The following is a 57,671-nucleotide window of genomic DNA, read 5'->3' on the forward strand; positions in this document are numbered from 1 at the left end:
AAACTATACCTATACTGACATAAAAATATATATAAATCATATTTTTTACATAACAAAAAAAGCCAGTTCAACTGGCTTTTACTTATTGCTGCTCTTGTTTGTTTTCTTCTTTAGCAGCTTCTTTTTCTTGCTCTTCTTTTAGCAATACTTTTCTAGATAGATTCACACGACCTTGCTTGTCAATCTCGATAACTTTAACTGTAATTACATCACCGATCTTCACAACGTCTTCTACTTTACCTACACGCTCAAGTGCAAGTTCAGAAATGTGCACTAATCCATCTTTACCGCTGAATAGTTCAACGAAAGCACCGAATTTCTCAACACGTTTCACTTTTCCTTCGTAGATTTCACCTACTTGTACTTCGCGAACGATATCTTCGATAATTTTCTTAGCTTTGTCATTCATTTCTTGATTTATTGAAGAAATGAATACTGTACCATCTTGCTCGATATCAATTTTAACGCCAGTTTCTTCAATAATTTTATTGATTTGTTTACCGCTCGGCCCAATAACGTCACGGATTTTATCTGGGTTAATTGTCATTGTAATAATCTTTGGAGCGTAAGCTGATAATTCAGTACGTGGCTCTCCAATAACAGATAACATATGATTTAGAATGTGCACACGACCAACTTTCGCTTGTTGTAATGCCTCTTCTAAAATTTCACGAGATAGACCATCGATTTTAATGTCCATTTGTAGTGCAGTAACACCTTTTGCTGTACCTGCTACTTTAAAGTCCATATCACCTAAATGATCTTCCATACCTTGAATATCAGATAAAATTGTGTAATGCTCACCAGTTTTAACTAGACCCATTGCAATACCTGCAACTGGAGCTTTAAGTGGAACACCAGCATCCATCATTGCTAAAGTACTACCACAAATACTTGCTTGTGAAGTAGAACCATTTGATTCTAAAACTTCAGATACAAGACGTACTGTATATGGGAAATCTTTTTCAGATGGAATTACAGGTTCAAGAGCACGTTCTCCTAGTGCACCGTGACCAATTTCACGACGACCTGGTCCACGCATCGGTCTTGTTTCACCAACACTAAATGATGGGAAGTTGTAATGGTGCATGAAGCGTTTTGATTCTTCTACACCAAGACCATCTAAAATTTGCACATCGCCTAATGCACCTAATGTACAAATACTTAATGCTTGTGTTTGTCCACGTGTGAATAAACCAGAACCGTGTGTACGAGATAAAATGCCAACCTCTGATGCTAATGGACGGATTTCGTCACCTTTACGGCCATCTGGGCGGATTTTTTCAACTGTAATAAGACGACGTACTTCTTCTTTTACAATTTTATATAAAATCTCATTTACTTGTCCTAATGTATCAGCGTCAGCTTCTTGCGCTTCGTAATGCTCAATTACACGCTTTTTCACTTCGTTAATTGCATCTTCACGTGCATGTTTCTCATGTACTTGAATTGCAGAATGCATATCCTTCTCAGACATTTCACGTACAGCTTGATTAAGATCAGCGTCAACTTCATAAAGTTTCACTTCTGATTTCTCTTTACCTACAGCTTGTACAATCTCTTCTTGGAATGCAATTAGACGTTTAATTTCGTCATGTCCAAACATAATTGCTTCTAACATCGTTTCTTCAGGCACTTGATCTGCTCCTGCTTCAACCATGTTAATTGCATCTTTCGTACCAGCTACAACAAGGTGAATATCACTTTGCTCTTGCTGTTCTACTGTTGGATTAATAACGAATTCGCCGTTAATACGACCAACTGTTGCACCCGCGATTGGACCTTCAAATGGAATATCTGAAATCGATAACGCTAATGAAGAACCAAGCATAGCTGCCATTTCAGAAGAACAATCTTGATCAACACTCATTACAATGCTGACAACTTGTACTTCGTTACGGAAACCATCTGCGAAAAGTGGACGAATTGGACGGTCGATTAAACGACTTGCCAAAATTGCTTTTTCACTTGGACGACCTTCACGTTTAATGAAACCGCCAGGAATTTTTCCGACTGCATATAAACGCTCTTCATAGTTTACTGTAAGTGGGAAGAAATCTACATTTTTTGGTTCTTTTGATGCAGTTGCTGTAGATAGAACCGCTGTATCGCCATATCTTACTAATACTGCTCCGTTCGCTTGCTTCGCAAGCTGACTTGTTTCAACTGTTAGCTGACGACCAGCTAAATCTATCGAGAAGACTTGCTTTTCTTGACTCATTTAAGTACCCCTCTCAATTTAAAGTATTCAATTCTTCTATGTAAATGGATAGTATATCACAATATTCTACCTCTAGTATTACCGAAAATGAAGTAAGCTATAAAGGGTAGAAGATATATTTTTACCTAACAAAAAAGCGGGAATATTCCCGCTTCTTTGACTATCGACGTAAGCCAAGCTTTGTGATTAATTCACGGTAACGTGTGATATCGCTATTACGAAGGTAAGTTAGTAAGTTACGACGTTTACCAACCATCTTTAATAGACCACGACGTGAATGATGATCTTTCTTGTGAGTACGTAAGTGCTCGTTTAGAGTGTTAATTTGCTCCGTTAGGACAGCAATTTGAACCTCTGGAGAACCAGTATCAGTCTCATGAGTTCTAAATTGTGCAATGATTTCATTTTTACGCTCTTGTGTTAAAGCCATCCTATTTCACCTCCTATTAATTAAACCCCCAATTACCTAGCAAGCGTCGGTGAGTCGCAATGCCAAGCAATGGTTGTCATAAAGTACATAACATAGAATACTACTTTTCATTTGAAAAAGCAAGTATATTCTTTTCGTTCGCAAAATATTCTTGTGCTGTTTTCTTATCTTTTGCGATTTGTTCAACTAACTCATCGATGCCATTGAATTTCTTTTCTTCTCTTATACGCATATGCCACTCTACTGTAACATTTTGATCATATATGTCTTTGTTAAATTCAAATAAGTGCACTTCAATAGATAATTGACGCTCATCTTCTTTAAAAGTTGGTTTATATCCAATATTACATACACCATCGTACCATTCATCGTGAACCTTTAATCTCACTGCATAAACACCTACAGGTGGTAATAGATACTCATCACTTAAAGCTACATTTGCTGTAGGAAAACCAATTTGACGTCCACGTTTATCACCGTGTACAACCGTTCCCCCTACTGTATATGCTCTACCTAAAATAGATGGAATTTGTTCCATTTCGCCATTTCGAATTAACTTTCGTAATGCTGTAGAACTTACTTTCTCTTCTTGAAATTCAACTTTTTCAATCACAGTCTGTGTAAACTCCCCTCTTGCATGAAATGGTAAAGTCTCCATCTTTCCTTTTCCTAAACGTCCATATGAATAATCAAACCCTGCTACTACATGCTTTACATTTAAACCAATAATATAATCATCTACAAATTGTTGTGGCAATAAGCCTGCAAACGATTCATCAAATTTAATAACATATAATATATCGATCCCTAAGTTTTCGACTATTTTTTCTTTATCACACATTGGTGTAATATACTCCGCATGGGCTTCCTTTTTCCCTAAAACAACAGATGGGTGCGGATAAAATGTCATAACTGCACTTTTATATCCCCGTTCATCCGCTATTTGTTTCGCAGTTCGAATTACACATTGATGTCCTAAATGAATGCCATCAAAAAATCCTAATGCCATTACAGTCGGTGGTAATTCTAATTTATTTTGTTCATGTGGATGAGTTAAATGAATAAGTTTCACGCTTGAATTCACCTTTTTCTGTAATAATCCTTCCAATAATTCATTATAGCTTTAGTTCTTGATTATTCACAAGTACTTTCATCGGCTTTAGCATACCAGGGTGTTTGGGATGGTGCTCAAAAATTGCAAGGCATCGATCATTTTTATCAAATACTGTTATAAATGGTGCTGTTATTTGCAATTCATTTTTTAAGAACATACCATTCTTTATTTTCTCTGCTTGCTTTTCATCTACAACAATTTTCGGGAACTTACTTAATGCTTCATCAATTGAAATGAAGATAGACTCTACTGTTCCATTTTGCACGTTTTCTTCAATTTCTTCAAATGATATGCAATCTTCTAATAAAAATTCTCCAGAAGCTGTTCTTACAAGGTGAGACATATGTGATGGAAAACCAAGTTTTTCACCAATCATTACTGCTAACGTTCTTACATATGTTCCTTTACTACACGTTACACGGAAACGGAATGAAATATTTTCCCCCTCAAACACTTCACGGTCATCTAGTAATACAAATTCATGAATTGTAATTGTACGAACTGGACGTTCAACTTCTTGTCCTGCTCTTGCATATTCATATAATTTTTTTCCGTTAACTTTTACAGCTGAAAACATCGGAGGCATTTGTTCAATCGTACCTGTTAATGCAGCAAGAGCCCCTTCTACTTCCTTACGAGTAATAACGCGATTTACATGTTTCGTTTCAACAACTTCACCAGAAGCATCTTCAGTTGTGGTTGAAAATCCAAGTGTTACTTCACCTTCATATGTTTTCGTCTCACTTGTTAAAAATTGTGCAATCTTCGTTGCTCGTCCCACACAAATAGGTAATACTCCTGTTACATCTGGATCTAATGTTCCTGTATGACCAATTCGTTTCTCACGCAATATCTTTCTTAATTTAAATACACAATCATGTGATGTCATGCCTTTTGGCTTATGTAATAATACTACACCTTCCATATATGTTCACCTCATCATAATTCTTTCATAGTAATTATCCAAAATTTATTTTGCATTGAAAAAATGGATAGACAAATGTCTATCCATTATTCTTCACGTTTATCGTCTTTATTAATTTGATGTAAAAGTGTATCAATTCGATGACCATATCCGATAGACTCATCAAATTCAAAGGAAATTTCCGGTGTTTTACGAAGACGAATACGTTGGCCAATTTCTGAACGAATGAAGCCTTTTGCCTTCGCTAAACCTTTTAATGTACTTTCTTTCTGTTCTTCATCACCTAAAACAGAAATATATACTGTAGCAATTTGTAAATCCCCACTCACTTGTACATCTGTTACTGTAACAAATCCGACACGTGGATCTTTAATTTTACGACTGATGATGTCGCCTAATTCTTTTTTCATTTGCTCGCCTACACGGTTTGCACGTAATTTCATAACTCTTCACCTCATTCAATACCATTCCAATTGTGTTATTGTACGTTCAATTTCAGGAAATGAATCGATGTACTCAAGTACACGATTCATTTCTTTTTCACAAATAACACGATTAGAGGATACAGAAACAATTGCAATTTCTGTACGTTGCCATACATCTTGATGCCCTACTTCTGAAACAGCTACGTTATAACGCTGCTTCACACGAGTTAGCACCCGTTGCAAAATTGCTCGTTTCTCTTTTAAAGAATGCACATCGTAAATCATACACTCGAATGAGAGTGTAGCGATAATCATCGCTTCACTTCTTCCATAATGTACGCTTCAATGATGTCCCCTTCTTTAAGATCATTATATCTCTCAATTGTAATACCACACTCATAGTTTTGTGCAACTTCTTTTACGTCGTCTTTGAAACGTTTTAACGTATCAAGTTGTCCTTCGAAAATTACTACGCCATCACGGATAATACGCACGCCACTATCACGTGTAATTTTACCGTCAATTACGTAACAACCTGCGATTGTTCCAACTTTTGTTACTTTGAATGTTTGGCGTACTTCCGCTTGACCGATTACTTTTTCTTCGAATTCTGGATCCAGCATACCTTGCATTGCTGATTCGATTTCTTCGATTACTTTATAGATAATACGGTGTAAACGAACATCAACATTCTCTAATTCAGCTGTACGCTTCGCATTCACATCAGGGCGTACGTTAAATCCAATTACAATTGCATTAGATGCAGAAGCTAAAATGATATCAGATTCTGTGATCGCACCTACGCCTGTATGGATAATTTTAACTTTAACACCTTCAACATCAATTTTACGAAGTGACGCTGCCATTGCTTCTACAGAACCTTGTACGTCTGCTTTCACAATTAAGTTAATTTCTTTTACATCGCCCTCTTGGATTTGTTGGAATAAATCTTCAAGGCTTAATTTAGATTTCTCACCACGTTGAGCAAGTAACGCTTCTTGTGCACGTGATTCACCGATTTGACGAGCTTTCTTCTCATCAGCGAATGCCATGAAACGATCTCCCGCTTGTGGTACTTCGTTTAAACCTGTAATTTCAACAGGAGTTGATGGTCCAGCAACTTTTACACGACGACCAATGTCACTTACCATTGCACGAACACGTCCGAATGAAGTACCAACAACGATTGGATCTCCAACGCGAAGTGTACCGTTTTGAACAAGTAATGTCGCGATAGTTCCTTTACCTTTATCAAGCTGTGCTTCAATTACAGTACCAGTTGCATAGCGGTTTGGATTTGCTTTATATTCTTCAACTTCACTCACAAGAAGAATCATTTCTAGTAAGTTGTCAATTCCTTCACCTTGAATTGCAGAAATTGGTACGAAAATTGTATCTCCGCCCCAAGCTTCTGGAACTAATTCATATTCTGTTAATTCTTGCATTACACGATCAGGATTTGCCGCTGGTTTATCCATTTTATTCACAGCTACAATAATTGGTACTCCAGCTGCTTTCGCATGGCTAATCGCTTCAACTGTTTGTGGCATAACACCGTCATCAGCTGCAACAACAAGGATTGTAATATCTGTTACTTGCGCACCACGAGCACGCATCGTTGTAAATGCCGCGTGACCAGGCGTATCTAAGAATGTAATCTTCTTGTCATTTACTTCAACTTGGTATGCACCAATATGCTGAGTAATTCCACCTGCTTCGCCTGCAGTTACTTTTGAATTACGGATAGAGTCAAGTAAAGTTGTTTTACCATGGTCAACGTGTCCCATAATTGTAACTACAGCTGGACGTTCTTTTAAGTTCTCTTCATCGTCTTGCTCATCGATGAATGTTTCGAATTCAGTCTCGCTTACAACTACTTCTTCTTCTACTTCAATACCATAATCAGTAGCAATTAATTCAATTGTATCTTTATCTAAGTCTTGGTTAATTGTTGCCATAATTCCAAGCATAAAGAGCTTCTTAATAATTTCAGACGGCTCTTTGCTTAATTTTTTAGCAAGCTCACCTACTGTAAGACTTCCTGAGAAAGTAATTTTATCTGGTGTTTCTACAGTTTGTGTTTGTTGTCTTCCAGCAAAGTTATCTTGACGTTTGTCTTCATTTCCTTTGCCTTTTTTCTTTTTCTTATTGCTGTTCTTTTTACTACGAACAACTTTTTCTTCTACTTCAAACTCATCTGCAACAGAAGGTTTTTCAGTTTGATACGCATTATCTAATTTATTTACTACTTCATCTTCTAACATTGTCATATGATTCGAAACCTCGATATTCATTTCTTTTAGTTTTGTCATAAGATCTTTACTTGAGATATTATGTTGTTTTGCATATTCATGCACTCGAATTTTACTCATACCTTCACCCCCGGTAATTTGTATCGAGCATGCTACGCAGCTTTTTCGCAAAGCCTTCATCTAACACAGCTACAACGACTCGCTCATCTCTCCCAATCGCATGCCCTAATTGTTGTCGATTTTCGACCTTTCTCATTGGTACGTTGTAATACGTCGTTTTATCCATGATGCGTTTTGTAGTATTTGCTGACGCATCTTCAGATAGCAATACAAGCTTTGCTTTGCCACTTCGTACTTCTTTTAAAACAAGTTCTTCACCCGAAATAATTTTCCGAGCCCGGTTTGCTAGTCCTAAAAACGATTTCCAATCGGACACTTATTTCGACTCCTTCTCAACAAGCTCAAGAAGCTCTTCGTATAGAGAACCGTCGATTTTCGCTTTTAGATGATGTTCCAAAACATTTTTCTTTTGGGCTTGAAGAATGCTTTCTTTATCTTTTGATAAATAAGCACCTCGTCCTGATTTCTTTCCAGTTAAATCAATGGACACTTCTCCCTCTTTGGAACGAACAATGCGAACGAGCTCTCGTTTTGATTTCATTTCTTGCGTTGCTACACATTTTCGTAACGGAACTTTTCGATTGCTCATACTCATCACCTCTATTCGATTTCGTCTTCAACTGAATCGAATCCGAATGCGATTACGCTATCTTCTTCTGTTACAATACCAAGTTGTTTCGCATCAGACTCACTCTTAATATCAATTTTCCAACCTGTTAATTTAGCTGCAAGACGTGCATTTTGTCCACGCTTACCAATAGCTAATGACAGTTGGTGGTCTGGAACAACAACAGTTGTTGCTTTTTCTTCTTCATCTACAAGTACTTTAACAACTTGTGATGGGCTTAAAGCATTTGCAACATATTCTACTGGATCATTTGACCAGCGAACGATGTCAATCTTTTCGCCTTTTAGTTCGTCTACAATGCGTTGTACACGTTGTCCTTTTGGTCCTACACAAGAACCTACTGGATCAACATCAATGTTCTCTGCATGTACAGAAATTTTAGAACGATCGCCTGCTTCACGTGCTACAGAACGAATTTCAACAGTTCCATCATAAATTTCAGGAACTTCCATTTCGAATAAACGTTTTAAAAGACCAGGATGTGTACGTGATACGTAAATTTGTGGTCCTTTTGTTGTTTTTTCTACTTTCGTAATGAATACACGAATACGATCATGTGGTTTGTACTGTTCGTTTGGCATTTGCTCACTTACAGGTAATAAAGCTTCTACTTTCCCTAAGCTTACATAGATGAAACGAGCATCTTGACGTTGTACGATACCAACCATAATATCTTCTTCACGGTCACTAAACTCAGAGTAAATAACACCACGCTCTGCTTCACGCACTCGTTGTGTTACAACCTGTTTTGCAGTTTGTGCTGCAATACGACCGAAATCTTTTGGTGTTACTTCAATTTCTAGTACGTCACCATCTTGATAGTTTGGATTAATTTGTCTTGCTTCTTCAACAGAAATTTCAAGACGTGGATCAAACACATTATCAACAACGTCTTTACGTGCTAATACTTGAATTGTTCCCACTTCTGGGTTAAAGCTCACACGAACGTTTTGTGCTTGGTTAAAATTGCGTTTATAAGCAGAGATTAACGCTGCTTCAATCGCATCAATAATAATATCTTTGCTAATTCCTTTTTCTGACTCTAATACGAGCAAGGCATCTAACAACTCAGTGCTCATGAAGATCCCCCTTCTAACTAAAACGTAACAGCAAGTCGCGCATTTGCAACTTTGTCCATTGAAATTTGGATTTCTTTTTTACGTGTTTTAATTGTTAATAATAGTGTAATTGTAGTACCATCGTAGGAAAGTAGTTTTCCTTCAAACATTTTTTCACCATCAATCGGCTCATATGTTTTAATTGCCACTTGTTTTCCTACCGCTTGCTGGAAGTCTTTCTCTTTCTTTAATGGGCGTTCCGCTCCAGGAGATGATACATCCAAAAAGTAAAGATGAGGAATTGGATCCTCTTTATCTAAAGCTTCGCTTAAACGTTCACTTACCGCACCGCATTCTTCAATGTCGACTCCCTTTTCAGAATCGATGAATACGCGTAAGAACCAGTCTTGTCCTTCTTGCACATACTCTACATCTACAAGTTCAAGATTTAACTCTTCAACGATTGGCTGCGCAAATGCTTCTACTACTTCTGTGACTTTCTTATCCATAAACAGCCTCCTTCCTGCCGTCATGTACCATTTACAAGAAAAGACTCCGTCCATAAAACGGTTTATCTTATTCTTTCTCGTTAGCTAACAAAAGCCCCTGCCGTTAAGCAGGGAATATCTGTCTTAGTATTACCAAATTTAAGAAGTAAAACTTGTAACAAAATATGTATATACGACAGAAATTTCTTACCTCTCCACATCAATAAAACGTAGATAGTAACACGAAAGAGTGGGTTTCCCCACTCTTTTTTTTACACAATATACATGACATGGTTATCTCGGTTAATAGTATACCATAGCAAATGTTGATTTGCAAAGACTTTTCCTACCTACTAGAACAGTGATAACTGGTTTTGATCAGGTAGATCGCCTAAGCAACCTTGACTATCTAAATACTCAATAATTGTTTTCGAAACCTTACTGCGCTGCTGTAAATCTTCTTTTGATAAGAAATCTCCATTTTTGCGTGCTTCTACAATACTTAAAGCTGCGTTTGTACCAAGTCCAGGCACTGCATTAAATGGAGGAATTAAAGAATCCCCATCAATAATAAATTCTGTTGCATGCGAACGGTATAAATCAACCTTTTGGAATGAGTATCCACGCTCACACATTTCAAGTGTCATTTCTAGTACTGTTAATAAACTTTTCTCTTTCGGCGCTGCATCCAAACCTTTTTGTGCAATTTCATCAATTTTTACACGTATAGATGCTGAGCCTTTCGCCATCGCCTCTACGTCAAAGTCATCTGCACGAACTGTAAAGTATGCCGCATAGAATAAAAGCGCGAAATGCACTTTAAAATATGCAATACGTACAGCCATAAGTACGTAAGCAGCCGCATGGGCTTTAGGGAACATGTACTTGATCTTCTTACATGAATCAATATACCAACCCGGTACATTATTACTTTTCATGTCCTCTTCCCATTCTTCTGGTACACCTTTACCTTTACGAACCGACTCCATGATTTTGAAGGCTAATGATGGGTCTAAACCTTGATAGATTAAATATACCATGATGTCATCACGACAACCGATAACTTCACTCAGCGTACATGTACCGTTATAAATTAACTCGTTGGCATTACCAAGCCATACATCCGTACCATGCGATAGTCCTGAAATTTGGACTAACTCAGAGAATGTCGTAGGCTTCGTCTCTTCTAACATCTGCCTTACGAATTTCGTACCAAACTCTGGTATACCAAGTGTACCTGTTTTACAGTTAATTTGTTCTTCCGTTACACCTAACGATTCAGGTCCTGAGAAAATTTTCATTACTTCCGGATCGTCTGTTGGGATTGTTTTCGGATCAATACCGCTTAAATCTTGTAACATACGAATAACAGTTGGATCATCGTGTCCTAGTATATCAAGTTTCAATAAGTTATCATGAATCGAGTGGAAATCAAAGTGTGTCGTTCTCCACTCAGCACCTATTGAATCTGCCGGGAACTGAATTGGTGAAAAATCAAAAATATCCATGTAATCTGGCACAACGATAATACCACCTGGATGCTGTCCAGTCGTACGTTTTACACCGGTACATCCTGATACTAAGCGGTCAATCTCTGCATTTCGAATCGTTAAGTTATGATCATTTGCATAACCTTTTACATACCCATAAGCAGTTTTTTCCGCAACTGTACCTATTGTACCCGCACGGTATACATAATCTTCACCGAACAGTACTTTCGTATAGTTATGGGCACGTGGTTGGTATTCCCCGGAGAAGTTCAAATCGATATCGGGTACCTTATCTCCTTTAAATCCAAGGAACGTTTCGAACGGAATATCATGTCCATCTTTCACGTATGGAACATTACATGCCGGACATTCTTTATCCGGCAAATCAAAACCAGAACCTACAGAACCATCATTAAAGAATTCTGATTGCTTACACTTCGGACATACATAGTGTGGTGGTAATGGATTTACTTCTGTAATTTCCATCATCGTTGCAACGAATGATGAACCTACCGATCCACGCGAACCTACTAGATATCCATCTACTAACGATTTTTTCACAAGCTTATGTGAAATTAAATAAATTACGGCGAATCCATGCCCAATAATACTTTTTAATTCTTTTTCTAAACGCGCTTCTACAATTTCAGGTAACTCTTCACCATAAATGCTACGCGCCATTTTATAACTCATATCACGCGTTTCATCATCTGCACCCTCAATTTTCGGTGTATATAGATCGTCTTTTACTGGATGAACATCACCAATTAATGATGCAACCTTTTGTGTATTCGTTACAACAATTTCTTTCGCAACGTCTTCACCTAAGAATGAAAAACACTCTAACATTTCATCCGTTGTACGGAAATGTACAGGCGGTAATGAATGTCGGTTTAACGGATTGGCTCCGCCCTGCGAACTAACTAAAATTTTGCGATACATTCCATCCTCTGGATCTAAATAATGCACGTTTCCTGTAGCAACAACTGGTTTATCTAACGTCTCACCAAGTTTTACTAAATTAGAAATAATTGTTTTTAACTGTCCCTCATCTCGAACAAGTTCACGCTCTACTAAATGACGTAACACCTCTGGAGGCATTACTTCAATGTAATCATAGAACTGCGCAATTTCTTCTACCTCTTCAGGCGCTTTTTGCATCATCGCCTCAAACACTTCACCTTTATCACAAGCCGTTCCTACTAAAATTCCCTCGCGATATTTTTTTAATAGTGACCTTGGTACTCGTGGTACTCGGTAAAAGTAATTTAGGTGAGAATAGGAAACAAGTTTATATAAATTTTTCAATCCTACATCTGATGTGGCAAGTAACGTCATATGACTTGGACGTCCACGCTTATACGCATCCCCTTGCCCCATGCTATCATTTAATTGATCGTGATATTCAAATCCCTTTTCAATCACATCTTTTAACATTTTCACAAGTAAGTATCCCGTTGCTTCTGTATCATAAATCGCACGGTGATGTTGCGTTAATTCAATATCAAGCTTTTTACACATCGTATTTAATCGATGGTTTTTCATTTCTGGGAATAAGAATCTTGCAAGTTCTAACGTATCAATAACAGGATTATTCGTTTTTTCTAGTCCAGCCTTTTTAAAACCTACGTTAATAAAGCCCATATCAAAACTTGCGTTATGCGCAACAAGTGTATGGTCGCCCATCCATTCTTCAAACTTTTTAAACACTTCGTCCACTTCTGGTGCATCCGTTAACATATCATCTGTAATACCTGTTAATTCAATAATCGTCGCAGATAATGGTTGATGCGGATTTGCAAACGATTCAAAGCGGTCAATAATTTCGCCGCCTTTTACTTTTACAGCCGCTAACTCGATAACAGTATCATATACAGCTGATAAACCTGTCGTCTCAACGTCAAAAACAACATACGTTTCCTCTGCAAGTAAACGATGCGCTTCGTTATATGCAATTGGTACACCATCATTAACTAAATTCGCTTCTACACCATATATAACTTTAACCCCAGCCTTTTTCCCCGCAGAATATGCCTCTGGGAAAGACTGCGCAACAGCATGGTCTGTAACAGCAATTGCCTCATGTCCCCATTTACCTGCTTGAGCAACAAGTCTAGAAACAGGAGTAACAGCGTCCATTTGGCTCATCGGTGTGTGAAGATGCAGCTCTACACGTTTTTCACCTTCTGGCGCTTTATCTTTACGAGACGGTCCTGTTATTTCATTAATATCATTTGCAATCATTACTAAATCTCGAACAAACGTATCATTTTGAACAGAACCACGCGCTTTCACCCACATTCCTTTTTTCAAGGATTGCAGCATAGGAATATCTTCTTTATCACGTGAGAACATTTTGATCATAATTGAATCCGTATAATCTGTTATTTTTAAAGTTAATAACGTACGGCCACTACGAAGCTCTTTCGTTTCTACATGGAAGACATACCCTTGAACTGTTTTTCTTCTTTCTTCATCTTGAATTTCTCGCATCGGTGTAATCTCTTCATCTGGCTTAATAAGATACCCAAGCACAACCGGTCCTTCATGCACAACGCTACTTTCTTCAGCTTGCTTCTTCGCCATTTCTTCCATAGCTTGTATAACACGTTCACGGTCTTCTTGCTGCGTTTGCTCACGAAACTTTTGCATTTCTTCTGTATTTTGCTGTATATGTGTGTCTAACTGAAAACGCGGGAATCCAAAAGCTTCGTATTGATCTCCTACTGGTTTCGCAACGTTTTTCTTTAAAGCGGTAGATTCCAGCTCGTTATTCACATTTATTAGCAACTTCACTCCATTCACCTGCGGAAGCTGCTTCTTTAAGTAAGCAAACATAGGTGAAAATGTAATTCGTTCCGTACAAAGCGGCCAATACGCCCTCACTTCTTCTTCTGTAAATTGTTTATTCTCTGCTTCTAATGCAAATGTTGTTCTTGCAATATGAGAAAATGATTGCTTAAGCTTTGTTTCTAGCAATTCATATAATTCTGTAGGCAAAATACGTGGCACTTGTAAATCAAAATGCCAACTTTTATTCGCTTTATCAATAACGAGCCTTTCAATACCACCGCCTTGTAAATATTGATTTATAAGGTCATCTGGTATTTGCAACTGCTGGAGCAAAATTTGAAATCGCTCTTGTTGTTCATTTGTTAAAGACATAAGCACTCTCCTTCCATTTGCTATTATAAATTGAAACGTACTACAAAGAAAGATTTCTCCCTTCTTCTTTTACAAAATACGTTTACAAAGAAAGAGAAGGTACCTCATTGCGAGGTACCTCTTCTTATTTTAAAATATTTGCAATATATGTTTGAAGTTCTTCTACTTTCACTTCTTCAGACTCACCTGTAGCACGTACTTTCACTTCTACAATACCTTCGTCTGCTTTTTTACCAACTGTCACACGAACTGGAAGGCCGAATAAATCTGCATCTGCAAATTTAACACCTGCACGTTCTGCACGATCATCTAGTAATACTTCATATCCTTGCTCTTGTAATGAGTTGTAGATGTTTTCACCCATTTCACGTTGTGCATCAGATTTCATATTTACTGGAATTACATGCACATGGAATGGTGCAACAGCTTTTGGCCAAACTAAACCGTTCTCATCATTAAACTGCTCTGCGATTGCTGCCACTGTACGAGATACACCGATACCGTAACAACCCATAATAAGTGGTTGTGTTTTTCCGTTTTCATCTAGGAATGTTGCGTTCATTGCTTCACTATAACGTGTTCCTAATTTGAATACATGACCAACTTCAATTCCGCGTGCGAAAAGAATTGTTCCGTTTCCGTCCGGAGACTGGTCTCCTTCTTGAATGAAGCGTAAATCTGTATATTGACTTACTTTAAAGTCACGTTCTGGATTTACATTTACATAATGGAATCCTTCTTCGTTTGCTCCTGAACATCCGTTAACAATTGATGCTACAGCATGGTCAGCGATAATTTCGATGTCACCTGTTACACCAATCGGTCCTAATGAACCAACTTCACAATGTAATAGTTCTTTCACTTCTTCATGAGAAGCAAGCTCAACAACTGAAGCACCGTATACATTTTTCACTTTTACATCGTTGACTTCATGATCACCACGAACAAGTACAACTACTAATTTCTCATCTACTTTAAATACCATAGACTTAATACACTTGTCAGCTTCAATGTTTAAGAATGTAGATACTTCTTCAATTGCTTTTTGATCCGGTGTTGCTACTTTTTCAAGTGCCTTTTCTGCTTCGTCACTCTTCGTATACGTAGCTACAACAGGAGCCATTTCGATGTTCGCTGCATAATTAGATGTATCAGAGTATGCAATTGTATCTTCACCAACATCAGATAATACCATAAATTCATGTGTATCTTTTCCGCCCATTGCTCCAGAGTCAGCAATAACCGCACGGAAATTCAAGCCACAACGAGCAAAAATGTTAGAGTATGCTTTGTATAAACGATCATACACTTCATCTAAGCTCTCTTGTGTAGCATGGAAAGAGTATGCATCTTTCATTAGAAACTCTCTTCCACGTAATAAACCGAAACGAGGTCTTTGTTCATCACGGAATTTTGTTTGAATTTGGTATAATGTTAACGGTAATTTTTTATATGACTTCACTTCATCACGTACAAGATCCGTAATTACTTCTTCATGTGTCGCTCCTAATGCGAATTCACGAGCGTTACGATCTTTCATACGCATTAATTCAGATCCGTAAGAATACCAACGGCCTGACTCTTGCCATAATTCTGCAGCTTGCATCGCTGGCATTAATAATTCTACAGCACCTGCGCGCTCCATTTCTTCTCGAACGATACGTTCTACTTTGTGTAGTACTTTTAAACCAAATGGTAGAAAACTATAAATACCTGAAGCATTTTGACGCATAAAACCTGCACGAAGTAATAACTGATGACTCTTAATCTCCGCATCAGCTGGAACTTCACGTAATGTAGGACTGAATACCATACTTTGTTTCATTTATTCGCACCTCTTCATTTTACTCTTATACGCAGTAAAACCCCTCACCTCGAGTTAGGTGAGGGATTTTATTCTACGATCTCTATTTCATTATAAGTTTCACTTTATTTTACAAGAAAAACTTACGAATGTCATTCCAAGTTACAACTAACATTAGTAACATTAGTAATGCAAAACCAATAAAGTGAACCATGCCTTCTTTTTGGCGGTCAATTGGTTTTCCTCGTAACGCTTCAATTAAGAAGAAGAACAAACGTCCACCGTCTAAAGCAGGGACTGGTAGTAAATTAAATAAACCAAGGTTAATACTTAACACTGCTGCTAAACTTAATACACGTGTAAATCCATAATCTACAACTTGATCTGTTAGATTATAAATTCCTACTGGACCTGACAACTCATTAATAGAGAATTGACCAGTTACTAATTTCACAAGAGACTCAAAAATTAGTTTCGTCCATTGGTATGTTTGTTCAAAACCTGATTTAATAGAACCCATTACTGTTTTCTCTACTGGAGAGTAAACACCAATTCTACCAACTTCTTCTTTACCTTCTTTATCGAGCGTTGGCGTTACTTTCACATTAAACTGTTCACTATCACGCTTTACTTGTAACGTAATTTCTTTATTTGGGTTTTCACGTACAATAGAAACAACATCTTTCCATGTACTTGTGTTTTTCCCATCGATTGCTTGAATTGTATCATTTTCTTTTAATCCAGCTTGCTGTGCTGCACTTTTCTCCATCACTTTCCCGACCATTGGTTTGTCAACGGGAACACCTTGTACAAATCCAAGAATCACAAAAATAACAAATGCTAAAATGAAGTTCATCGCAGGACCCGCAAAGATTGTTAAAGCACGTTGCCCCAATTTCTTGGAGCCGAACTGCCTATTATACGGAGCAATTTGAATTTCTTCACCAGCAGTAATAATACGAGCCTTTTCATTCACTCGGAATGTTTGAAGCTCTTCCTCGTACTCTTCATAGCCCGAAATTGTTAAATTATGCTCTAAATCAGCTTGTTCGACTTCAATGACGCGAACATTTGGATACTTTTCATATCCATCAAAAACTAATTTCGCAACTTCGTCTTTTTCATTTAATACAAGGCCAACCTTTTTACCAGGCTTTAACTCAACTGTGTCTGCATCCTCGCCAGCCATTCTTACATAGCCACCAAGGGGCAGTAATCGAATCGTATACACCGTTTCATTCTTTTCAAATGAGAATATTTTCGGACCAAAACCAATCGCAAACTCACGGCATAAAATACCTGCTCTTTTTGCGAAATATAGATGCCCTAGCTCATGGAAAAATACGAGTGCACCGAAAATTAATATAAAGGCAATCGCTGTATTCAATTCCATAACCACCTTTGCTAAATTTGTTCCATCACAAACCGTCTTGTGGCTGCATCAATTTCCAGAATTTCCTCTAAGCTCGGACGTGCAATGACATTGTGATGGTTCATTGCTTTTTCAATGAGGTCTTCCACTGTTAAGAAACCAATTCTCTTTTGTAAAAAAGCTTCAACAGCTACTTCATTCGCTGCATTCATTACAGCTGGCATACTTCCACCTGCTTTTCCAGCTTCATACGCAAAACGTAGGCAACGGAATCGTTCTTGGTTCATTTTCTCAAAATGCAACGTTCCTATTTCCCATAAGTTTAACTGTTTTGTGTCTGAAAGAGGCAATCGATCAGGATATGTAAGTGCGTATTGAATTGGTACTCGCATATCAGGTGAGCCAAGCTGTGCCATTACACTACGATCTTCAAATTCAACCATAGAATGGATAATACTTTCTTTATGTAAAACAACATCGATTTGCTCATAAGGGATACCAAAAAGCCAATGTGCTTCAATTACTTCTAGCCCCTTATTCATCATTGTAGCAGAATCAATTGTAATTTTCGAACCCATTGACCAGTTTGGATGTCGAAGCGCATCTTCTACGGTCACATGATGCAATTCATCTCTCGTTTTATCACGGAAACTTCCACCAGAAGCCGTAATAACTAGTCGAGAAATTCTTTTTTCATTTTCACCATTCAAACATTGAAAAATAGCTGAATGTTCACTATCTACTGGAAGTAACGAAACATTATGTTTTCGCGCTGCTTCCATTACAAGATGCCCTGCAGTTACTAACGTTTCTTTATTTGCAATTCCAATTGTTTTTTTCGCCTCAATTGCACGAAGTGTTGGTAACAACCCTACGCTACCTACAACAGCATTTACTACAATCTCCGCATCTGGATGTAATGCTACTTCTAAAAGCCCTTCACTACCATATACAATTTTTGTATTACCAGAAACAGCTTGTAATTTTAAAACATCTTCCTCTCTTTGCACAGAGACGATTTGCGGAGAAAATTCTTGAATTACCTTTACTGCGTAGTCAATATTTTTCCCTACAGAAAAAGCAACGAGACGGAATTGGTCTGGGTGCGAGCGTAATACATCTAAAGTTTGTGTACCAATTGATCCGCTTGCACCTAATAAACTAATGTTTTTCATGACTCCAACCCCTCGTTCATTTATTAATTATATTGTAATAAGAAGTAGAGAATTGGTAAAACAAATAACCAACTATCTGTTCGATCTAATATACCACCATGCCCAGGTAAAATCGTACCTGAATCCTTTACGCCATAATGACGTTTAAATGCAGATTGTACTAAATCGCCAATTTGTCCAAAAATAGAAATGATAATTGTCAACACAATTAAAATCCCTACATTAGCCTCAACTGGGAAGAACATATTATAAACAACTGCCACAACAATTCCACAAACGATGCCGCCTAATGAACCTTCAATCGTTTTATTAGGACTAATTTCTGGCCATAATTTTCTTTTTCCTAATGCTTTTCCTACGAAATATGCGCCTGAATCAGTAGCCCATATAACAAATAATGCACAAAATACATATTTAATTCCTAATATTCTCGTTTCATTCAAATATAGGAATCCCATTCCAACATATGCTGTTGCCATTAGTAAAAATGAAGCATTGTCAAAAGTAAATGTATTCTTAGAAAGGACTGTATATGATAAAAGTAATAAAACAATCACAAATGTGATTTCTAATTTACCTAATCCAATCTGCGTAAACAGTTCTGATGCACTACTTGGAATTAAAATAATCCATAATAATACTGCAGCTAAAACTGTTGGTATTGAAATAAGCGTAAGCTTATTCATACGAATTAATTCATATAAACCTATAGAAGCAAGTGCATACACTAAAACCGTAAAAGGCACGCCACCGTAAATTACGATGGGAATGAATAGCGCGGCAGCAACCACTCCAGTAATAATTCTCTGTTTCACTACCAAACCCTCTCTTTCTACACGCCTCCGAATCTGCGCCCTCTATGCTGAAAGTCTGTAATCGCATTTAGCAAATGCTCCTCGGTAAAATCTGGCCAATACACATCTGTAAACCAAAATTCCGAATATGCAATTTGCCATAACATGAAATTACTAATACGTAGCTCTCCGCTCGTACGGATTAACAACTCTGGGTCAGGTAAAGAACTCGTCATTAAATAGGAAGAAAGCATTTCTTCACTTACATCTTCAACACGAATTTTTCCTTCCTCACTATCTTTCACCATATGTTGCACAGCAGAAACGATTTCATCTCGACTTCCATAGTTTAACGCGAAATTAAGAATTAATCCCGTATTCTCTTTCGTATCTTCCATGGCCTTTTCCATCGCTCTGCGTGTATGCGTAGGAAGACGCTCTTGTTGTCCTATTACTCGGACTTGTACGTTCTCTTCAATCAATTCTGGTAAAAATGTACCTAGAAATTCTTCTGGAAGCCTCATTAAATAGTCAACTTCCTTTTTAGGTCTTTTCCAGTTCTCAGTTGAAAAAGCATAAAGAGTTAATACTTTTACATTAAGTTTGCTTGCAAATTTTGTGATTTTCTTTACAACTTGCATGCCTTCATGATGTCCCGCAATACGAGGCATCGCTCTCCTCTTTGCCCATCTTCCATTACCATCCATAATGATGGCAATATGTTCTGGGATATATCCTTTTTTCACTTTTTCAACGAGATGATCAAACGATGCGACCTTTTTACTTTTAAAAAAAGGAAAGTTTTTAAACATCATTCATACCCTCCAGCAAGCAGACGTATGCCTAAAAGTGTAAAAAGACCCCCTTAAGAAGAGGGTCATATTTGCGAAGGTATCGCTATTACACTTCCATGATTTCTTTTTCTTTGTTTTTTGCGATTTCGTCAACTTTTGCAATATATTTATCTGTTTCTTTTTGGATATCTTCAGTATATCCTCTTAAATCATCTTCTGTAATCTCGCCAGCTTTTTCAAGCTTCTTAAGATCATCGTTACCGTCACGACGTACGTTACGAACAGCAACTTTCGCTTCTTCAGCATATTTTTTCACAACTTTAACAAGATCGCGACGACGCTCTTCTGTTAATGCAGGGAATGCAATACGAATTACAGTTCCATCATTAGAAGGGTTTAAGCCTAAATCTGCTTTTAAAATTGCTTTTTCGATATCACCGATAGAAGTTTTATCATACGGTTGAATTACAAGTAAACGTGCTTCTGGAACTGTAATGTTCGCTAATTGCACAACAGGTGTTGGTGCACCATAGTAATCAACTTGTACTTTATCTAATACAGACGAGCTTGCACGACCTGCGCGAACTGTTGCCAATTCACGAGAGTAAGCAGCAACTGCTTTTTCCATTTTTTCATTTGAAGACTTCAATACTTGTTGTCCCATATTTATTTCCCCCTTACAACTGTTCCAATATTTTCGCCTAAAACGGCACGTTTAATGTTACCTTTTTCCATAACAGAGAATACAATTAATGGAATATCATTGTCCATACATAAAGAAGAAGCTGTTGAATCCATTACACCTAAACCTTCTTTTAATACATCTAAGTAAGTAAGTGTTTCGTATTTCGTAGCTGTTGGGTCAAGAGATGGATCTGCATTATATACGCCATCTACATTGTTTTTCGCCATTAAGATAACGTCTGCTTCGATTTCCGCTGCACGTAGTGCTGCCGTTGTATCTGTAGAGAAATACGGGTTACCTGTACCTGCTGCAAAGATCACAACACGTTTTTTCTCTAGATGACGAACTGCTTTACGACGAATGTAAGGCTCTGCTACTTGACGCATTTCAATTGAAGTTTGAACACGAGTTTGAATTCCAATGTTCTCTAGGCTATCTTGAAGAGCTAATGAGTTCATAACTGTTGCTAACATACCCATGTAATCTGCTCCAGCACGATCCATTCCCATTTCACTTCCGATTTTTCCACGCCAAATGTTTCCGCCACCAACAACAACAGCAACTTCTACATCAAGTTCTGCAATTTCTTTCACTTGTTCCGCAACTGATTTAATAACAGATGGGTTAATTCCAAATCCTTGTTCGCCAGCTAACGCTTCTCCGCTTAGCTTTAATACGACACGATTATATTTCGGTTTACTCATAATGAACCTCCAATTGCTTACATCTTTATTTTAAAAAAGGGAACACAATGTGTTCCCTAATCTTTATTAGTTACTACCTTTTACTTGGTTCATTACTTCTTCAGCAAAGTTGTCTTCGCGTTTTTCGATACCTTCACCAACAGCGTAGCGAACGAATCCTTTTAATGTTCCGCCTTTAGACTCAACGAATTGACGAACTTTCATATCAGGGTTTTTAACGAATGCTTGGTCAAGTAAGCAAATTTCTTCAAAGAATTTGCCAAGACGGCCTTCAACCATTTTTGCAACGATTTTTTCAGGCTTGCCTTCGTTTAAAGCTTGTTGTGTTAATACTTGACGCTCATGCTCAACTTCTTCAGCTGTTACAGCATCGCGGTCAATGTATTTAGGGTTAACTGCTGCGATGTGCATTGCTACATCTTTAGCAGCTGCTTCGTCAGTAGAACCTTCAAGAACTGTTAATACACCAATACGTCCACCCATGTGTAGGTAAGCGCCGAATGCATCAGCATCAGTTTTTGATACGATTTCGAAACGACGAAGTGTAAGTTTTTCACCAATTTTAGCGATTGCTTCGTTGATGTGCTCTTCTACTGTTTTGCCGCCTTCGATTGTTTGAGCCATAGCTTCTTCAATGTTAGCTGGTTTGTTAGCTAATAAGTGAGCAGCTAATTCTTTAATTAACGCTTGGAAACCTTCGTTTTTCGCAACGAAATCAGTTTCAGAGTTTAATTCTAAGATTAAAGCTTCGTTACCGTTTGTTTCGATGAAAGTTAAACCTTCAGCAGCGATGCGGTCTGCTTTTTTAGCAGCTTTCGCGATACCTTTTTCACGTAAGAAGTCAATTGCCTTCTCCATGTCGCCATTAGTTTCTGTTAAAGCTTTTTTGCAGTCCATCATACCTGCGCCAGTTTTTTCACGTAATTCTTTTACCATTTGTGCAGTGATTGCCATACTATTCATCCTCCTAAAATATGTATTTATACCTTTTATAAAGGTGTTTATACCTTAAAAAAGGTGATAAAAGGCCGAACCCCTTATCACCTTTCCAACTTTGTTACGCAGTAACAGTTTCTTCACCTTGTTTTGCTTCAAGGATCGCGTCTGCCATTTTAGATGTAAGAAGTTTTACAGCACGAATTGCATCATCGTTTGCTGGGATAACGTGATCGATTTCGTCTGGATCACAGTTTGTATCAACGATACCGATGATTGGAATGTGTAATTTGCGTGCTTCAGCAACTGCAATACGCTCTTTACGAGGGTCTACTACGAATAATGCACTTGGAAGACCTTTCATATCTTTAATACCGCCTAAGAATTTCTCAAGACGCTCTAACTCTTTTTTAAGTTGAACAACTTCTTTCTTAGGAAGTACTTCGAAAGTACCATCTTCTTGCATTCTTTCGATGTCTTTAAGACGCTTGATACGTTTTTGGATTGTTTGGAAGTTTGTTAAAGTTCCACCTAACCAACGTTGGTTAACGAAGTACATACCAGCACGAGTTGCTTCTTCTTTAATAGCTTCTTGTGCTTGTTTTTTAGTACCTACGAATAAGATGTCTCCACCTTCAGCAGCGATGTCGCGCATCGTTCTGTAAGCTTCCTCAACTTTTTTCACAGTTTTTTGTAAGTCGATGATGTAGATACCGTTACGCTCTGTGAAAATGTAACGCTTCATTTTTGGGTTCCAACGACGAGTTTGATGTCCGAAATGAACACCAGCTTCAAGCAATTGCTTCATAGAAATTACTGACATAATATAGTTCCTCCTAAATGGTTTTTGATATCCTCCGTTTACTTCATCTCTAAGCGAAACTACAAACGTAGCACCAACACTTAAATCAGTAAACGTGTGTACTTTGTACTGACACCACTGCTTACTATATCATACTGAAATATTACAATCAAGTCGAAAATGCGAAGAATGTAAAACTTTCTTTGTCCACACTTGAATTCTAGTATTACCAAACTGTATTTCTTTTAAGCAAAGAAATGAAATTCAATTCATAGCTTTCCCGAAAAACACGATTATGACGCTACTTGCCAACACCAGCAATCTTTTATACACAAAAAACTCTCCTCAAAAAATGAGGAGAGTTTTATAAATTAGTTTGTTTTTAATTTAGCAAGTTCCTGTAGAAACTTGTCGTTTAGCACTTTAATGTATGTTCCTTTCATACCTAAAGAGCGAGACTCAATAACACCAGCACTTTCTAATTTACGTAATGCATTTACGATTACAGAACGAGTAATTCCTACGCGATCAGCAATTTTACTTGCAACTAGTAAACCTTCTGTTCCATTTAATTCTTCGAAGATATGCTCAATTGCTTCTAACTCACTGTAAGATAATGAGCTAATCGCCATTTGAACAACAGCTTTACTACGTGCTTCCTCTTCGATTTCTTCCGCTTTTTCACGTAAGATTTCCATACCTACTACAGTTGAACTGTATTCAGCAAGAATTAAATCATCGTCTAAGAACTCTTGACCAAGACGAGCTAATACTAATGTACCTAGACGCTCACCGCCACCAACGATTGGTACGATTGTAGTTAAACCTTGACCGAATAATTCTCTATTTTCTACTGGGAACGCTGTGTAAGCACTGTTTACATCTAAGTTAGAAGATGTTTCTGTAATGTTGAATAAGCTTTGTGTGTATTCTTCCGGGAATTGACGCTCTGCAAGCATTTGTTTCATACGCTCATTCTCAATTTGTTGGTGAATTGCATAACCTAGTAATTTACCACGACGACTTACTACGAATACGTTCGCTTCGATTACTTCACACATTGTGTCAGACATTTCTCTAAAGTTTACAGGCTTTCCTGCTGCGCTCTGTAATAACGCATTTAATTTTCTTGTTTTTGCTAATAATTCCATTTCAAAAGTTCCTCCTACATGTTACTCACATATTTTTTCATCACTTGGAAACTAGGGCGAGTCACCTGATGACACAATTACAAAATAAACTGGCTCACATCTTTATTTTTAGCAATCGTTGCTAATTTCTCCTCAACGTACTGAGGCGTTATCGTTATTTTCTCTAACGTAATTTCAGATGCTTCAAACGATAAATCTTCAAGGAGCTTCTCCATAATCGTATGAAGTCTTCTTGCTCCAATATTATCTGTATCCTGATTAACTTGATAAGCAATCTCAGCAATCTTACGAATAGCTTCGTCTGAAAATTCAATTTCTATACCTTCAGTCGCTAATAAAGCCATATATTGTTTAATTAACGCATTGTCAGGCTCGATTAATATTTTAACAAAATCATCTGTCGATAATTTTGTTAATTCTACTCGAATCGGAAATCTCCCTTGCAGTTCCGGAATTAAATCCGACGGTTTAGACATATGAAACGCTCCAGCTGCAACGAATAAAATATAATCCGTTTTTACTGATCCGTATTTTGTCGCAACATTCGATCCTTCTACAATCGGCAGAATGTCACGTTGCACACCTTCACGTGATACATCTACGCTATTCGACTGCTTACCAGCAATTTTGTCAATTTCATCGATAAAAATAATCCCGAGCTGTTCAGCACGATAAACAGCCTCTTGTGTAACTTCATCCATATCAATTAAGCGCTGTGCTTCCTCATTTGTCAAGAGTTTTCTTGCTTCTTTTACAGAAAGTTTACGTTTTTTTGTTTTTTTCGGCATAAAACTTCCTAATGCATCTTGGAAATTCATTCCCATTTGTTCCATGCCAGTTCCTTGTAACATATCGAACATGGATGACTGTTGCTCAGTCACTTCAATCGATACAATTTCATCTTCAAGAAGTCCTGCAGCAAGCTTTCTTTCCACATCTTGACGTTTCTTTTCGATTTCAACATCTTCCTGTGCATCAGATGTTTGATTCGAATTTTGAGCACCACCAAATAGCATTTCTAATGGGTTTTTAAATCCAGATTGTTTCTCTGGACTCGGCACTAAAATTTCCACAAGACGTTGGTTCGCTTGTTCTTCTGCTTTATCTTGTACTTTAACTACCATTTCTTCTTTCACGATACGAACTGACGTTTCCACAAGGTCACGTACCATCGATTCTACATCTCTACCTACATATCCAACTTCTGTAAATTTCGTAGCTTCAACCTTAATAAAAGGTGCTCCAACGAGTTTCGCCATTCGTCGTGCTACCTCTGTTTTACCAACACCTGTTGGTCCAATCATTAAAATATTTTTAGGCGCAATTTCATCACGTAGATTTTCAGCTAATTTACTTCGACGATATCGATTTCTTAAAGCTACAGCAACCGCTTTCTTCGCATCTTTTTGACCGATAATGTATTGATCTAATTTTTCCACAATTTGACGCGGAGTAAAATGTAAATGCATATAAAATGCCTCCCTTACGATTCTACAATTCTTCCACAATTATATTGTGGTTTGTATAAACACAAATATCGCCAGCAATGTCTAAACTCGCTTTCGCAATTTGCTTCGCTGTTAAATGTTCACTTGCATATTGTTTTAAAGCACGACCTGCAGAAAGCGCATAATTCCCACCAGATCCAATCGCTAAAATACCATCATCCGGTTCGATTACTTCTCCTGTACCTGAAACAAGAAGCATAGTTGTTTTATCCATGACAATGAGCATCGCTTCTAGTTGACGTAACATTTTGTCGCCACGCCATTGTTTTGCCATCTCAACTGCAGCACGCTGCAAGTTCCCATTGTACTCTTCTAATTTTCCTTCAAACATTTCAAAAAGAGTAAATGCGTCAGCAACGGAACCTGCAAAGCCAGCTAAAACTTTCCCTTGGAAAAGTTTACGGACTTTACGAGCTGTATGTTTCATTACAACTGCATTTCCCATCGTCACCTGGCCATCTCCAGCCATTGCACATTCCCCATTATGATGAACTGCAAATATCGTTGTAGCGTGGAAATTTCCCATAGAAAAAACTCCTTTATATGTTTTTATAGCTTTAAAAGCAATTTATGCCCGTGGGTGATGCTTCATGTAGACCGAACGCAATCTTTCTTTAGAGACATGCGTATAAATTTGTGTCGTCGACAAATTCTCATGACCGAGTAGCTCCTGTACAGTACGTAAATCTGCCCCTTCATCTAACATATGTGTAGCAAATGTATGCCTTAACATATGGGGACTGATCCGCATTGTCAGTGAAGCTTTCTTAATGAGTTCGTTTAATACATAGCGTACCCCTCGACTTGTTAGCGGCGTGCCTTTCGCATTTAAAAATACCATATGAGAGTGTTCTTCAGTTTTGTGAGCTAACTGTTTTCTCCCGTTCTCTATATAAGTAATTAAAGCATCTTGCGCATAGCTTCCGAACGGAATATACCTTTGTTTTTTTCCTTTTCCCATTACTAAAATTGTTCCCACCGCGAAGTCAATATCGGTAAGTTGTAAATTGACACATTCACTCACACGGATTCCAGTCGCATACATCAATTCTAATAAAGCTTGATTCCTTTGACCTAGCGGCGTTTCCGTATCAGAAACTTCAAACAATTCCTCTAATTCTTCAGCATATAAAAACTTTGGGATTGACAATTCTTTTTTGGGGAGTGACGCAAGTGCAAACGGATTATCTTTCCGATAACCTTCACGCATCAAAAAACGATATAAACTTCGTAAGCTTGATACTTTTCTTGCGACAGATTTACGGGCTAACTTTTCATCGTGCAACGTCGTTAAGTACAAACGAACATCCGCGTATGTAACATCTAAAAAAGAGGATATGCCTTCTCGCTCCATAAATTGCACAAAATGTTCTAAATCATTTTGATAACTTGCAATTGTATATTTTGAATAATTTCTTTCAATTTGTAAATATCCAACGAATAATTGTAACAATTTCTTCACATTCACACAATTCACCTCAATAAAGGCTACTAAATCGTATCACAACTTAGTAGCCTTTGCAAGAAATTTAACTAAATATTTACAAAATTTTGAATTGTTTCTAAAGCGCGTGTTGCATAGGCTTCATTTCGTTCTGCTTTTTTCTTAATTTTCTTCTCTAACGGTGCAAACAGACCGAAGTTTGCATTCATTGGTTGGAAGTTTTTTGCATTTGTCGCAGTAATATAATTCGCCATACTTCCCATTGCAGTTACAGACGGTAATACAACCGGCTCTTCACCTTTCACAAGTCGAGCAGCGTTAATACCTGCTAGTAATCCTGATGCTGCCGATTCAACATATCCCTCTACTCCAGTCATTTGACCAGCGAAGAATAAATCATCACGTTGTTTATATTGATATGTTGGACGAAGTAAGTTAGGTGAATTAATAAACGTATTACGATGCATTACACCATAACGTACAATCTCTGCGTTTTCCAATCCTGGAATCAACTGTAACACTTCTTTTTGTGGTCCCCACTTTAAATGCGTTTGGAAACCTACGATATTGTATAACGTTCCTGCTGCATCATCTTGACGTAACTGAACAACAGCATATGGAGTTTTCCCTGTTTTCGGATCTTCTAATCCAACAGGTTTCATCGGTCCAAATACTAACGTCTGTCTTCCTCTACTCGCCATAACTTCTACTGGCATACAACCCTCAAAGAAAATTTCTTTTTCAAATTCTTTTAAAGGTACTGTTTCAGCAGCAATTAAAGCCTCGTAAAAACGGTCAAATTCCTCTTCCGTCATTGGGCAGTTTAAATATGCAGCTTCACCTTTATCGTAACGAGATTTTAAATATACTTTATTCATATCAATGCTGTCTTTCTCAACAATCGGTGCTGCAGCATCATAGAAATAAAAATAATCTTCACCTGTTAATTCTTTTAATTGTGCAGCAAGATCAGGAGACGTAAGTGGACCTGTCGCGATAACAGTAGGCCCTTCTGGAATTTCAGTAATTTCTTCATTCATCACAGTTACGTTCGGATGGTTTTTCACATACTCCGTTACCTTTGCCGCAAATTCATGACGATCTACAGCTAAAGCCCCTCCTGCTGGTACAGAGCACTCATCAGCTGCACGAATAATAACAGAGTCCATTAGACGCATTTCTTCTTTAATAACACCAACAGCGTTTGTTAATGTGTTTGCGCGAAGCGAGTTACTGCATACTAACTCTGCAAATTTATCTGTGTGATGAGCTGGTGTTTGCCTTACTGGTCTCATTTCATATAATTTTACTTGGACACCACGTTTTGCAATTTGGTAAGCTGCTTCACTTCCTGCAAGACCTGCGCCAATGACGTTTACTACTTGTGTTGTCATATTAATCACCTTTCCTTTTCTTCCCGAAAAAAATGTGAGCAGTTACGCTCACATTTGTTGTTCTTCTTCATAATCACACGAAATACATTGTACTTGCACGCCTTTTTTCAACTTCTTCTCTACAAGCATACCTTCGCACTTCGGACATTTACGACCAATTGGTTTATCCCATGATACAAAGTCACACTCTGGATACGTACCGCATCCGTAGAAAAGACGTTTCTTTTTATTACTACGGCGTTCAATAATTTGACCTTTATCACACTTCGGACAAGTAACACCGATTTCTTTCACAATCGGTTTTGTATTACGACAATCTGGGAAATTCGAACAAGCCATAAATTTCCCGTATTTACCCATTTTAAAGACCATTGGGTGATCACACAATTCACAGTCTTCCCCAGCTGGTTCATCTTTAATTTCCACTTCACGCATTTCTTTTTCCGCTTTTTCTAAACGCGGTTCAAAGCCTACGTAGAAATCATCAACAATTTTTACCCAATTCGCATTTCCTTCTTCTACTTCATCAAGACTTTGCTCCATGTTAGCAGTAAATTCAATGTTAATAATTTCTGGGAAAAACTCTAAAATAAGTTCAATTACTATTTCACCAAGTTCAGTTGGAACAAAGCGTTTATTATCCAAACCTACGTATCCACGTTTTTGAATCGTTTCAAGTGTCGGTACGTAAGTCGACGGTCTTCCAATTCCAAGCTCTTCAAGCGTTCTTACTAGACGAGCCTCTGTATAGCGCGGCGGAGGTTGTGTAAAGTGTTGCTTCGGTTCTAAATCCTTCGAAAATACCGTTTCCCCTACTTCTAAAGGTGGCAACATTTTATCCTTTTCTTCAGCCCCGTCATCTTTCGACTCTACATACACTTTCATAAATCCTGGAAACTTTACAACCGATCCACTTGCACGGAACTGAACATTGTTATTAATGAGTCTAGCTGTCACAGTATCCATTATAGCAGACGCCATTTGACTTGCAACAAATCGCTCCCAAATCAGTTTATACAACCGAAGTTGATCACGACTTAAGAAACTCTTTAGTTCCTCTGGCCTTCTCATTACCGAAGTAGGACGAATTGCCTCATGCGCATCTTGTGCGTTCGACTTTTTCGTTTCTTTCTTCTTTTCTGTTCCTATGTATTCCGCACCAAACGCCTCAGTAATGTAAGTACGCGCCTCTGTTTGAGCTGTTTCTGAGATACGTGTTGAGTCAGTTCTCATATACGTAATAAGACCTACAGTTCCTTGCTTGCCAAGATCTATCCCTTCATACAATTGCTGCGCGAGCATCATTGTTTTCTTTGCTCGCATGTTTAACTTACGAGCCGCCTCTTGTTGCAAGGAAGATGTTGTAAACGGTAATGCAGGATTACGTTTTCGCTCTTTTCGCGTTACATTTTCAACTGAAAACGCATTATCTTTCATCTGTTCAATTATTTCATTCACTTGCGTTTCATTCGTTAATTGAACTTTTTCACCATCTACACCGTAAAAACTTGCTTCGAATGTGTCTTTCCCCTTCACAAATTCTGTCTTGATTGTCCAGAATTCTTCAGGCTCAAAGATTTGAATTTCTTTTTCACGTTCGATAATTAAACGAACTGCTACAGATTGTACGCGTCCTGCACTTAATCCTTTTTTTACTTTCTTCCATAATAAAGGACTAATATTGTAACCCACAAGACGATCTAGTATACGTCTTGCTTGTTGTGCATCTACTAAATCCATATTAATCGCACGAGGATGTTTAAATGATTCTTTTATTGCATCTTTTGTAATCTCATTAAACACAACTCGGCAATCTGATTCAACGTCCACATTTAACGTATTGGCTAAATGCCAAGCAATTGCTTCCCCTTCGCGGTCTGGATCGGCCGCGAGATAGACTTTCTTTGCTTTTTTTGCCGCTGATTTTAAATCTTTTAAGACGGGACCTTTACCACGAATGGTAATATACTTCGGGGTGAAGTTGTTCTTTACTTCTATCCCCATTTGGCTTTTAGGTAAATCGCGAACGTGTCCCATAGACGCGACAACTTTGTATTTTTTCCCTAAATATTTCTCAATGGTCTTCGCCTTAGAAGGCGACTCCACGATTACGAGGTAATCTGACATGCTAGTGCCTCCTTAAGAGGTGGATTCAAGTCTTCATCAATCTTATTGATTTCTCTTGTTTTTGTCAATCAAGAATGAATATACCATACAGTGCCTTTCTACCATTTGTCAATAATTGTTTAATAAAAACATGAAAATATAAGGTTAATTTAAAATCTCTTCCAAGATATCTTCTGCATTTCTTACTAGTTTTGCTCCTTGTTGAATTAGATGATTCGTTCCTGATGCACTATCTATAAATATAGGTCCAGGAAGTGCAAATACCTCTCTATTTTGCTCTAAAGCAAGGTCCGCAGTAATAAGTGTTCCACTTCTTGATTTCGCTTCTACAACTAAAACACCCTTACTTATACCACTAATGATTCGGTTCCTTTTTGGAAAATACCATTTTTTCGGTGCATAGTGCGGCGGATACTCTGTTAATAACAATATATATTCATTCCATGTTTCATATAAATGTCTATTCTCTTTTGGATACATATACGATAATCCATGTCCTAGTATTGCAATCGTCGGACAATGCCGTCTTACTGTAATTTCATGAGCCATTGTATCTATCCCTCTTGCAAACCCACTGACAATAAGCCATTCTCTTTCTAATAATGGGTGTAAAATAAATTGTAAACTCTCATGCCCATATAAAGTCGGTTCTCTCGTTCCAATAACCGCTAATTTATTCGCCTTATTGAGAAAATCCTTCTCACCTTTTCCATATAACACAAAGGGCGGATCTTGTATTTCACGTAATAATTGTGGATAATCTCCATCACAGATAGTCATATAAAAGATTCGATTTTTCTCTAAATAAGATATATATTGCGAGAGATTTGAACTTTGAAGAAAACGTACTAATTCTGAAGATTTTTTCGAGGATATTCCAGTGTAGTATTCCATTTGTGCTGCATTAAAAGTGTATATTCCCTTCAATTCAGGATCAACATATAGTAGTCTTTCCATCGCCTTCCAATGATCTGCTAAAAAATAATGAAGATGTAATAATCGTTCTCTTTTCATCTTAATTCTCCTTACCCATAATTTTTATTATGTAAACAAGAATTACGTAAAAAGACACCTTCAAACAAGAAGGTGTCTTTCAACAGATTAGTAGTTTTTACAAGTCTCAAATAGACCTTTTTCTTTTAAGACAGAGATTAGCGTTTCGCCCATAACCGCTGGAGTTTCCGCTACTTTAATACCACAAGCTTCCATTGTTTTAATCTTTTCAGCAGCAGTTCCTTTACCACCAGAAATGATTGCACCAGCATGGCCCATACGTTTGCCTGCAGGCGCTGTTTGGCCACCAATGAAGCCTACAACAGGTTTTGTCATATTAGCTTTCACCCATTCAGCTGCCTCTTCTTCCGCTGTACCACCGATTTCACCAATCATAATTACAGCATGCGTTTCTTCATCTTCATTAAATGCTTTTAACGCATCAATAAAGTCCGTACCGTTAACTGGGTCCCCACCGATACCTACAGCAGTAGATTGGCCAATACCTTCTTGTGTTAACTGATGTACAGCCTCATACGTTAATGTACCAGAGCGAGATACGATACCTACATGGCCTTTTTTATGAATGTAACCTGGCATAATACCAATTTTGCATTCATCAGGCGTAATAACACCAGGACAGTTTGGTCCAAGTAAACGTGTATGTTTACCTGCCATATATCTCTTTACGTTTACCATATCTAATACAGGAATTCCTTCAGTAATACATACTACTAAATCGATTTCTGCATCAACTGCTTCCATAATTGCATCAGCCGCAAAAGCGGGTGGAACGTATACAACTGAAGCATTTGCGCCTGTTGCTTTCACTGCATCTTCTACAGTATCAAATACTGGTACACCTTCAATATCAGTGCCACCTTTACCTGGCGTTACACCACCGACAATTTTCGTACCGTATTCAATCATTTGTTTTGTGTGGAATAATCCTTGAGAACCTGTAATACCTTGAACAATAACTTTTGTATCTTTATTAACTAATACGCTCATTTTTCTCCCCCGCTTTCTATTAGCCCACTAGTGAAACAATTTTTTGTGCACCGTCTGCCATAGATTCTGCTGCAACAATATTTAAGCCAGACTCATTTAAAATCTTCTTACCTAACTCTACGTTTGTACCTTCAAGACGTACAACTAAAGGCAATTCAAGACCTACTTGTTTCGTCGCTTCAATAACACCTTCTGCGATAACATCACACTTCATAATGCCACCAAAAATGTTAACAAAGATACCTTTTACATTTTTGTCAGAAAGGATAATTTTGAATGCTTCTGTAACTTTTTCAGCTGTTGCACCGCCACCAACATCTAAGAAGTTAGCTGGATCGCCATGGTAATGTTTAATGATATCCATTGTTGCCATCGCTAAACCTGCACCATTAACCATACAACCGATATTTCCATCTAATGGAATATAGTTTAAGTCATATTTAGAAGCTTCAATTTCTTTTGAATCTTCTTCATCAAGATCACGAAGTTCTAAAATGTCTTTATTGCGATATAAAGCATTAGAATCAAAGTTTAATTTCGCATCTAATGCCATAACTTTACCGTCACCTGTTGTAACAAGTGGATTAATCTCCGCGATAGAGCAATCTTTTTCGATAAACGCACGGTATAAGCCCATCATAAACTTCACAGCTTGTCCTACAAGCTCTTTTGGAATATTGATGTTAAATGCGATTCGGCGTGCTTGGAAGCCTTGTAAGCCTACTGCTGGATCAATATATTCTTTAAAGATTTTTTCAGGTGTTTGTTCTGCTACTTCTTCAATTTCTGTTCCACCTTCTTCAGATGCCATTAAAACAACTTGAGAAGTTGCACGATCTAAAACTAGACCAACATAATATTCTTTTTTAATATCGCAACCTTCTTCGATAAGTAAGCGTTTTACTTCCTTACCTTCAGGACCTGTTTGATGTGTCACAAGTGTAGTTCCTAAAATGCTCTCTGCATATGTACGAACTTCATCTAAATTTTTTGCAACTTTTACTCCGCCAGCTTTGCCGCGTCCACCAGCGTGAATTTGTGCTTTTACTACACATACATCCGTTCCTAATTCTTTCGCTGCTTCTACAGCTTCTTCTACTGTAAATGCAACCTTCCCGTTCGGAACGCTAACCCCATAGCTTCTAAGGACTGCCTTACCTTGGTACTCATGGATATTCATGGTCCCATCCTCCCCTGTTTTCCTGTTTTACTCGAAAAGTTTTTTAATGTTTAAAAAACATTACATTGCCATTGTATAAGATGATTGGCACGCTGTCTACAATAAAGTGTCAGAAAACTGAAATCGCTTTATTCTTTTTTGAAAATAGTAATGTTCATATACCAAAATAAAAAAATAAGCTGCATATTCGCAGCTTATTTTTGAATCATATCTTTAATTGGTGCAAACGATTTCCGATGTTCTTCTAATACTCCATGCGCTTCAATCGCTTCTAAATGTTGTTTTGTACCATATCCCATATGTTGTTCAAATCCATATGCAGGATACTTTTCTCCAAGTTCTTTCATCATACGATCTCTCGTTACCTTCGCAATAATGGATGCAGCTGAAATAGAAATACTTTTCGCATCACCTTTAATAATGGATGTTTGCGGAATTGGTGTAGAAAGTTTCATCGCATCAATTAATAAATATTCTGGTGCACAAGATAAATTCGCAACAGCATCTAACATCGCTTGTTTCGTCGCTTGATAAATATTTATCTCATCAATCATTTGTGGTGATACAATTCCAACTCCAATTGCAATTGCTTGTGCTTTGATTTCATCATAAAAACGCTCTCGCTTCGCCTCACTCAGCTTTTTCGAGTCATTTAACCCTGGAATATAAAAATCTTCCGGAAGGACAACAGCTGCCGTCACGACAGGCCCAGCTAGTGGCCCACGCCCTACTTCATCTATACCCGCGATAAGTTTGAGCCCTTTTTCACGTAATGCAATCTCGTACCTAGACATTTCGAAAAACTTTTCTTTTTCTTTCTGCGCTAGCTCTTTTTGTTTATGCCACTTCAAAATGAGCTTTTGTATCCCTTTTCGCTCGTCTTTCATTAATAGTTGAAAGCGATCATCTTCTTCACTCATTATTTCATGCAATAAACGTTCCGCTTCTTGAATAGTCACTTTTTGCATTCATGCCACTCCCTTTATATACAAAAAAGAAAAGACGCACTAACGCACGTCTTATACTTCTTCTATTTTTTCTACATCTTCTGTCTGCTCTGCAAACTCTTCCGGTGTTTCAAACGTCATTTTTCCAAGTTTTCCACCGCGAAGCTCACGAAGTACAAGCTCAGATGTTTTATCATAATCAATCATTCCGCCGCCCATTAAACAGCCTCTATTTTTTCCAATTGCATCGAATAACTCTACAATATCTTCTGGAATTTCATTTAAATTATATCGCTCTTTCAGACGTTCTGGATAATGTTTCTCCATAAAACGTAGTGCGTAAACAGCAACATCTTGTAAATTTAAAATTGAATCTTTAATTGCGCCTGTTGTCGCTAAACGAAGACCCACTAGTTGATCTTCAAATTTAGGCCATAAAATACCAGGTGTATCTAACAGTTCCATTTCCTTCCCAACTTTAATCCATTGTTGAGCCGTTGTCACACCAGGGCGATCTCCTGTTTTAGCAATATTTTTCTTCGCTAACTTATTAATTAACGTAGATTTACCAACATTCGGTATACCTACAATTAATGCACGAATCGCTCTCGGTCTAATACCTTTTGCAGCCATTTTATCAAATTTTTCTTTCACCAACACTTTACAAGCCGCTGCAATTTCCTTCATACCTTGTCCAGCTTGTGCGTTAATTGAAATTGCCATTTGTTCTTTTTCTTTAAAATATGCAATCCATTGCTTTGTTAAACGATCATCTGCCATATCCGCTTTATTTAAAACAACAAGCCTCGGTTTATGTGTAATGATCTCATCGATCATTGGATTTCGAGAAGATAAAGGTAATCGAGCATCTACAAGCTCAATTACAACATCAATTAACTTTAATTTTTCTGTTACTTGGCGTCTAGCCTTTGCCATATGTCCCGGGAACCATTGAATTACCATGTTGCCACCTTCTTTTTCTTTTATTTCACAATACGAGCATCTTTTAACGGCCAATATAGTATATTTGCTTTTCCAATCACTTGGTCCATTGAAATTGTACCAATCGAGCGACTATCTTTACTAAAACGACGATTATCGCCTAAAACAAATAATTGACCTTCTGGAACAGTTTTCTTCCCTGTCATTTCTTCAAGAGTAAAATCATATGTAAGCGGTCCGTCAGCAATTTGTTTTTTCTGCTTGTCTAAATACGGCTCCTCATAAGCCTTTCCGTTAACATATAGTTTATCATTACGATACTCTATTTCATCGCCTGGCAGGCCGATAATGCGCTTAATATAATCCTTATCTTCCGTTGCTCGGAATACGATAATATCAAATCGTTTCGGATCTCCTATGTGATAACCAATTTTATTGACAATCATTCGATCGCGATCATGTAAAGTAGACGCCATCGACACTCCATCTACGAGAATTGGCGCAAAGAAAAACTGTCTAATAACACCCGCTAATACAACAGCAATCAAAATCGCCTTGATCCATTCCCAAAGTGAACTCTTTTCTTTCTTCATGCATTTCCCCTCCACGATTATGTAAGCTGCTCGTATTATATCAAAATTTTATATAGATTGGAAAAAGGGAGCTTGTGCATTTACAAGCTCCCATACATGTCTTATCGAATTTCTTTAATACGTGCTTTTTTACCGCGAAGGTTACGTAAGTAGTATAACTTAGCACGACGTACTTTACCACGACGAAGTACTTCAAGTTTCGCGATTCTTGGCGTGTGAACTGGGAATGTACGCTCAACACCTACACCGTAAGAAATCTTACGAACTGTGAATGTTTCACTGATTCCGCCACCACGACGTTTAATTACAACACCTTCGAAAAGCTGAATTCTTTCACGAGTTCCCTCAACTACTTTTACGTGTACACGTAAAGTGTCTCCAGGACGGAATGAAGGAAGGTCAGTTTTTAATTGGCCTTGAGTAATTTCTGCGATTAATTGTTGCATATTAAATTCTCTCCTTTAAACAGATGCTCTTATAAAGTCTTAATAAATTACAGCGGAACATCGTTAATACGGCCACTGATTTCAGTAGCACAAGTGTTATAATAGCATATTGCTAGGACTGTTGCAATAGAAAATATATCTAGCCCTTACTTGTCTTCTTTAATCTGTTCTAGCCATTTCACTTCTTGCTTAGATAATTCTCGTTCTTCCAGTAAATCCGGTCTACGCGTGTACGTACGACGTAGTGATTCTTTGTGTCGCCATTCATCAATATTTTTATGATTTCCTGACATTAATACATTCGGTACCTTCATACCACGAAAATCAGCTGGACGTGTATAATGAGGATGTTCTAATAAACCTGTACTAAACGAATCCTCAACTTGTGAAGCATGATTTCCTAACACTCCTGGCAGAAGACGCACGACACTATCAGTAATAACCATAGAGGCTAACTCTCCGCCGGTTAATACGTAGTCACCAATAGAAATCTCATCTGTTACGAGATGCTCACGAATTCGTTCATCGTACCCTTCATAATGACCACACACAAAAATAACATGCTCTTCTTCAGCAAGCTCTTCTGCCTTCTTCTGCGTAAAACGCTCTCCTTGTGGACACATTAAAACAACTCTCGGTTTACGGTCTGTTTCCTTCGTTAACTCTTCCACTGCATCAAAGATAGGCTGAGGGGTTAATACCATCCCAGCTCCACCACCATACGGATAATCATCTACGCTATTATGCTTACTCGTTGTATAATCGCGGAAATTGACAACACGAAGCTCTACCGCTTCTTTTTCTTGTGCTTTCTTTAAAATTGAAGATCCAAACACACCCGTAAACATATCTGGAAACAATGTTAAAATGTCAATTTTCATTATAGCAATCCTTCCATTACATGAATGGTTACTAATTTATTCTCAATGTTAACTTGAAGTACAACATCATCAATATAAGGAATTAATAGATCTTGACCTTTTGGACGTTTAATTACCCAAACATCATTTGCACCAGGAGATAAAATTTCTTTTATCGTTCCTAACGCTTCTCCTTCTTCCGTTACAACACTGCAACCAATAATTTCATGGTAGTAGTATTCACCTTCAGCTAGTTCACCTAACTGCTCTTCTGGTACTTTTATGAAAGAACCTTTGAACTTCTCTGCTTCATCTACATTGTTGTATCCTTCAAATGTTAATAAATCAAATGTCTTATGTTGACGATGAGAAGTTACTTTCACCGGAAGGTAGTCTGTACTTTTCTCATTACTTATGTATAATGTGTTTCCTACTTTATATCGCTCTTCTGGAAAATCAGTACGAGAAATAACACGAATTTCTCCTCTTACGCCATGAGTATTTACAATTTTCCCTACGTTAAACCACTTTGTCATAAATAGTATGTCACCCCTGGTTTCTATATAAATTAAGCATTTCCATTTCATATATGGAACATGCAACTTCTCTTTAAATGTTAAAAAAGGGAGAGGAAATAACTCCTCGCCCTTTTTACGTTTATTGAATTTCCAGTGTTACCTTTTCATCATTATGATGTCCCACTGAATACAAGAGCATTCGAATTGCTTTTGCAACTCTCCCTTGCTTTCCAATGACTTTTCCAACATCCTCAGGATGTACAGTTAATCGATACTTTATCTCTCCGTTGTAAAGTTCCTGTGTAACTTTTACATCTTCAGGATGATCGACAAGAGGCTTGACAATCGTCTCGACTAACTTCTTCATAGTCATTGCCTCAATTACTTACCTTGTTTAGATAAGTGGAATTTCTCCATGATACCTTGGTTAGAGAATAAGTTACGAACTGTATCAGATGGTTTAGCACCATTTCCTAACCATTTTAATGCTGCTTCTTCGTTGATCTTAACTTCAGCTGGTTGAGCAACCGGATTGTAAGTACCGATTTCCTCAATGAAACGTCCGTCACGAGGAGAACGAGAATCTGCAACAACTACACGATAGAAAGGAGTTTTTTTAGCTCCCATACGTTTTAAACGAATTTTAACTGCCATTTATAAAGCACCTCCGAATTTATTTCACACAGATAATTATATTAGCAAAAAGACTATTGCTTTGTAAAGTATTTTTTCTTAACAGAGCCATCTTTTTTCCTTACATGAATGGAAACTTCAATCCACCTAGTCCTTTTTTCTTACCTTTTTGCATGCCAGTCATCGTTTTCATCATCTTTTTCATATCATCAAATTGCTTGATTAAACGATTGATTTCTTGTACCGTTGTACCGCTACCTTTGGCAATGCGCTTTTTGCGACTAGCATTGATTATTTCCGGTTGTTCTCGCTCTAATTTAGTCATAGAACGAATAATTGCCTCAATATGCCCAATTTGTTTTTCATCAACTTGCGCATTTTTCAGCCCTTTAATTTTATTTGCACCAGGAAGCATTCCTAACAATTCATCAAGCGGTCCAAGTTGACGCACTTGTCCAAGTTGTTCTAGGAAATCGTCAAGCGTAAACGAAAGCGTACGCATTTTTTGCTCAAGTTCTTTTGCTTTCTCTTCATCAACTGTAGCTTGCGCTTTTTCAATTAATGTTAAGACGTCTCCCATCCCTAAAATACGGGATGCCATACGCTCTGGATGGAACGCTTCAATCGCATCTAGTTTTTCACCCATACCAGCAAATTTAATCGGTGTATTTGTTACAGCCTTAATAGATAATGCCGCACCACCGCGCGTATCACCATCTAATTTCGTTAATACAACACCTGTTAAACCTAACTGTTCATGGAAACTTTGTGCAACATTTACCGCGTCTTGACCCGTCATCGCATCGACAACAAGGAAAATTTCATCCGGTTTCGCAACTTCTTTCACTTTCGCTAATTCATCCATTAGTTCTTCATCAATATGCAGACGACCTGCTGTATCGATTAAAACATAATCGTGATGATCTTCTTTTGCTTTTGCAATCGCTTGTTTCGCAATTTCAACAGGACTTACTTGATCTCCTAAAGAGAATACAGGCATGTCCAATTGCTTCCCTAATGTTTCAAGCTGTTTAATCGCTGCTGGACGGTAAATATCCGCTGCAACAAGCATTGGTTTACGATTATGCTTTTTACGAAGCAAATTCGCAAGCTTACCTGTCGTCGTTGTTTTACCCGCACCTTGCAGACCAACCATCATTATAACAGTCGGTGGCCTATTAGCAACAGCAATTTTGCTTTGCTCTCCGCCCATAAGTTCTGTAAGTTCTTCCTGTACGACTTTAATTACTTGTTGTCCAGGTGTCAAACTTGTCATTACATCTTGTCCGACAGCACGTTCAGACACACGCTTTACAAAATCTTTTACTACTTTAAAGTTAACGTCCGCTTCTAAAAGAGCTAGACGAACTTCTCTCATCATTTCTTTCACATCGGCTTCAGAAACTTTTCCTTTGCCGCGGATTTTTTGCATTGTCTGTTGAAGTCGGTCGGCTAATCCTTCAAATGCCATATTGCCGCCCTCCTAATCTAATTTTTCGATAGCTTCAACAACTTGTTTCATTTCTTCATTCACATGCTCTTCTTCGCTGATTAGCTGTTTTAGCTTTGCAACAAGTCGCTGTCGCTCTTGAAACTTTTGAAGTAATACTAATTTATCTTCATATTCTTCAAGCATCGCTTCAGTCCGTTTAATGTTATCATACACGGCTTGGCGACTTACATCAAATTCTTCCGCAATTTCACCAAGAGATAAATCATCTAGATAATAAAGCGACATATAACTTCTTTGTTTTTGCGTTAACAACGATTGATAAAAATCAAATAAATAGTTCATTCTCGTTGTTTTCTCGAGCATGTTGGATCATCCTTTGTTAAGTGATTTCCCTTTACATGAATTAGTTTACATGGAGTACAAAAGAGTGTCAAGTTTTTTTCTTAACATCACATATTTTTTATAGAAAAAGAAGCGGAAAATACCGCTTCTTTCACTTACACTTCTTCTGTTTCTACTAAGTTCGCAAATAAACCATACACATATTGTTCTGGATCAAACTGCTGCAAGTCATCCATTTGCTCCCCTAATCCAACAAATTTCACCGGTACATCCATTTCGTTACGAATCGCTAATACAATACCACCTTTAGCAGTTCCATCTAACTTCGTTAAAACAATACCAGTAACATTCGTTGCTTCACGGAATGTTTTCGCTTGACTTAAACCGTTTTGTCCTGTTGTTGCATCAATAACAAGTAATACTTCATGAGGAGCCCCCGGTACTTCACGCTCAATTACACGCTTCACTTTCTCTAACTCTTTCATTAAGTTTACTTTATTTTGTAAGCGCCCTGCTGTGTCACATAGTAATACGTCTACTTTACGTGCTTTCGCAGCTTGTACAGCGTCATACATAACCGCCGCTGGATCAGATCCTGATCCTTGTTTAATCACTTCTACACCAACGCGATCGCCCCATACTTCTAATTGTTCAATCGCTCCCGCGCGGAATGTATCTCCTGCCGCCAATAGGACAGACTTACCTTCTGTTTTGAATTTATGTGCTAGTTTACCAATCGTCGTCGTTTTTCCTACGCCATTAACACCGACAAATAAAACAACTGTTAGTTGATCCTCTTGCATATTAATTTCGTTGCTAAATTCACTATCACCTTTGTAAATTCCTACTAACTTTTCTGAAATAACAGCTTGTACTTCTTTTGGATCCTGGATGTTACGACGTTGCACTTCTTCTTTCAATTGATCAATTAATTCCATTACCGTCGAAACTCCGACATCTGCACCAATTAAAATTTCTTCTAGTTCCTCAAAGAAATCTTCATCTACTTTACGATAACGATAAACTAAATCATTTACTTTATCTGCAAACGAATTTCTCGTCTTTTCTAACCCTTGTTTAAATTTCTCTGTTACCGTATCTGTTTGTTTTGAAATTTTTTCTTTTAATTTTTTAAAAAAGCTCATACTGTCCCATCCTTCCTAATTACTTGCCACTAGTTCTTCTCCATCATCTAAACGAACCGAAACAAGTTTAGATACCCCTGACTCTTGCATTGTTACACCGTACAATACGTCAGACTCTTCCATTGTACCTTTTCTATGTGTAATGACAATAAACTGTGTCTCATCACTAAATTTCTTTAAATACTGTGCAAAACGGGCAACATTCGCCTCATCAAGAGCCGCCTCTACCTCATCTAGTACACAGAATGGAACTGGACGCACTTTTAAAATACCAAATAGCAGCGCAATGGCTGTTAAAGCACGCTCTCCACCTGAAAGTAAACCTAAGTTTTGCAGTTTCTTCCCTGGCGGTTGCGCTACAATATCAATACCAGTATTTAACAAGTCCTCTGGATTCGTCATGACTAAATCCGCTCTACCGCCTCCAAATAATTCAGAGAATACTGATTGAAACTCCATTCGAATTCCTTCAAACGTAGTAGAAAAGCGTTTTTTCATCTCTTCATCCATTTCAGTAATAAGTTGGTGCAATGTCGTTTTCGCTTCCTCTAGATCATCTTTTTGCTCCAGTAAGAATGTATGACGCTCTGCTACACGCTCATACTCTTCAATTGCCCCTAAGTTTACTGTGCCTAGCTCTTCGATGGATAGTTTAATTAGTTTCACCTTTTTACGTGCATCCTCAGCAGGCATTATCATTGTATACTTCAATTTTGCTGCTTCAAATGAAATTGTATATGTTTCACGTAAATGCTGTAATCTATTTTCTAACTCTACATCAAGTCGGTTTATTTTTACTTCTTGATCTTTCAACATCTCAAGAATGTATTTATGCTTACCTGTTGTTTCTTTCAGGTTACGCTCTAACTGTTCTACTCTCTCTTGTAACGATACGCGTTGTTCGCGACGAGAGCGAATTAACTCTGAAGTTTGATTACGATCATATGCTTTCTTCTCAATCATATTCGTAATTTGCTCTTCACCACTTGAATTCGATGTCATTTCTTGTTTTAGGAATGCTAAATCCTCTTTCGTTTTGACAAGCGTTGCATCCGTTTCTTCTTTTTCTTTCGTCAATCGTTCAACTTTTTCTTTTTGATTAGATAAGCGTTGTTGCTTTTCAGCCGCCAACACTTTCAACTCAGTCATTTCTTTTTGAACTTTTTCTTTCGAAGAATGCTGCTCACTTTTTTGTTTAGTTAAAGCGACAATTTTGCTATCTAATCCCGTAATCTCGGCTTGAAGAGTCGCTAAAATCTTTTCTAACTCTTCTTTACGCCCTTGTATCTTCACTTGATCTTGTAAGAATCCTTCAATCTCTAAATCGTAAATAGATAAACGATCATTAATACGATGTTCTTCTAATTCTAAGCGATTAATTTCTTCTCTTAATTTCTGTTCATCTACACGCTCTACTTCTACACTTTGCCTTAGTTCGCGTATTTGCACTTCTCTTTCTTGAATCTCTTGCTTTACTGCTTTAACAAAGTTTTCTAACTTCGTTGTTTTCTCTTCCATATCAGTTAACTTGCTCGTCCACTCTTCTAGTTCACGTTGACGTCCTAATAAAGAAGATTTTGCCTGTTTTACCGCTCCACCTGTCATAGAACCACCAGGGTTCACTACATCACCTTCGATTGTTACAATGCGATAACGGTATTGCAGTTGTTTCGCTAACTCATTTGCCCCGCGTAAATCTTTCGCAACAATAACAGTACCTAATAAATTCGAAACTACATTTTCATATTTATTGTTATATTGCACAAGTTCTGCCGCCACACCTACAAACGATGGGTGTTGATTTACAATACGTAATTGTTCAAATGATAACGATCTACTTTTAATAACAGCTTGCGGTAAAAACGTTGCTCGCCCATGTTTATTTTGTTTTAAAAACGCAATTGCATTACGAGCATGTTCTTCTTTTTGTACGACAATATGCTGCATTGCTGCACCTAGAGCAATTTCCATTGCAATTTCATATTCTTTCGGTACTGTTAGCAGTTCTGCGACAGCACCCTCGATGCCTTGCAACTTATTTTCTCTAGCTTTTAATACTTCACGTACTCCTTGATAGAAACCAGAGTAATCTTCTTGCATCTCTTCTAGCATTTCTTTTCGAGAACGTGCCTGTTGTACAAATTGATACGCTTGATACAGTTTTGTTTCATTTTCACTATACTGCGTCTTGCATTTCCCAAGTGTCGCTTCTGTCTTTTGTATATTCGAAAGGATACCAGCTACTTTTTCTTTCACTTGTTCATAACTTTCCACAAGCTTCGTCTTTTTCGCGGTAATTTCCATACGCATTTCTACATATTTCGCATTTTCTTCATCAAGGCGTTCATTTTTAGAGTTTTGTTGTTTAGATTGTTCTTCAATCATAGATAACTCATTGCGATGACTAGCTTGTTGATTTAAAAGTTCAATATAGTCACCTTTTAAATTCTCAATTTGTTCCTCTAAATTGTCAGCAAAAGTTGCAAGCAGTAACTCATTATCATGCAATTTCGTTTCCAACTCTTTTACTTGATTTACAAATTGCATCAACACTTCTGTACTGGATTCAATTTCACCATCATAACTTGTAGCTTTCTCTGTTAATTCAACAATTAACTGCTCGAGTTGCGCACAATGCGTCGTTGCATTTTGTTTTCTCTCTTTTAATAACTCACGCTGTCCTTCTAACTTTTCTAGCTCTTTACTAGAAAGAAGAAGTACTTCTTGTAAGGAATCTACAGACTCATCTACTGCTTGTAATTGTCCTCGTAATTCCTCTAGCTCTTCTTCACCTTTTTGTAAATGCGTTGACATTTTAGCTTCTTCGTTTTTATTATGTCCAAACTGATTTCGAAGCGCTTCCCATTTCTCATGTAATTCTTCAATTTCATGTACAATAAGCGCCGCTTCTACTTTCTCTAATTCTTCTTTTTTCTCAAGATAATCTTTCGCAATAGAAGCTTGTCTTTCTAAAGGTTCTACTTGACTACTTAATTCGTGAATGATATCTTGTACACGATTTAAGTTTTCTTGTGTATCTGCTAATTTTGCTTCAGCTTTCTTTTTACGAAGTTTGTATTTCAGCACTCCAGCAGCTTCTTCAAATACACCACGACGTTCTTCCGATTTACTACTTAAAATCTCTTCAACTTTCCCCTGGCTAATAATCGAAAAAGCTTCTCTTCCCATACCAGAGTCCATAAATAAATCGATAATATCTTTCAATCTACATGATTGTTTATTAATATAAAAATCACTATCACCAGAACGAGATACACGACGTGTTACACACACCTCATTATATTCAATCGGTAAACGTTGATCTTCATTATTTAAAGTTAATGTTACTTCAGCAACATTAACTGCTCTTCTCGTATCACTGCCCGCAAAAATAATATCTTCCATCTTTGCACCACGTAACGATTTTGCAGATTGTTCACCAAGTACCCAGCGAATCGCATCAGTAATATTACTTTTCCCACTTCCATTAGGTCCTACTACAGAAGTTACACCTGGGACAAAATCAACAGATACGCGCTCAGCAAACGACTTAAATCCTGCTATTTCTAATCTTTTTAAAAACACGAAAGGCCTTCCTCCTATTCTCCGTTATTATAACTGTTATCTATACAAAAACGAGCTATTATACGGATTTCCCTTCCCTTTATTCACAAACAAAAGAAAGTTTCATTCTATGCATAAGGAATCCCCCTCATTCAAAGGGGGATTCCTTATAGTTGTTCTTTTAATTTTTTCAATGCTTCTGCAGCAGCTTGTTGCTCTGCTTCTTTTTTCGACTTGCCACTACCAAGACCTAAAGCCACGTTATTTAACGTAACACGTGACACAAATTCTCGGTTATGAGCCGGTCCTTTTTCTTGCAAAATTTGATACTCAATATTGCCACTACCATCACGCTGAATCAACTCTTGTAATTGACTCTTATAATCCATCACATGAGAAAAAGCACCTTCATTAATTTTCGGATATACAACTTCTTTTAAGAATCCCCAAACTGTTTCAAGCCCTTGATCAAGATAAAGGGCACCAATAAACGCTTCAAAGACATCCGCTAATAAAGCTGGTCGTTCACGTCCACCCGTCATTTCCTCGCCTTTTCCTAATAAAACAAGGCTACCAAATGACAATTCATTTGCAAAACGAACAAGAGATGGTTCACATACAATAGCTGCACGTAGTTTTGTTAACTCTCCTTCGCTCATTGTCGGATATTTTTGAAACAGATACTGCGATACAGTGAGTTCCAATACAGCATCACCAAGAAATTCAAGACGCTCATTGTCCTCATGCGGTTTTTTTCGATGCTCATTCACATACGATGAATGCGTAAATGCTTGAATCAATAATTTTTCATCTGAAAACGTAATACCTATTTCTTCTTGAAATACTTTAAACGCTTCACGATATTTTGTTTCGTATTTTTTTTCTCTATGTTTTCGGTACGGCATAAGTCCCTCCAGATATAAGCCGAGAAGCCCCGCTAAAAAACGGGACTTCACTTAAGCATTATAGATGACTCTCTATGTAAGTCACAGCATCGCCAACAGTAGCAATCTTTTCAGCATCTTCATCAGAAATTTCCATTTCGAATTCATCTTCCAATTGCATTACAAGTTCTACTACATCTAGGGAGTCTGCGCCTAAATCTTCTTTAAAGCTCGCAGCTGGTACTACTTCAGTTTCTTCTACACCTAAACGATCAACGATGATTTTTGTTACACGCTCTAAAACATCTGCCATTCCATTCACCTCCCCTCAAATATTATATTAAATATTGGCCAAAAAAACTAGCTGAAATCAATTCTTTTATTACATTACCATACCGCCATCAACATTTAACGTTTGACCTGTAACATATTTGCTTTGATCAGAAGCAAAGAAAGTTACAGCATTTGCGATATCCTCCGCTTCACCAAACTGAGCTACAGGAATTAATTTTAACATTTCAGCTTTTATATTTTCATCTAATACGTCTGTCATATCTGTGGCAATAAACCCAGGAGCAATTGCATTTACAGTAATATTACGGCTCGCTAACTCTTTTGCTGATGTTTTTGTTAATCCAATTACACCCGCTTTAGCAGCAACATAGTTTGCTTGTCCTGGATTACCTGTTACTCCAACAACAGAAGCGATATTAATAATACGTCCATGACGTTGACGCATCATATATCGAGATACTGCCTTCGTACATAAGAATACACCTTTTAGGTTTGTATTAATAACTGTATCCCATTCTTCTTCTTTCATACGCATTAATAAATTATCTTTTGTTACACCTGCATTATTTACAAGAATATCAACTTGTCCAAATGTATCTACAGTTTGTTTCACCATATTTGTAACGTCTTCAGCATTTGCAACATCTGCTCTTACTGCAATTGCATCCGAACCTAATTTCTTTATTTCATCAACTACTTCATTTGCCTTTTGCTCATTACCAGCATAATTTACTACAACATTTGCCCCTTGTTTCGCTAAATCAATCGCAATCGCACGACCAATTCCACGTGACGCGCCAGTTACTAATGCTACTTTCCCTTTTAACATCAGTTTTCTCCTCTCAAATTTGAAATGGTATCTTTTAATGTCTCTTCATCATATATCGCATATGCTTTCACTGATGAATCAATTGACTTCATAAGTCCAGCAAGTACTTTCCCAGGTCCAATCTCAATAAATGTATCTACACCTTGACTCACCATATTTTCAATGGACGGGTACCATAAGACAGGCGAATAGAGCTGTTCAATTAGCTTTTCTTGAATATGTGTACCGCTTGTAATAACGTCTGCTGTTACATTTGCGATAACAGGAATATTCGTATCTTGAATTGTAATTTCATTTAGGACACTTTGGAACTTCTCAGCTGCCGGCTTCATAAGTGAAGAGTGGAACGGTCCACTTACCTTAAGCGGAATTGCTCTCTTTGCACCATTTTCTTTCGCTCTTTGAGAAGCAATCTCGACTCCTTGCTTTGTTCCAGAAATCACAATTTGCTTCGTACTATTCATATTAGCGATTTGTACTGCATATCCTTCACTTGTTACTTCTTCTGTAACTTGTTTCAGCATATGTGGATCAGCACCTAAAATAGCCGCCATTGCACCTTCTCCGCCAGGAACAGCTTCTTCCATATATTCCCCACGTTTCCTTACAGCGTATACAGCGTCTTCAAAAGTTATTGCACCCGCTGCTACAAGAGCGCTATATTCACCTAAACTATGTCCTGCAACAAAGTCTGGTGTAATATCATACTCTTTCAAAGCTGTCAAAATAGCAAAACTCGTTGTTAATAAGGCAGGCTGCGCATTTGTCGTTAACGTAAGCTTTTCCTGCGGTCCTTCAAAAATCACTTCTGAAAGTGAATCTTGCAACACCTCATCTGCTTTTGCAAACACATTTGCAACCTCTTTATTATTCTCCGCTAACTGTTTACCCATTCCAACTGCCTGTGAACCTTGGCCCGGAAAAAGAAATGCTAGTTTTCCCATTTCAAATCCTCCTCTTATTGGAGTGGCTCTTTCTCCATTACACTTGAAATAGTAGGAATTACTTCTTTCGCTACCATTTCTCTCGTTTGACGAATCGCACTAAATATCGATTGGTCATTGGAAGAACCGTGAGCCTTAATGACAGGAGCTTTCAATCCAAACAATGCCGCTCCCCCATACTCCGAATAATCCATTTTATCTTTTAATACCATAAGTTTTGGCTTTAATACCGCTGCTGCTAATTTACTCGTAAACGAACTCATTAACTGCTCTTTTAACATAGAGAATAATGCAAGTGCCGTTCCTTCTAATGATTTTAGCGCTACATTCCCTGTAAAACCATCACACACAACAACATCTGCTACACCTTGCAATAAATCTCTTGATTCAACGTTCCCAACGAAATTAATTGGGGCATCCTTAAGCATTGCAAAGACTTGTTTTGAAAGCTCGTTCCCTTTGCCATCCTCTGTTCCAACGTTCAAAAGTCCAACGCGAGGATTTTTAATTCCCCTTACTTTCTCAGCGTATACAGATCCCATTACTGCATATTGATATAAATGAATTGGTTTTGCATCAACGTTCGCTCCAACATCTAACATAACAAAACCTTCTCCATCAACAGTTGGCATTGTAGGGGATAAAGCTGGTCGCTCAATTCCTTCCATACGACCTACAACAAACAATCCAGCCGCCATTAAAGCTCCTGTACTACCAGCTGATATACAAGCATCCGCTACGCCGTCTTTCACTTGCTGCGCTGCTAGTACCATTGAAGCTTGTTTTTTTCGACGAACAGCTCTTACTGGCTCATCTGTCGATTCGATTTTTTCATCTGTATGAAGTATAGTAATTCGCTCTTCACTCGTTAAGTATTGACGAATTTCCTCTTCTTTCCCTACTAACGTAATATGTAAATCAGAATATTCCTTAATAGCTTTCATTGCTCCTAATACGACAGCCTTTGGAGCGTGATCGCCGCCCATTGCATCTATTGCGATTTTCATAAGTTGTTACCTTCCTCACTATAATTACTAGATCGATACATTTCAAAAGTGCCTGTAAAAACAAGTTCTTCTCCAACAAAGCTACGCACTTTTACAACGGTCCGTCCTTTATCATTCTCTACATCTTCAACGCGTGCTTTTGCAACAACACGCTCTCCTAATTTTACAGGACGAATGTATCGAATGGTAGACTTTGCAGTTAAAGCTAATTCTTCATCAATAACTGCAACAGCTAGTGAGTTTGCTTGTGCAAACAAATGATGCCCACGGGCAATCTGATTTCTTTTAAATACGTGTTCTACCTTCACTTCAAAGATAGAAATCGCATGTCTATCTAATTCTATATCGATAATTTCTCCGACAACCTCTTCTAACGGTAAAGATTTCACATCTTCTTCATGTTGCTTCGTAGCTACATGTTTAATTCTTTCTCTTAATTCAGGAATAGATAATTCCATACGATCAAGACGTACGGTTTGTATACTCACTTGAAATTTTTCTGCTAAATCTTCATCCGTAATAAAAGGATTCGTTTCTATTGTTTGTTGTAATAATTCTTGTCTTTCTTTTTTACTTCTTCTTTTTTTCATACCGCACCATCCATTTTTATGACTAGGTACTAACAGTAGTATATAATCATTAAAAGTAGAATGCAACAAAAACTTTTGTTGCCTCCCTTTAATCGAGCTTCTCTCCTTGGAACACACCTGTCCCGTCAAGATAAGTACGTAGCGAAGCATATTGATCATTATGCCAAAACGCTTCGGAATCTACTAGTAATGCTGCATCTTGTCTTGCAGTTTCTAACGCTCGATAATCATGTACCATATCAGCAACCTTGAATTCTGGTAAACCACTTTGCTTACTTCCAAAGAAATCTCCAGGACCTCTTAACTCTAAATCTTTTTCTGACAATACAAATCCATCGTTCGTTTCGGTCATAATACGCATTCGCTCTTTTCCCGTTTCCGATTTTGGATCCGCGATTAATAAACAATATGATTGTTCACTACCACGCCCAACACGTCCCCTGAGCTGATGAAGCTGCGATAAACCGAAACGCTCTGCATCATAAATAACCATTACAGTCGCATTCGGTACGTTCACACCTACTTCAACAACCGTTGTCGACACGAGAATTTGCACTTTATTTTCACTAAATTGTCCCATTATCTCTTCTTTTTCTTGAGATGATAATCTTCCATGCATTAATCCAACTTGACATTTCCCTTGATAATGATGAGTCAGCATACTATGTAAGTCGATCGCATTTTGTACATCAAGTTTCTCAGATTCTTCAATAAGGGGACAAATTACATATGCTTGTCTTCCTTTTTTTATCTCCTTCTCCACAAAACCGAGAACTCGATCTAACATATCATGTTTTGCCCAGTATGTTTCAATTACCTTTCTACCAGCTGGCATCTCATCGATTATAGAAACATCCATCTCTCCAAATGCAGTAATTGCTAACGTACGCGGAATTGGGGTCGCTGTCATAAATAATACATCTGGACTTTCACCTTTCTCCCTTAAAACTCGTCGCTGTGCTACACCAAATCGATGTTGTTCATCAGTAATAACGAGACCTAACCTATGAAAGATAACTTCATCTTGAATTAAAGCATGTGTTCCGACAAGGATATCTATTTCTCCTTGTTCTAATTTCGCCAAAATCTCTCGACGCCTTACACCTTTAACAGAACTTGTTAGCAATTCAACCTTCATACCAAAGTGTGAGAACGTCTCTGCGAGCGATTGATAATGTTGCTCCGCTAAAATTTCTGTAGGAACCATTAAAGCACCTTGATAATGTGCTAATTTCGCTGCATAAAGACCAATCGCTGCAACGACTGTTTTCCCAGAACCTACATCACCTTGCAACAGACGATTCATTCGATAAGGAGATGTCATATCTTTCATAATTTCATCTACTACCCGGCTCTGCGCACCAGTTAACGGAAACGGAAGTGCATCGATAAACTCTTGCAATTCTGCTGAAGGAATTTCTTTTTTCGTCCCTTTCGAATTTTCCCTCTCCATTTTCCGTAATGTTTGCATTTTCAGCTGAAATAAGAAAAACTCCTCATATACAAAACGGCGACGTGCTTGTTTTAAATCTTCCTGCCCTGCTGGAAAATGCAATGCCCGAAGCGCTTCATAACGCGGCAATAATTTATATCGACTAAGCAATCCATCAGGCAGCACTTCAACTATAGATTCTCCATACTCCTTGAATGCTTGGGCAATAAAACGGCGCATCTGCTTTACTGTAAGTTTCCCTTTCACTGAGTATACAGGCTCTACTTCTTGTTGACGTGCAACTGGTCCAAAATGAAGCTCTGATACCGCAATCGTTTGACGATGCTGATCCCATTTACCAGTAATCGTTACCGTTTCCTCTAAATTTAACTTCTGCTTATAGTACGGCCTATTAAAACATACAGCTGTAATTAAATAACGACCGACGAGGACACGAACCGTAAGACGCGACTTCTTCTTCCCGTAATATTGTAGTAAAGGAGCACTATGAACTTTCCCTTCAACTGTTACCCGTTCATCATGCTTTACTTCAGCAAGATCTTTCATCGCATAATCTTCATAACGGTACGGAAAATGTTCTAATAGATGAGAAACTGTATAAATTCCCATCTCGTGTAGTAATTCAGATGTTTCTCCTCCGATTCCCTTTACATCCGTAACAGGAACTTGTACAACTTCATTCAAGATTCTCACGCTCCGTCACATTATTTTCTTTGATTCATTATCCATTAACGCGATTGACATCTGTAATCGCTCTATTTTACCTTATATATTCTATCATAGGCATTCTAAGAGAAACTACTCAAATCCATCATAAGCAACACGAAAGAAAAGAGCCTCACTATTAGCAGCAAGGCTCTTTTTCATCTTCAATATGCTAGCCTTTTGAATAAAAACTAGTAATAAACTTCATATTACTACTTCTTATCCATTAGCAAGTAAGTAATCCATTTATTTTCAAAACGAATTTTTTCTTATTCTACAGAGAAGATGAAAGAATACACCGGTTGGTTTCCAGCATGTACTTCTACTTCTGCATCTTCAAAATTCTCTTCTACAAATTCAACTAACTCAGCTACTTCTTCGTCAGTCGCATCTTCACCTTGTAGAATCGTTACGATTTCAGAATCTTCATCAATAAGTGCTTCTAGTAATTGCTTTGCAGCCCCTACTTTTTCAGCATTTGTTGATACGATTTTTCCATCTGCGATACACATGAAATCATCTTTTTGAATTGCTACACCATCAATTTCCGTATCACGTACCGCATACGTAATTTGACCGGTTTTCACATGAGATAAAGCTTCTTTCATGTTTTCTTCATTCTCTTCTAACGTTCCAACTGGATTAAATGCTAACATTGCAGCCATACCTTGAGGAACTGTTTTCGAACGAATCACAATCACTTCTTGATCAACAACTGACGCTGCTTGTTCTGCTGCCATCACGATATTTCCGTTATTCGGTAAAATAATGATTTTTTCAGCGTTCGCTTCTTCAATCGCCTTCACAATATCCTCCGTACTTGGATTCATCGTTTGGCCACCTTCGATCACTTTCGTCGCGCCAATGCTCTCAAATAAAGTTTTGATACCAGATCCCATAGCTACAGTTACGATACCGTACGGTTGTTTCTCTTTAGACTGGCTAGTCGGCTCAGGCATCATAGTAGGCTCATCTAATAAAGCAGTATGCTGTTCACGCATATTTTCTACTTTAATCTTAATTAAACTACCATAGCGTTGTCCATAATTCATAGGATCTCCAGGATGTTCCGCATGAATATGAACCTTAACAACCTCATCATCTGATACAACAAGTAGTGAATCTCCGTATACACTAATATCTTCACGGAATTTTTGTTCAGAGAAATTATGTTCTTTCATTTTTTCAGGCTCTAATTTCACCATGAATTCCGTACAATATCCATACTTTATATCTTCTGTACTCAATTGGCTTTGTACACTACGGTGATGTTCTGCGCGTACCATGTCATTCATAGATGGTTGGGCAGACACATTAGAAGAAATCGTTTCTCCTTTTAAGTCAGCTAAAAATCCTTCATATACAACAACAAGACCTTTACCACCGCTATCTACAACGCCAACTTGTTTTAATACAGGTAATAAATCTGGCGTACGATTTAACGATGCATTTGCTTCTTTCACAACGTCTTCCATAAACAAAACAAAGTCGCGCTGTTTTTTCGCAACTGTCACTGCATATTTACCCGTTTCTCTTGCAACCGTTAAAATCGTTCCTTCAATCGGTTTCATAACCGCTTTGTAAGCCGCTTCTACCCCAGCATCTAAAGCTGCAGCAAAATCAACTGTTGTTAATTCTTCTTTTTGTTCAATGGATTTAGAGAAACCACGGAATAACTGAGATAAAATAACACCAGAGTTACCACGAGCTCCCATTAATAATCCTTTGGCTAAACTTACGCCGACTTTACCAGCATGCTGTGAAGGATTTTCTTTCACTTCACGTGCGCCTGAAGTCATTGATAAGTTCATGTTTGTACCGGTATCGCCATCTGGAACTGGAAATACGTTTAATGCATCAACAAGCTGAACATTATTTGTTAAATTATTCGCTCCTTGCATGATCATTTGTGATAAACGTTTCCCATCAATTTTTTGAATTGACACAGATTTTCCTCCTTAATGCACATTACAAGTTTATTACTTTAACTCCTTGTACGTAGATGTTTACAGAATCTACTGCTAGTCCTACAGTTTGATCTAATGTATATTTCACTTTCGTCTGCACGTTATGTGCTACTTCTGAAATTTTCGTACCATAGCTCACAATAATATACATATCAATATGTACTTCATCTTCATCTTTACGAACAATAACACCTCTAGTGAAGTTTTCTTTTCGTAAAATATCTGTTAAACCATCTTTTAACTGATTTTTTGATGCCATACCTACGATACCGTAGCAATCTACTGCGGCACCTCCAGCAATTGTTGCAATTACATCTGTACTAATATCAATTTGACCATACTTCGTTTTAATTTCAATTGACATCTCGTTTCCCCCTTCATAAATGGTGAAAGTGAGCTAGACTACTTTAGTTACTATCATATAATCTTTTTAAAGAAAATTCCATCGTTCTTTCTTTTCACTCTCATATTTTATGTTTTAAATCACATTTTTTATGATGAGCAAAATAGTCCATTGTTATTATACAACATGTACCACTATAATATGTCAAGTAATTTTTCTTGATTTCAGCTTTTCATCATCGACATATGGTGTCAAGTAATTTTTCTTGATTTCTTTTTTCTACGGTGTTGCATTCTCTTTTTAGTTGTGTTAAATTATAGTAGTGTTTTTAGCATCGCAAAAAAGACTAACATTGAAAAATTACGTATGGTAAGGTATCAAGGGAGGGAAATATAAATGGCTCGTGTTTGTGCTATCACTGGAAGAAAAGCTCGTTCTGGTAACTCTCGTTCTCACGCAATGAACGCTACAAAACGTAAATGGGGCGCTAACCTTCAAAAAGTTCGCGTACGCATCGACGGAAAAGTTCAACGTGTTTACGTTTCTGCTAGAGCATTAAAATCTGGCAAAATCGAACGTGTTTAATAATAAAAAAAAGAGCCTCTAGGCTCTTTTTTTACTATGACAATGAAAAAAGCACCGGTAATAGGTGCTTTTTTTAATCTTTTTTGAAGGTATTTAACATGGCACGAACAATTCCACCAAGAAATTTAGGTAACTTAATTGTATAAAATCTCATGGTTTCCCTCCTAATCCCCATTACTCCACTTGTTCACTATATGATGTAAGGAGCAAAATTGTTTCTTTAATCAGTGCTTCTTATCACCATTAATATGCCAGAAGTAAATGAAAAAGTACCTTTTTCCTCAACGAGTTCATTACTAATACAAAGTGTTGATCCCCATTCTATTGTTTTATTAGTTAGAGGATACTTAAATCCAAGCAATGTAATCCCTTCCACTATTTCAGTAACCGGCACAAAAGATACATAAGGGAAATTTTTATTGTCTTCAATTATATGTGTACCCACTTTTTTCACGCTTATTTCATTTTTATTGTCTACAATACACATTTCTATCTCTACTTCTAACCCTCTTAAAAGCATCTGTATATTTGCTAAACCGTGATCGAGCCTGCCACCGGTGGCACCAAAAATACGAATCAATGTCGGATTTTGTTCTAACGCCCAGTTAATCGCAATTTCTAAATCTGTTTGATCTTTTTCACGAGGAACAATATGTAAGTCATTTGTTTGCTGGCCCATCCATACTAATTCTTCTTCAGTAACTGAATCGTAATCTCCAAACGCAACAGCTGGAGTAATCCCTCCTTTTAATAAGCGATATACGCCTCTATCAACTGCCGCCCACACTACTTTCTCACTTTCATATCGAGAAAAATCTGCACAATATTCCGCAGGTCCGCCCGCTAAAATATGAATAATCATGTTTCCTTCCCCTTCTATTGTAAAAAGGCAATCTGCCATTCGGTAGATTGCCTTTTTACATATTTTTTCTCTATCCTTTATAAATAGTGAAAACTTACTACACTAGAAGTTTCACTGGGATAAAGACTCGTTCATTCATTATCCACGAATGACACGAATTGCTTCACCGCGGTCTTTTTGATTGTATACTGCTGATCCAGCTACAAGTACATTTGCTCCTGCTTCAACACAAAGTCTTGCTGTTTCAGCATTTACACCACCATCAACTTCAATTTCTACTTCTAGATTGCGCTCTTTAACCATTTCTGCAACTTGTTTAATTTTCGGTAATACAGAATGGATAAATTTCTGCCCACCAAATCCTGGGTTTACTGTCATAAGTAATACCATATCTATATCTTCTAATACATGCTCAATCGTTGAAACTGGCGTATGCGGATTTAATACAACTCCCGCTTTAATGCCATGAGATTTAATTAACTGAATTGTACGATGCAGATGAGGGCACGCCTCTACATGAACAGTAATAATATCCGCTCCCGCTTTTGCAAAAGTCGGGATATAGTTATCAGGATTTTCAATCATTAAATGTACATCTAATGGTAACGATGTAATCGGACGGATAGCTTCTACAATTAATGGTCCAATCGTAATATTTGGTACGAAATGTCCATCCATTACATCGACGTGAATGTAATCCGCTCCGCCTTTTTCTACATCTTTAATCTCTTCCCCTAATTTTGAAAAATCTGCTGATAAGATCGATGGTGCAATTTTAATCATAACTAATACCTCGGCTTTCTCTCTCTAATTTCTTCTACGAATTGTTTGTAATTCTTATAACGATATTCTGTAATTTTTCCTTCTTCAACCGCAGCCTTCACAGCACATTTCGGTTCGGAAAGATGTGTACACCCTCTAAATTTACAGTATTGGCTCGCTTCTTTCAACTCTGGAAAACAATATGTAAGATCTTCTACCTCTATATCTATGAAATCAAGTGAACTAAAACCAGGTGTATCTGCAACTAGTCCGCTTCCAACCGCAATTAATTCTACGTGTCTTGTCGTATGTTTCCCGCGTCCTAAATGCGAGGAAATATCATTCGTTTTCAATTCTAAATCTGGGCGTAAAACGTTAAGCATAGAAGATTTTCCAACACCAGATTGCCCTGCTACAACAGAAACACAGCCTTCTAAGAATGGTTTTAAAATATCAATACTTTCCGATGTATTTATAGAAGTAAATAATACATCATATCCCATCTCACGATAGTCATTCGCATAAGATTCAACAGTCTCTCTCATTCTTTCATCCACTAAATCCATCTTACTAATACAAATAATCGGCTTAATATTATGATATTCAATCAGCACTAAAAATCGATCTAACAGTCCCGGATTAAAATCTGGTTCTACTGCTGAGAAAACGAGAATTGCTTGATCAACATTAGCAATAGGAGGCCTAACAAGTTCATTTTTTCGATCAAATACTTCAAGCACGTATCCTTCACTCGGATTATCTGCTTGAAAAACAACTTGGTCTCCTACCAGTGGTGTAATTTTATTTTTTCTG

Annotated in this window: 56 protein-coding genes (1 of these 56 cut by a window edge); 1 reads left to right on the top strand and 55 read right to left on the bottom strand. The window is 37.6% G+C overall.

Annotated elements, in window-relative coordinates; genetic code table 11:
* Positions 1 to 82: 82 nt before the first annotated feature.
* The 51 genes from pnp to MHB74_RS18855 form a co-directional block, all read right to left on the bottom strand.
* Positions 83 to 2,221, bottom strand: coding sequence for a polyribonucleotide nucleotidyltransferase (gene pnp, locus MHB74_RS18605; protein WP_061678193.1), 2,139 nt, complete (start codon positions 2,219 to 2,221; stop codon positions 83 to 85).
* 160 nt (positions 2,222 to 2,381) lie between these two features.
* Positions 2,382 to 2,651, bottom strand: coding sequence for a 30S ribosomal protein S15 (gene rpsO / locus MHB74_RS18610; RefSeq protein ID WP_001229392.1), 270 nt, complete (start codon positions 2,649 to 2,651; stop codon positions 2,382 to 2,384).
* Positions 2,652 to 2,751: 100 nt separating this feature from the next.
* Complete coding sequence (ribF, locus tag MHB74_RS18615; protein ID WP_061678194.1) at positions 2,752 to 3,723, bottom strand: bifunctional riboflavin kinase/FAD synthetase; 972 nt, start codon at positions 3,721 to 3,723, stop codon at positions 2,752 to 2,754.
* Between the two features lie 43 nt (positions 3,724 to 3,766).
* Positions 3,767 to 4,690: a tRNA pseudouridine(55) synthase TruB gene (truB, locus tag MHB74_RS18620; RefSeq protein WP_061678195.1), complete on the bottom strand. Its 924-nt coding sequence runs from the start codon at positions 4,688 to 4,690 to the stop codon at positions 3,767 to 3,769.
* Between the two features lie 86 nt (positions 4,691 to 4,776).
* Complete coding sequence (gene rbfA / locus MHB74_RS18625; RefSeq protein WP_000776444.1) at positions 4,777 to 5,133, bottom strand: 30S ribosome-binding factor RbfA; 357 nt, start codon at positions 5,131 to 5,133, stop codon at positions 4,777 to 4,779.
* A gap of 15 nt (positions 5,134 to 5,148) precedes the next feature.
* The gene (locus MHB74_RS18630) at positions 5,149 to 5,430 is read right to left on the bottom strand and encodes a DUF503 domain-containing protein (protein WP_061678196.1); all 282 of its coding nucleotides are present in this window, start codon (positions 5,428 to 5,430) and stop codon (positions 5,149 to 5,151) included.
* A complete protein-coding gene (infB, locus tag MHB74_RS18635; protein ID WP_061678197.1) occupies positions 5,427 to 7,487 on the bottom strand; it encodes a translation initiation factor IF-2 in 2,061 nt (686 codons plus the stop codon). Before infB ends, MHB74_RS18630 begins: the two co-directional genes overlap by 4 nt.
* Before the next feature lie 4 nt (positions 7,488 to 7,491).
* On the bottom strand, positions 7,492 to 7,803 hold the full coding sequence (locus tag MHB74_RS18640) for a YlxQ family RNA-binding protein (RefSeq protein ID WP_001286520.1): 312 nt from the start codon (positions 7,801 to 7,803) through the stop codon (positions 7,492 to 7,494).
* Positions 7,804 to 8,076, bottom strand: coding sequence for an RNase P modulator RnpM (gene rnpM, locus MHB74_RS18645; protein WP_000071127.1), 273 nt, complete (start codon positions 8,074 to 8,076; stop codon positions 7,804 to 7,806).
* Between the two features lie 11 nt (positions 8,077 to 8,087).
* Entirely contained in the window at positions 8,088 to 9,194 is a 1,107-nt protein-coding gene (nusA, locus tag MHB74_RS18650) for a transcription termination factor NusA (RefSeq protein ID WP_000102596.1), read from the bottom strand.
* A gap of 17 nt (positions 9,195 to 9,211) precedes the next feature.
* On the bottom strand, positions 9,212 to 9,682 hold the full coding sequence (gene rimP / locus MHB74_RS18655; RefSeq protein ID WP_000359099.1) for a ribosome maturation factor RimP: 471 nt from the start codon (positions 9,680 to 9,682) through the stop codon (positions 9,212 to 9,214).
* Between the two features lie 332 nt (positions 9,683 to 10,014).
* On the bottom strand, positions 10,015 to 14,316 hold the full coding sequence (locus MHB74_RS18660; RefSeq protein ID WP_061678198.1) for a PolC-type DNA polymerase III: 4,302 nt from the start codon (positions 14,314 to 14,316) through the stop codon (positions 10,015 to 10,017).
* Between the two features lie 124 nt (positions 14,317 to 14,440).
* Entirely contained in the window at positions 14,441 to 16,141 is a 1,701-nt protein-coding gene (locus tag MHB74_RS18665; protein WP_061678199.1) for a proline--tRNA ligase, read from the bottom strand.
* A 109-nt stretch (positions 16,142 to 16,250) separates the two neighbouring features.
* Complete coding sequence (gene rseP, locus MHB74_RS18670) at positions 16,251 to 17,507, bottom strand: RIP metalloprotease RseP (protein WP_061678200.1); 1,257 nt, start codon at positions 17,505 to 17,507, stop codon at positions 16,251 to 16,253.
* 17 nt (positions 17,508 to 17,524) lie between these two features.
* Positions 17,525 to 18,667: a 1-deoxy-D-xylulose-5-phosphate reductoisomerase gene (gene dxr / locus MHB74_RS18675; protein WP_061678201.1), complete on the bottom strand. Its 1,143-nt coding sequence runs from the start codon at positions 18,665 to 18,667 to the stop codon at positions 17,525 to 17,527.
* Positions 18,668 to 18,690: 23 nt separating this feature from the next.
* Entirely contained in the window at positions 18,691 to 19,482 is a 792-nt protein-coding gene (gene cdsA, locus MHB74_RS18680; protein ID WP_061678202.1) for a phosphatidate cytidylyltransferase, read from the bottom strand.
* 17 nt (positions 19,483 to 19,499) lie between these two features.
* Positions 19,500 to 20,276: an isoprenyl transferase gene (uppS, locus tag MHB74_RS18685; protein ID WP_061678203.1), complete on the bottom strand. Its 777-nt coding sequence runs from the start codon at positions 20,274 to 20,276 to the stop codon at positions 19,500 to 19,502.
* A gap of 85 nt (positions 20,277 to 20,361) precedes the next feature.
* The gene (gene frr, locus MHB74_RS18690; RefSeq protein ID WP_000531505.1) at positions 20,362 to 20,919 is read right to left on the bottom strand and encodes a ribosome recycling factor; all 558 of its coding nucleotides are present in this window, start codon (positions 20,917 to 20,919) and stop codon (positions 20,362 to 20,364) included.
* Positions 20,920 to 20,921: 2 nt separating this feature from the next.
* The gene (gene pyrH / locus MHB74_RS18695) at positions 20,922 to 21,644 is read right to left on the bottom strand and encodes a UMP kinase (RefSeq protein WP_000042667.1); all 723 of its coding nucleotides are present in this window, start codon (positions 21,642 to 21,644) and stop codon (positions 20,922 to 20,924) included.
* Between the two features lie 66 nt (positions 21,645 to 21,710).
* Positions 21,711 to 22,598, bottom strand: coding sequence for a translation elongation factor Ts (tsf, locus tag MHB74_RS18700; protein WP_001018583.1), 888 nt, complete (start codon positions 22,596 to 22,598; stop codon positions 21,711 to 21,713).
* 103 nt (positions 22,599 to 22,701) lie between these two features.
* Positions 22,702 to 23,403 (bottom strand): 30S ribosomal protein S2, encoded by a 702-nt coding sequence (rpsB, locus tag MHB74_RS18705; protein WP_000111485.1) that lies wholly within the window; start codon positions 23,401 to 23,403, stop codon positions 22,702 to 22,704.
* Positions 23,404 to 23,753: 350 nt separating this feature from the next.
* Positions 23,754 to 24,533: a GTP-sensing pleiotropic transcriptional regulator CodY gene (codY, locus tag MHB74_RS18710; RefSeq protein WP_000421290.1), complete on the bottom strand. Its 780-nt coding sequence runs from the start codon at positions 24,531 to 24,533 to the stop codon at positions 23,754 to 23,756.
* Positions 24,534 to 24,610: 77 nt separating this feature from the next.
* Complete coding sequence (gene hslU / locus MHB74_RS18715; protein ID WP_061678204.1) at positions 24,611 to 26,002, bottom strand: ATP-dependent protease ATPase subunit HslU; 1,392 nt, start codon at positions 26,000 to 26,002, stop codon at positions 24,611 to 24,613.
* A 22-nt stretch (positions 26,003 to 26,024) separates the two neighbouring features.
* Positions 26,025 to 26,567 carry an ATP-dependent protease proteolytic subunit HslV gene (hslV, locus tag MHB74_RS18720; RefSeq protein WP_000526271.1) on the bottom strand — a complete coding sequence of 181 codons (543 nt, stop codon included), beginning with the start codon at positions 26,565 to 26,567 and terminating at the stop codon, positions 26,025 to 26,027.
* A gap of 42 nt (positions 26,568 to 26,609) precedes the next feature.
* Positions 26,610 to 27,509 (bottom strand): tyrosine recombinase XerC, encoded by a 900-nt coding sequence (gene xerC / locus MHB74_RS18725; protein ID WP_001101238.1) that lies wholly within the window; start codon positions 27,507 to 27,509, stop codon positions 26,610 to 26,612.
* A gap of 65 nt (positions 27,510 to 27,574) precedes the next feature.
* A complete protein-coding gene (gene trmFO / locus MHB74_RS18730; RefSeq protein ID WP_000211998.1) occupies positions 27,575 to 28,879 on the bottom strand; it encodes an FADH(2)-oxidizing methylenetetrahydrofolate--tRNA-(uracil(54)-C(5))-methyltransferase TrmFO in 1,305 nt (434 codons plus the stop codon).
* 48 nt (positions 28,880 to 28,927) lie between these two features.
* Positions 28,928 to 31,006, bottom strand: coding sequence for a type I DNA topoisomerase (gene topA / locus MHB74_RS18735; protein ID WP_001286953.1), 2,079 nt, complete (start codon positions 31,004 to 31,006; stop codon positions 28,928 to 28,930).
* Between the two features lie 144 nt (positions 31,007 to 31,150).
* Complete coding sequence (gene dprA, locus MHB74_RS18740) at positions 31,151 to 32,020, bottom strand: DNA-processing protein DprA (protein WP_061678205.1); 870 nt, start codon at positions 32,018 to 32,020, stop codon at positions 31,151 to 31,153.
* A gap of 87 nt (positions 32,021 to 32,107) precedes the next feature.
* Positions 32,108 to 33,010: a succinate--CoA ligase subunit alpha gene (gene sucD, locus MHB74_RS18745; protein ID WP_000115178.1), complete on the bottom strand. Its 903-nt coding sequence runs from the start codon at positions 33,008 to 33,010 to the stop codon at positions 32,108 to 32,110.
* 19 nt (positions 33,011 to 33,029) lie between these two features.
* On the bottom strand, positions 33,030 to 34,190 hold the full coding sequence (sucC, locus tag MHB74_RS18750; protein ID WP_001020792.1) for an ADP-forming succinate--CoA ligase subunit beta: 1,161 nt from the start codon (positions 34,188 to 34,190) through the stop codon (positions 33,030 to 33,032).
* Positions 34,191 to 34,384: 194 nt separating this feature from the next.
* The gene (locus tag MHB74_RS18755) at positions 34,385 to 35,158 is read right to left on the bottom strand and encodes a ribonuclease HII (protein ID WP_061678206.1); all 774 of its coding nucleotides are present in this window, start codon (positions 35,156 to 35,158) and stop codon (positions 34,385 to 34,387) included.
* 51 nt (positions 35,159 to 35,209) lie between these two features.
* Positions 35,210 to 36,100: a ribosome biogenesis GTPase YlqF gene (gene ylqF, locus MHB74_RS18760; RefSeq protein ID WP_061678207.1), complete on the bottom strand. Its 891-nt coding sequence runs from the start codon at positions 36,098 to 36,100 to the stop codon at positions 35,210 to 35,212.
* 20 nt (positions 36,101 to 36,120) lie between these two features.
* A complete protein-coding gene (lepB, locus tag MHB74_RS18765) occupies positions 36,121 to 36,672 on the bottom strand; it encodes a signal peptidase I (RefSeq protein ID WP_000711857.1) in 552 nt (183 codons plus the stop codon).
* Positions 36,673 to 36,773: 101 nt separating this feature from the next.
* The gene (rplS, locus tag MHB74_RS18770) at positions 36,774 to 37,118 is read right to left on the bottom strand and encodes a 50S ribosomal protein L19 (protein WP_001186518.1); all 345 of its coding nucleotides are present in this window, start codon (positions 37,116 to 37,118) and stop codon (positions 36,774 to 36,776) included.
* 146 nt (positions 37,119 to 37,264) lie between these two features.
* Positions 37,265 to 37,999, bottom strand: coding sequence for a tRNA (guanosine(37)-N1)-methyltransferase TrmD (trmD, locus tag MHB74_RS18775; protein ID WP_061678208.1), 735 nt, complete (start codon positions 37,997 to 37,999; stop codon positions 37,265 to 37,267).
* Positions 37,999 to 38,514, bottom strand: a complete 516-nt coding sequence (gene rimM / locus MHB74_RS18780; RefSeq protein WP_061678209.1) for a ribosome maturation factor RimM — start codon at positions 38,512 to 38,514, stop codon at positions 37,999 to 38,001. Before rimM ends, trmD begins: the two co-directional genes overlap by 1 nt.
* Before the next feature lie 121 nt (positions 38,515 to 38,635).
* The gene (locus MHB74_RS18785) at positions 38,636 to 38,863 is read right to left on the bottom strand and encodes a KH domain-containing protein (protein WP_000737399.1); all 228 of its coding nucleotides are present in this window, start codon (positions 38,861 to 38,863) and stop codon (positions 38,636 to 38,638) included.
* A 14-nt stretch (positions 38,864 to 38,877) separates the two neighbouring features.
* Positions 38,878 to 39,150 carry a 30S ribosomal protein S16 gene (rpsP, locus tag MHB74_RS18790; protein WP_000268750.1) on the bottom strand — a complete coding sequence of 91 codons (273 nt, stop codon included), beginning with the start codon at positions 39,148 to 39,150 and terminating at the stop codon, positions 38,878 to 38,880.
* Between the two features lie 100 nt (positions 39,151 to 39,250).
* On the bottom strand, positions 39,251 to 40,600 hold the full coding sequence (gene ffh, locus MHB74_RS18795; protein WP_000863466.1) for a signal recognition particle protein: 1,350 nt from the start codon (positions 40,598 to 40,600) through the stop codon (positions 39,251 to 39,253).
* Positions 40,601 to 40,612: 12 nt separating this feature from the next.
* Positions 40,613 to 40,945, bottom strand: a complete 333-nt coding sequence (locus tag MHB74_RS18800; protein ID WP_000891061.1) for a putative DNA-binding protein — start codon at positions 40,943 to 40,945, stop codon at positions 40,613 to 40,615.
* 134 nt (positions 40,946 to 41,079) lie between these two features.
* Positions 41,080 to 42,069 carry a signal recognition particle-docking protein FtsY gene (ftsY, locus tag MHB74_RS18805; protein WP_000007660.1) on the bottom strand — a complete coding sequence of 330 codons (990 nt, stop codon included), beginning with the start codon at positions 42,067 to 42,069 and terminating at the stop codon, positions 41,080 to 41,082.
* A gap of 15 nt (positions 42,070 to 42,084) precedes the next feature.
* Positions 42,085 to 45,654 carry a chromosome segregation protein SMC gene (smc, locus tag MHB74_RS18810; protein WP_061678210.1) on the bottom strand — a complete coding sequence of 1,190 codons (3,570 nt, stop codon included), beginning with the start codon at positions 45,652 to 45,654 and terminating at the stop codon, positions 42,085 to 42,087.
* A 146-nt stretch (positions 45,655 to 45,800) separates the two neighbouring features.
* The gene (rncS, locus tag MHB74_RS18815; RefSeq protein ID WP_001146868.1) at positions 45,801 to 46,538 is read right to left on the bottom strand and encodes a ribonuclease III; all 738 of its coding nucleotides are present in this window, start codon (positions 46,536 to 46,538) and stop codon (positions 45,801 to 45,803) included.
* A gap of 58 nt (positions 46,539 to 46,596) precedes the next feature.
* Positions 46,597 to 46,830: an acyl carrier protein gene (acpP, locus tag MHB74_RS18820; protein WP_000786062.1), complete on the bottom strand. Its 234-nt coding sequence runs from the start codon at positions 46,828 to 46,830 to the stop codon at positions 46,597 to 46,599.
* Positions 46,831 to 46,899: 69 nt separating this feature from the next.
* Complete coding sequence (fabG, locus tag MHB74_RS18825; RefSeq protein WP_061678211.1) at positions 46,900 to 47,640, bottom strand: 3-oxoacyl-[acyl-carrier-protein] reductase; 741 nt, start codon at positions 47,638 to 47,640, stop codon at positions 46,900 to 46,902.
* Positions 47,640 to 48,584: an ACP S-malonyltransferase gene (fabD, locus tag MHB74_RS18830; protein WP_061678212.1), complete on the bottom strand. Its 945-nt coding sequence runs from the start codon at positions 48,582 to 48,584 to the stop codon at positions 47,640 to 47,642. Before fabD ends, fabG begins: the two co-directional genes overlap by 1 nt.
* Positions 48,585 to 48,598: 14 nt before the next feature.
* Complete coding sequence (gene plsX / locus MHB74_RS18835; RefSeq protein WP_000684108.1) at positions 48,599 to 49,591, bottom strand: phosphate acyltransferase PlsX; 993 nt, start codon at positions 49,589 to 49,591, stop codon at positions 48,599 to 48,601.
* Entirely contained in the window at positions 49,588 to 50,181 is a 594-nt protein-coding gene (gene fapR / locus MHB74_RS18840; RefSeq protein WP_000747352.1) for a transcription factor FapR, read from the bottom strand. The genes plsX and fapR overlap by 4 nt, the downstream gene beginning before the upstream one ends.
* 88 nt (positions 50,182 to 50,269) lie before the next feature.
* Positions 50,270 to 52,318: an ATP-dependent DNA helicase RecG gene (recG, locus tag MHB74_RS18845; RefSeq protein WP_061678213.1), complete on the bottom strand. Its 2,049-nt coding sequence runs from the start codon at positions 52,316 to 52,318 to the stop codon at positions 50,270 to 50,272.
* 290 nt (positions 52,319 to 52,608) lie between these two features.
* On the bottom strand, positions 52,609 to 54,285 hold the full coding sequence (locus MHB74_RS18850) for a DAK2 domain-containing protein (RefSeq protein ID WP_061678214.1): 1,677 nt from the start codon (positions 54,283 to 54,285) through the stop codon (positions 52,609 to 52,611).
* 22 nt (positions 54,286 to 54,307) lie between these two features.
* A complete protein-coding gene (locus MHB74_RS18855) occupies positions 54,308 to 54,670 on the bottom strand; it encodes an Asp23/Gls24 family envelope stress response protein (protein WP_000021109.1) in 363 nt (120 codons plus the stop codon).
* A 375-nt stretch (positions 54,671 to 55,045) separates the two neighbouring features.
* On the opposite strand from MHB74_RS18855, the gene rpmB reads away from it, so the two are divergent.
* Entirely contained in the window at positions 55,046 to 55,234 is a 189-nt protein-coding gene (gene rpmB, locus MHB74_RS18860; RefSeq protein ID WP_000124776.1) for a 50S ribosomal protein L28, read from the top strand.
* A gap of 73 nt (positions 55,235 to 55,307) precedes the next feature.
* Here rpmB and spoVM read toward each other — a convergent pair whose 3' ends face one another.
* The 4 genes from spoVM to rsgA all read right to left on the bottom strand — a co-directional run.
* The gene (gene spoVM, locus MHB74_RS18865) at positions 55,308 to 55,388 is read right to left on the bottom strand and encodes a stage V sporulation protein SpoVM (protein ID WP_001213599.1); all 81 of its coding nucleotides are present in this window, start codon (positions 55,386 to 55,388) and stop codon (positions 55,308 to 55,310) included.
* 66 nt (positions 55,389 to 55,454) lie between these two features.
* Positions 55,455 to 56,135 carry a thiamine diphosphokinase gene (locus MHB74_RS18870; RefSeq protein WP_061678215.1) on the bottom strand — a complete coding sequence of 227 codons (681 nt, stop codon included), beginning with the start codon at positions 56,133 to 56,135 and terminating at the stop codon, positions 55,455 to 55,457.
* 99 nt (positions 56,136 to 56,234) lie between these two features.
* Entirely contained in the window at positions 56,235 to 56,879 is a 645-nt protein-coding gene (gene rpe / locus MHB74_RS18875) for a ribulose-phosphate 3-epimerase (RefSeq protein ID WP_061678216.1), read from the bottom strand.
* 2 nt (positions 56,880 to 56,881) lie between these two features.
* A protein-coding gene (gene rsgA / locus MHB74_RS18880; RefSeq protein WP_001113938.1) for a ribosome small subunit-dependent GTPase A crosses the window boundary here: on the bottom strand, positions 56,882 to 57,671 show its 3' portion. Its footprint extends 92 nt past the window's final position; the window shows 790 of its 882 coding nt (coding positions 93–882); the start codon falls outside the window, past its right edge — the gene reads right to left on this strand; its stop codon occupies positions 56,882 to 56,884.

The organism is Bacillus sp. FSL K6-0069, assembly GCF_038007785.1.
Classification (GTDB): Bacteria; Bacillota; Bacilli; order Bacillales; family Bacillaceae_G; genus Bacillus_A; species Bacillus_A mobilis.

What these genes read in the sequence shown, in the direction of transcription:
- pnp (WP_061678193.1), bottom strand. Translation starts at nt 2,221, where the DNA reads ATGAGTCAAGAAAAGCAAGTCTTCTCGATAGATTTAGCTGGTCGTCAG.
- rpsO (WP_001229392.1), bottom strand. Translation starts at nt 2,651, where the DNA reads ATGGCTTTAACACAAGAGCGTAAAAATGAAATCATTGCACAATTTAGA.
- truB (WP_061678195.1), bottom strand. Translation starts at nt 4,690, where the DNA reads ATGGAAGGTGTAGTATTATTACATAAGCCAAAAGGCATGACATCACAT.
- rbfA (WP_000776444.1), bottom strand. Translation starts at nt 5,133, where the DNA reads ATGAAATTACGTGCAAACCGTGTAGGCGAGCAAATGAAAAAAGAATTA.
- MHB74_RS18630 (WP_061678196.1), bottom strand. Translation starts at nt 5,430, where the DNA reads ATGATTATCGCTACACTCTCATTCGAGTGTATGATTTACGATGTGCAT.
- infB (WP_061678197.1), bottom strand. Translation starts at nt 7,487, where the DNA reads ATGAGTAAAATTCGAGTGCATGAATATGCAAAACAACATAATATCTCA.
- rnpM (WP_000071127.1), bottom strand. Translation starts at nt 8,076, where the DNA reads ATGAGCAATCGAAAAGTTCCGTTACGAAAATGTGTAGCAACGCAAGAA.
- nusA (WP_000102596.1), bottom strand. Translation starts at nt 9,194, where the DNA reads ATGAGCACTGAGTTGTTAGATGCCTTGCTCGTATTAGAGTCAGAAAAA.
- rimP (WP_000359099.1), bottom strand. Translation starts at nt 9,682, where the DNA reads ATGGATAAGAAAGTCACAGAAGTAGTAGAAGCATTTGCGCAGCCAATC.
- MHB74_RS18660 (WP_061678198.1), bottom strand. Translation starts at nt 14,316, where the DNA reads ATGTCTTTAACAAATGAACAACAAGAGCGATTTCAAATTTTGCTCCAG.
- MHB74_RS18665 (WP_061678199.1), bottom strand. Translation starts at nt 16,141, where the DNA reads ATGAAACAAAGTATGGTATTCAGTCCTACATTACGTGAAGTTCCAGCT.
- dxr (WP_061678201.1), bottom strand. Translation starts at nt 18,667, where the DNA reads ATGAAAAACATTAGTTTATTAGGTGCAAGCGGATCAATTGGTACACAA.
- uppS (WP_061678203.1), bottom strand. Translation starts at nt 20,276, where the DNA reads ATGATGTTTAAAAACTTTCCTTTTTTTAAAAGTAAAAAGGTCGCATCG.
- frr (WP_000531505.1), bottom strand. Translation starts at nt 20,919, where the DNA reads ATGGGACAACAAGTATTGAAGTCTTCAAATGAAAAAATGGAAAAAGCA.
- pyrH (WP_000042667.1), bottom strand. Translation starts at nt 21,644, where the DNA reads ATGAGTAAACCGAAATATAATCGTGTCGTATTAAAGCTAAGCGGAGAA.
- tsf (WP_001018583.1), bottom strand. Translation starts at nt 22,598, where the DNA reads ATGGCAATCACTGCACAAATGGTAAAAGAATTACGTGAAAAAACTGGC.
- rpsB (WP_000111485.1), bottom strand. Translation starts at nt 23,403, where the DNA reads ATGTCAGTAATTTCTATGAAGCAATTGCTTGAAGCTGGTGTTCATTTC.
- codY (WP_000421290.1), bottom strand. Translation starts at nt 24,533, where the DNA reads ATGGAATTATTAGCAAAAACAAGAAAATTAAATGCGTTATTACAGAGC.
- hslU (WP_061678204.1), bottom strand. Translation starts at nt 26,002, where the DNA reads ATGCATTTACATTTTACTCCGCGTCAAATTGTGGAAAAATTAGATCAA.
- hslV (WP_000526271.1), bottom strand. Translation starts at nt 26,567, where the DNA reads ATGGGAAATTTCCACGCTACAACGATATTTGCAGTTCATCATAATGGG.
- trmFO (WP_000211998.1), bottom strand. Translation starts at nt 28,879, where the DNA reads ATGACAACACAAGTAGTAAACGTCATTGGCGCAGGTCTTGCAGGAAGT.
- topA (WP_001286953.1), bottom strand. Translation starts at nt 31,006, where the DNA reads ATGTCAGATTACCTCGTAATCGTGGAGTCGCCTTCTAAGGCGAAGACC.
- dprA (WP_061678205.1), bottom strand. Translation starts at nt 32,020, where the DNA reads ATGAAAAGAGAACGATTATTACATCTTCATTATTTTTTAGCAGATCAT.
- sucD (WP_000115178.1), bottom strand. Translation starts at nt 33,010, where the DNA reads ATGAGCGTATTAGTTAATAAAGATACAAAAGTTATTGTTCAAGGTATT.
- sucC (WP_001020792.1), bottom strand. Translation starts at nt 34,190, where the DNA reads ATGAATATCCATGAGTACCAAGGTAAGGCAGTCCTTAGAAGCTATGGG.
- MHB74_RS18755 (WP_061678206.1), bottom strand. Translation starts at nt 35,158, where the DNA reads ATGCAAAAAGTGACTATTCAAGAAGCGGAACGTTTATTGCATGAAATA.
- ylqF (WP_061678207.1), bottom strand. Translation starts at nt 36,100, where the DNA reads ATGGTAATTCAATGGTTCCCGGGACATATGGCAAAGGCTAGACGCCAA.
- lepB (WP_000711857.1), bottom strand. Translation starts at nt 36,672, where the DNA reads ATGAAGAAAGAAAAGAGTTCACTTTGGGAATGGATCAAGGCGATTTTG.
- rplS (WP_001186518.1), bottom strand. Translation starts at nt 37,118, where the DNA reads ATGCAACAATTAATCGCAGAAATTACTCAAGGCCAATTAAAAACTGAC.
- trmD (WP_061678208.1), bottom strand. Translation starts at nt 37,999, where the DNA reads ATGAAAATTGACATTTTAACATTGTTTCCAGATATGTTTACGGGTGTG.
- rimM (WP_061678209.1), bottom strand. Translation starts at nt 38,514, where the DNA reads ATGACAAAGTGGTTTAACGTAGGGAAAATTGTAAATACTCATGGCGTA.
- MHB74_RS18785 (WP_000737399.1), bottom strand. Translation starts at nt 38,863, where the DNA reads ATGAAGAAGTTAGTCGAGACGATTGTCAAGCCTCTTGTCGATCATCCT.
- rpsP (WP_000268750.1), bottom strand. Translation starts at nt 39,150, where the DNA reads ATGGCAGTTAAAATTCGTTTAAAACGTATGGGAGCTAAAAAAACTCCT.
- ffh (WP_000863466.1), bottom strand. Translation starts at nt 40,600, where the DNA reads ATGGCATTTGAAGGATTAGCCGACCGACTTCAACAGACAATGCAAAAA.
- MHB74_RS18800 (WP_000891061.1), bottom strand. Translation starts at nt 40,945, where the DNA reads ATGCTCGAGAAAACAACGAGAATGAACTATTTATTTGATTTTTATCAA.
- ftsY (WP_000007660.1), bottom strand. Translation starts at nt 42,069, where the DNA reads ATGAGCTTTTTTAAAAAATTAAAAGAAAAAATTTCAAAACAAACAGAT.
- rncS (WP_001146868.1), bottom strand. Translation starts at nt 46,538, where the DNA reads ATGCCGTACCGAAAACATAGAGAAAAAAAATACGAAACAAAATATCGT.
- acpP (WP_000786062.1), bottom strand. Translation starts at nt 46,830, where the DNA reads ATGGCAGATGTTTTAGAGCGTGTAACAAAAATCATCGTTGATCGTTTA.
- fabG (WP_061678211.1), bottom strand. Translation starts at nt 47,640, where the DNA reads ATGTTAAAAGGGAAAGTAGCATTAGTAACTGGCGCGTCACGTGGAATT.
- fabD (WP_061678212.1), bottom strand. Translation starts at nt 48,584, where the DNA reads ATGGGAAAACTAGCATTTCTTTTTCCGGGCCAAGGTTCACAGGCAGTT.
- plsX (WP_000684108.1), bottom strand. Translation starts at nt 49,591, where the DNA reads ATGAAAATCGCAATAGATGCAATGGGCGGCGATCACGCTCCAAAGGCT.
- fapR (WP_000747352.1), bottom strand. Translation starts at nt 50,181, where the DNA reads ATGAAAAAAAGAAGAAGTAAAAAAGAAAGACAAGAATTATTACAACAA.
- MHB74_RS18855 (WP_000021109.1), bottom strand. Translation starts at nt 54,670, where the DNA reads ATGTCAATTGAAATTAAAACGAAGTATGGTCAAATTGATATTAGTACA.
- rpmB (WP_000124776.1), top strand. Translation starts at nt 55,046, where the DNA reads ATGGCTCGTGTTTGTGCTATCACTGGAAGAAAAGCTCGTTCTGGTAAC.
- spoVM (WP_001213599.1), bottom strand. Translation starts at nt 55,388, where the DNA reads ATGAGATTTTATACAATTAAGTTACCTAAATTTCTTGGTGGAATTGTT.
- MHB74_RS18870 (WP_061678215.1), bottom strand. Translation starts at nt 56,135, where the DNA reads ATGGCAGATTGCCTTTTTACAATAGAAGGGGAAGGAAACATGATTATT.
- rpe (WP_061678216.1), bottom strand. Translation starts at nt 56,879, where the DNA reads ATGATTAAAATTGCACCATCGATCTTATCAGCAGATTTTTCAAAATTA.